Genomic DNA, 48,019 nt, shown 5'->3' on the forward strand with positions numbered 1-48,019 from the left:
AGCGGCAAAGCACGTATCGGGCGTACCCTGAAAGACGCGATCACGCGAAAAATCGGCGGAAATTCCGTAAGGGATTTGAAGATTCAAACGGATTATGCAGGCCCGCGTTTTCGACGCGTGCTGTTACCTTTTTACGCCTTCCAATACGAATACCGCGGAAAACGCCTGGCCGGTCTGGTTAACGGTCAAAACGGCACGGTCGCCGGGGATGTGCCGCGCAGCGGGATGAAGATTTTGACAACGATTCTGATCAGCATGGTTATAGCAGCTTGGATGTTGTATTTGCTTGTTCGCTGAACAAGAAATTTGCAGGCACGACCCGACAAAAAAAACGCCGCTTGCCCACAAAGGGCGAACGACGGTCTTCTTTTTTCTGTCGGCATGCCTATTCCGCGCGCATATCCGTCACCCGCATGTTCCGGCTGAACACCGCGCCGTCGCTGGACAGCTTGAACGACGGGTAATCCCGGTCCGCTTCCAGCTTCATCACCGGATCGAACTGCTGCTCCTGCTGGCGGTCAGTCCAGACTTCGAACGACTCCGACTCCACCGCGATGTCCGTGTCCCACGGCTTGTCCGCGATCTGAAGCGTCACGACGCCGTTGCAGCCGCAGTTGATCGTATCGTACACGAGCCGCAAGGTGCCGGGACGCTCGCCGATTTTTTCTTTGATTTTGCTTTCCGTGTAATCGTCCATTTGAAGGCGCATGAATGGTTTCCCTCCTAGTATTGTGACTGTTCTTTTATTTTACCCCTTTTTCCGATAAAAAAGCGGCGCCTGCCCCGTCACTTCCTTAAACACCCGTCCGAAATGCGTCACGCTCCCGAATCCGACTTTCCGCGCGATGACGTTCACCTTGAGCGACGATCCCAGCAGCAGCGTGATCGCTTCCTTCACCCGCACGCTGTTCACGTATTCCACGAACGTGAACCCCGTCGCTTCTTTAAAAGAACGGCTGATGGAATACGGACTCACGTACAGCCGCTCCGCCAAACGCTCCAGCGTCAATTCCTCCATATAATGCTCGTTAATGTACCGGACCACCTCGAAGATTCGCTCGTGCATCGGATTCGACGCCGCCGGCTGCTCCTCCGTCTCGACCGGAAGCTGACGGCAGCAGGCGATGAGCAGCTGCACCGTCAGCGCCCGCGCGTAGTCTTCGTATCCCGGCTGCTCCTCCTTCATCTCGCGCATCATCTGCTCCGCCAACGCGTCGATCGCGGCGGAAGCGTAGGTCCCTTTTTTCAACAATACATAATCCCGCTCGAACAACGGACGCAGCCCTTCGGCTCTCGAAGGACCGTCCGCGGTCAAATACCTCTCGTGCACGTTGACCACCAACCGCTCGTAATCCGGCGTCTCCGCGTGGGTCGTCCGGTGCAGTACGTTCGGCGCCACGACGACGATATCGCCTTCTTCGATTACGAACGTGCGGTCTTTGATAAAAAACTTCCGCTCTCCGTCCATCATGTAAAAAAACTCGTACGTCGCATGGAAATGGCTGGTCGTCATCCGATAACTCGGCCCGTTCCGGTAATGCACCAAAAAAGTCTCGTTTCCGTTATCGTAATACAGTTCTTCCATGCGCGCGCCTCTTTCCGTTTCCGACTTTCTTTCCATTATAACGGTCCGGCGCATGATCGCAAGATCCGAGAAGAATTCGCGAATTCACGCAAAATATGTACAGTTCGTTGTGCTACGATAATCGCATATAAGAACGCTTACATCCTAACGGACAATCCCCCAAATTCAATGAAAACGGAGCGAAGACAATGAAGCTAAAGACGGAAAAGGTTGACCTGAACGTGCTGATCGAACGCGTGACCGACTACACCCTAGACATGGATCTGACCTGGGATTGGCCTTGCGGCGTCGCCTATTACGGCGTCAGCCGGGCTTACGAAGCGACGGGCAATAAACGCTACCTGGAGCGCATGGTCGCTTGGGTGGACGAATATATCGAAGCGGGCCTGCCTCCGGTCTGGACGGTCAACGCCTGCGCGATGGGCCATATGCTGCTGACGCTGTACGCCGAGACGAAGGAGCAGAAATATCTGGACCTGATCCTGAGCAAAATCGAATATCTGGAAAAAGACGCGCTGCGCTTCGGCGATGGAGTGCTTCAGCATACGGTATCGGCGAAAAACGATTTCCCCGAGCAGGCTTGGGCGGATACGCTGTTCATGGCGGCTTATTTCCTGCTGCGCGCGGGCGTCATGCTGGAGCGCAAAGACCTGATCGACGATGCGCTGCATCAGTATTTCTGGCATATCAACTACCTTCAGGACGAAGAAAACGGGCTTTGGTACCACGGCTACAACAACATCAAGCAGGATCATATGTCCGGCCTGCACTGGGCGCGGGCGAATGCGTGGGGCGCGTACACGATGGCTCGCGCCGCGCGCGGCCTGCCCGAAGCGTATCTGTATCCGCCGATGATGCATATCTGGAGCTCGCTGCGCGACCAGTTGGCCGCGATCAAAAAGCTGCAAAAAGACGACGGACTCTGGGGCACGGTGCTTGACTATCCGGATGCGTACGGCGAAGTGTCCGCCACCGCCGGAATCGCCGCAGCCATGGTGCTTCAAGGCAATCCGCTGCACGGCAAGTACGTGCAAAAAGCGCTCGACGGCGTTATCGCCAACATCACGGAAAAAGGCCGCGTGCTGAACGTCTCCGGCGGCACCGCCGTCATGAACGATATCGCGGGTTATCTCGGCATCGACCGCAAATGGGCGCAGGGCTGGGGCCAAGGACTCGCATTGGCGCTGCTCACGGCCGTGTTGGAAAATCAGGAGCAGGAGCGGAAGATCGCGGAGAATCGGAAGAAAGCCGCGTCCGATGCAGACGAAAGCGCCAAATCGGAGGATACATCGGAAAAGACGCCTCAGGCCGCAGCAAGCGGTTCGAAAACGGATAAGTAAAACGAACATATTCCTGGTTCTGCATCCCTGCCCAATAGCTTGACCGAGCCAATAGAAGAAAGAAGCCGAAGCCGCTCAAAAGAAGTGGTTTTTCGGCTTTTTCCCGTATGCGAATGTTTGCGCGAAGCGCGACCGCTGCGCTGTCGGGCGGCGCGGCGAATAGGTTTGAACGAAACTTGCATTTGCGGGAGCGGCATAGCAATCCTCCTTAATCAGCATGCCGACCACGGAACTTTTTCGAAAAAAATACAATCGGCGGCGTTCTTATACGTAATGAACGCCGCCGCATGGATTTAGTTGTAAATATTAGCTTTCATTTGATAATATAAATAAGCTAAGTTGCTTTATACAAATAAACCATAAATCATTTTTATGCATATATTATAGATTTTAAACGAGAAGAGGAACTTGGAAATGCAATGGACAAACTGTCCTCGATGCGGGAGCAACAGAGTCGCATTCCGACATAGAAAAGCAAAAAAGCCTGCTTATGGCTGTTTAAGCCTCTTACTGATCTTTCTATTGTTTATCCTTCTTTCCGTGTTTTCGGAATCTTCAATTCCTTTCGCTTCTTCACTTATTCCTCTTCTATTTGTCCCCTTCAGCGTCTTCATTTTCATTTATTTAAAAAACAGAGCGGACCGACAAAAAAAAGCTTTCCAGGAAGCCAATACTTATTTATATTGCAAAGATTGCGAAAACTTATTTCGAGCAAAAAAGCAATAAGATGTGCCTTTGCAAAAAATTCTCCTTTACTCGCAAATGTTCCGTATCGTCTTCGCTGCCGAATCTCCTGCGCGAAGCGTGATATCCGGCTTAACCCCGTCTTCCGGAATTTCCGTGCCTCGGCGGTCGATCCAGATCGCTTTCCAGCCCGCGCCTTTCGCGCCGACGATATCATTCGCGTAGGAGTCGCCGATGTAATACGTATTCTCCGGTTCGATGCCGAGCTGCTGCTCGACATGACGGAAAATCCGCACGTCCGGCTTCATGAACGCCAACTCGCCGGACACGACGACGTCCTCGTACTTGATCCAATCGTAGATGCCGAGCTGCCGCACTTTTTTGCGCTGGTGCTCTGCCGGGCCGTTAGTGATTACTCCGAACTTCAGTCCGTGGTCCCGGCAGTAGTCCAGGGCTTCCCGCATATCCGGCGCAGGCTCGAGTTCCCCTTGCGCCGACGCGTAATCCTGTTGGAATCGCAGCGCTTCTTCGCGGGAAATCTCGACGCCCATCACGCGAAACGCCTCCGTGATCCGATACGCGTGCATGTCTTCGAGCGACATCTCGCCGCGCACGGTCTGCTCGAACACTTCGTCGCTGAAATGCCGGTTGTGCCGATACAGATCGTCCAGCGACAACTCCGCATAACGTTCGAAGTTGCGGTCGAATGCTTTTTTAAAAGGAATAATCTGATCGTAGATCGTATCGTCGATATCGAAAATAAAGTTGTACATCGAACATTCTCCCTCCAGCCAAACTTTTCTTTTTATTTATTCTACTACAGCCGAGCGCATCGCCTTCTCCTTTTCAACTTTAATCAAAGATGCGACGACGATCAATTCACGTTGCTAGATCCGCCCAAGTAAAAACCATGCCGAAAGATCGCCGGGATCTCTCTGCATGGTTTTTCTTTTCATATAATCCGATTCTTAAATCAATTTATGCCGATACCATTTCCGTCCCATGAACCGCCAGATGAAGATGCCGCCGCGAATCGCCCATTCGGCGTTCATCGCGAGCCATACGCCGAGGATGCCCATATTCAGCACGATGCCGAGGATATAGCCGAGCACGACGCGGAACAACCACATCGACAGCATCGAGATCAGCGAGGTGAACTTGGCGTCTCCTGCCGCTCGCAGCGCCGACGGGATCATGAAGCTGATCGACCAGAGCGGAATCTGCGCGATCGTATTGATCAGCACGATCAGGAAGATGTCGTCCACGATCTCCGCCGGAGGATTGAACATGCTGATCAGCGGATGGAACAGCGGCAAGATGATCAGACCCATGATGACGTAGAAAAAGGAGCCCAGGATCACGAACGATTTGGTCAGCTTTTTCGCGTCTTTCACGTCCCGGCGTCCCATGCACTGGCCGACGACCGTGATCAGCGTGAGCGACAGCGCGTTGGCCGGAATCTGCATCACGCCCGCCAAAGCGCCGCTGATCGCGTTCGTCGCGATCGCGTACGTGCCCATGCTGACGATGAAGATCTGGGTCAGGATTTTGCCGCCGTTGAAAAACATCTGCTCCGCCGCGAACGGCATGCCGATGGTGAAGATCCGTTTGAGCATATCGAAGCCGACCGTGAAAAAGTCCCGAATGCGTATCCGCAGCTCGGCATCGATCTTGATCAAGTAATAGACCGCGCACGCCGCCGCAAAATAACGCGAAATATTGACCGACAACGTCATGCCGAACACGCCCATATCGAGCACGTTGATAAACAGCAGATTAAGCCCGACATACGGAAGGTTCATCACGAGCGACAGCGCGAGCGAAGCGCGGGAACGGCCGATGCCGCGCAGCGCGCCGCAGACCGCTTCGACGAACGCGAGGCCCAAGTACGACAAGCCGCTGCCGATGATGTAGGTGCGCGCCAGCTCCATCACCGCAGGCTCCGCCGAACCGAACAGCACGTTCAGCAGCGGATTGTGGAACACGATCATGACGATCCCGATGATTGCCGCAAGCAGCGACACCGCCGAAGCCGACCCTGCCGTCGCTTTGGACACCATGATCGAGTTGCCGCTGCCTTTGTACTGCGCGACGACGACCGTACCGCCCGTTGCTACCGCGACGAAAATGCTAAGCAGGAACACGTTGAGCGAATCGACCATATTGACCGCGCTGACCGCATCCACGCCCGCCGAACTGATCATGGCCGTATTGACCAGGTTCAGCCCCACGATAAAGATCTGATCCACCAGCAGAGGAATGAATAACGCGATAATCTGCCGGTAATCGATCGATCTGCCCGAGAGGTATTTCTCCAGCAGCGCATTCCCCCGTTTGATTCGTATGTTGCTTTCTGCCATCTCCAACCCTTCTTTTTCCCGAAATTTTAAACATGCAAATACTGACTATCCGACTTTGAACCTCTCAATACAAAACAAAAAACGCTCTGCGCGGTCTTGGCGACCGGAGAGCGTGGCTGACTATCGTAATCGTTTGTTGCGTTTTTCGCGGGTACGACCCAAGTGCCGAACAGGCTTTTGCAGCCTTTTTCGACCCTATGTCAGTTCTGTCAGTTCCGCCACGTCCGCCAATATATCATGATTCCCCGGAAAAGACAAGGCGCTGCGGGCCATTCGGTTACGCCGGAAGCCCTTCCGGTTCCGCTTGCCGCGCGTTCAGTTTCCGGTTGAACGGAATGAACAGGATCAAGCCGAGCAGGCAGGTAATCAGCTCCGTGACGGTCATCGACCAGATCACGCCGTGCATGCCGAACGTCGCATGCAAGACGATGATCGTTGGGATGTACAGCACGCCCTGCGTAATGGACATGATCATCGTCGGCGTGCCTTGACCGGAAGCCTGGAACAGCGTGAGGAACAATCCGGTGAAGCCGTTGAACAGCGCCGAGATCAGCATCGCTCCGAGAATATACCCTCCGACTTCAAGCACTGCGGGATCGCTGGAGAACAATCGCAGAACCGGGTCGCGCAGCAAATACACCAATCCGACAAAGACGATCGCCACGCCCCCGATGATGCCCGCCGCGGCTTTGAAGCCGGCTTTGAAACGAGCGATATTCGAACCGGCGTAGTTAAAGGCGAAGAACGGAATCAAACCGATAAACAGCCCCATCGCGAGGAATTCCGGAATCTGCACGATGCGAAGTCCGATGCCCGCCCCGGCCAGCACCTGTGCGCCGTATTCGATCATGTAATGGTTGAACAGCAGCGTGGTCACGATCATGAACGCGGATTGGAACAGCTCGGACACTCCGATTTTGTATACTTCCAGCTGATCGCGAATCGACAAGCGAAAATGACTCATGAAGCCGCGCAAATGATCGCTTTTCTTCTGTAAAAAATAAACGTAGTAAAGCGCAGAGCTCGCGTTGGCCAGAATCATGGCGAGAGCCGCCCCCATGACGTGCATATCCAGTCCGAGAATGAGCAGCGGATCGAGAATCAAGCTTAGCCCCGTGCTGATAAAAATGCCATACATCGATTGTCTGGACGCGCCTTCCGAACGGACGAGTTGTTCCAGCGTGAAGTTCATGACGATCACGAACCCGCCGCCGATCAGCGTCATGGCGTAAATTTTCGTATAGTCGTGGGTAGAGGCGTCCGCGCCGAGTCCATTGACTAAAGGACCGATAAACAGGAAGGAAATCAATGCGATCAGCAGCCCGGCGATCAAGCTTCCGTAAAAGGCGTAACCGGCGATCCTTTTCCCTTTTTCGGGCGTTCCTCCTCCGACGAGCCGGGTGATAAAGGTGCCTGCGCCGACTCCGAACACATTGCCCGCCGCCATCAACACGGTGAAGATCGGCAGCCCCAGCGTGATCGCGGACAGCATGGACGTGTTGTGCAGCAAACCGATAAAGTACGCGTTGATGACGTTGTACACGGTGCCGACTGACATGCCGAGCATCATCGGAATCGAGAGATGCGCGACAGCGCGTCCGATCGGCGATTTTTCCAGGTAGTATTGATTGGATTTCTTACCGTTTGCGGTTTCTGTAGTACTCATGGCGAATGCCTCCGTTTAATATGATTACTTGCACAATTATTCATATATATGAGTTGAACGGCGGGCTCGGCGATCTTGCTCGTTATTCTTGCACTTGTTTAAGGTGTGCATCGAATGATCAAACAGGCCGATTCCCACGCGTTATTTTTTAAAGGTTGTCGCGGACTTTCTCCAGCAGACGGAGCAGCGTATCCGCTTCTTCGGGTGTCAGGCCTGCCGTTACGCGATGCTCCAGTTCAAGAAAGACGTTATCGAACTCGGCGATCAGCGGCGCGGCTTGTTCGGTAACGTACACCATTTTTTTGCGTTCGTTGCCTTCGGGCACGACACGTTTGACGTAACCCTTTTTCTCCAAGCCTTGCAGCATGCTGGTGATACTCGCGTTGGTGCGGCTGAAGCGCTTAGCCAAGTCGTTTTGGATGATGCCTCGCTCTTGGAACATGTAGATGTAGCCGAGCATTTGGCCCTGCTGCGGGCTCAAGCCGAGTTCCGATAGACGGTTATCCGCGGAAGGTTTCATGCGGATCGCGATGTCGCGGAATAAGTTGGAATACGGAGTGGCTGCGCGTTGACGCTCGTCGACTTCCTGAAGAGCTTCGTTCGGCGTTGCTTCGTTGTTTCTTTTGTCGGGCATGATGGGTGCTCCTTTGTTTGAATATATAACTGTTAGAGTTCTAACCATGAGATTACTATAATTGTTAGAGTTCTAACTGTCAATAGTCTAAGTGTGAAAAGTTGAAATGAAAAATAGACCTGTATTAAGGTCTGAGGGTAGATCCTATTCGTTGATTGGCTTCGCGGGACGCTGCGGGAGGAATTCGTTAGCGGATGCTTACGAAGTGCCTTTCTACGAAAGGCTTTAGGTCGCGTGTTGTATTTGGGAAGCTGGATTGAAATTTTATAAGGAAGCTTCCCAAATACAAAGGCGAACTATAGCATAGGCTTCCGAAGTGCATTTCTTCGAAATGCTTCAGCTCCTACACTGAATTCCTCCCTCCGCTAGGTCGCTTAAAGTGATTAGAGCTTCATAACATTAATATTTTCAAAAAGTATTATTTCACTTCGTTATTATTCTAGTAAGCAGCACGTAAATACAGCTATAGAAGACTTCGTATAGGTTTTACTTATTGGTTTTTAGCTGTTAAGGTCAAACGCATAGCCGCTTAGCCCGCCACTTTGAAAGTGGCGGGCTAAGCGGCTTGAGAAACTCCACCGTAGCTGGAAGCGAGAAGACGGAGAGAGAAATTCAGTAAAGGAGCGTTAGCGATCGCCTTTGAAATTGAGAAATAACCTTATAAAAGTTAAATCATCATTTCTCAATTTCAACACGCGACCGAAACGAATTTCTCTCGGAGTCTTCTCGCTTCCCACGCCAACGTGACTTTCGAAAGCTGCCTTAGCCTGTAATTTTTAAAGCAGCAGGCTATTAACGACATTCGGTTAAATAAAGTATATGTTTTGTCAAATGCGAGTAAGCTTATCATCAGCCAAAATCAGATACAGTTCACGGATACGAAGGTTATCGTTAGCGGATTCTTCGATTAGAAAGCATAGGGTCGCCATGACTTGGTCGCCTTGGCGGAATACGAGTTGGAGTTCGCCTCCGAGTTGCTCGAAGGAAGGGGTCCATTCTCGCAAATGGGCAAAGATACGTCGTGAGGTGAGCAAAGCCAATACGCCTTTGCGGCCGACCATCGGGCGGACGACGGTGCGGAGTTCCCGGCCGCCGCCGTCGGCGGTGAAGACGGGCTGTTCGGCGAGCAGGTCGATCATGCCGCTTATATCGTAGGTCGCGAACGCGTCGACGAAGCGGCGGAGAAGGTTGGCGCGGGACTCTCGGGATTGTTCGGTTCGGCGCGAAGGGGCTGCGGTCACGGCGGGTTCGGCTTCGAGAGAGCGCTTGACCCGACTGTAGAGTTGTCTGCATCCGGCTTCGGTGCGTCCGGTCATCTCGGCGATCGCCGCATAGTCGTACCGGAAAGCTTCGCGCAGCACGAACACGGCGCGTTCGCCGGGCGAAAGCCGGTCCAGCAGCACCATGTAGGCGTAGCTTAACATATCGCGCTGCTGCGCGACGGCTTCGGGATCTTTTTCTTCGCCGCTGATCGGCTCAGGCAGCCATTCGCCGATATAAGTCTCTTTCCGGCTGCGTGCGGAATTCATCGTGTTGATGCAGGCATTCGTGATCATGCGGGCAATATAAGCCTTCATATTATCCACATTCCGCGGCTTGCGTCGGTGCAGTTCCGCAAAGCAATCCTGCACCGCATCCTCTGCTTCTTCCGCCGATCCCAACATTCGATAGGCGATAGCAAACGCATATTTGCGGTACTGGGCATACAACGTCTCCAAAGGCGGCATTGCGGTGCCGGTTTCTACCGCTTCCGGTTCCGATGATTGTTCCTGCACGGTCATCGGCTTGCTTCCTGCCGATTCTTGCTTCTTTTGCGTCGTTTCCGTGGTTTTCATCCTACTTTCCCCTCTCCCTCTCCGGCCCGATACGCCTTATTCTATAGACCGTTTACTCCGACCGAACGTGACGAAAAATCGCCAAGACTTTACCGGAATCCGGATAAACGAAAAAAGACCCGAGCCTCTGATCAAAGTCAGAAACTCGGGCCTTAATGACGAAATAAGGATGCGGTCGAGAGGACTCGAACCTCCACGGTATTGCTACCACACGGACCTGAACCGTGCGCGTCTGCCAATTCCGCCACGACCGCATATCTTGATGTTCGCGATTACCTCGCGAGCACAAGAAATAATATATCATGATCCTACGAAGTTGGCAAGAATTATTTCACGCTTTTTTTAAAATTTCATCGATTTCTTTTTGCAGGACAAGATAACGATGGGTGCTGCGCATGATCGCCACCTTGGTCAGCTTGTTTTTATCCACGTATACCTTCATTTGGTCTTTGTTCAGTCCCAGCAAATGTCCCGCTTCCGTCACGGTCAATACCTGCTCGTTGCTTGTCTCGTTAAACGTCTTTTTCACTTTCAAATTCCAATCTTGGAACATGCTCATAGACGTACCTCCTGATTTCGCTCACGTAAACGCCGAGTGCGAATCTTTCCATTATATCACACTTTAACGTTATACAGGACTAAAACAAAAAAGCAGAATAAACGCCCAAGCCCCGTTTATCCTGCCCTTCAATGCTGAAAACGGCCTTGCTTGATGTTTACTCCGCCAGCTCGGCCGCCTGCGCCGGCGTCAATGCGCCTTCATACACGCGCAGCTCGTCCAGTTGTCCTTTGAACGGCGCGTCCCACCAATTGACGCCCAGCGCGAACGTGCCGTTTACGCCTTCGGCGAACAGATCCGGGAAGCCGCTTCCCGAGAATTTGCGTTCGCCGTTCACATAGACCGTCAGCGTGCCTTCATCCACGGAGAAGGATAGGTGCGACCATTGTCCGGCCGGAATTTTTACGCCGGTCACGCCGTCATACCAGCTCGTACTGCCTGCCCAAAGCATGGTCTGATCGCCTACCGAGCCTTTCGGCAGCAGGCTGAGCCAATGGGTATCGTCTTTGGCTCCGAAGAAAGTCGTCGTGTACGCGTTCAGCTGTTCCGGCTTCATCCACAGCGCCACCGAATACGACGAGCTTTGGATCAGGTTATCCGGCAGCTTCACGCCCGAGGCGCCGTCGAACACGACCGCTTGCCCTGCTTTTCCGGCCGCGTAACTCAGATTTCCGCCTGTTTTGCCGATGCGGTCGCCGGTCGCGCCGCCTTCCGCAAACGCGCCTTCGCTGTCCTTCAGATCGTTTTCAAAAGCGTAATGCGCCGTCAGGCTCGCGCTTTCGTAAGGGAGCACGGTCACTTCGAACGTTACCGTTTTCTGCGCGCTTCCCTTCACGATCTTCGCCGTCAACGTCGCTGCCGCGGCAGGTTGTCCTTCTTCCGGACGGGTGACTTTGCCCTCAGCCGAAACGACGTTCTCGTTCGAACTGCTCCAAGCGATCTGCGCATGACGGCTGCCCGTCGCCGGCAGCGTCAGATCCGCCGTTACTTTGCTCGTGTCGCCCAAAGTTAATCCCGATGCGACATTTTCAACAACTTGCTCGTCGCTCAGATCCGCCAGGCGCGTGCCCCAAGCCGCTTCGCCGGATCCGGACACCGCGGTAAAGGTCATGACGTTCGACTGCGAAACCGGGTCCCACTGACGCAGGAATACGCCGTCGAACTCTTCTTTGCCGATCGTGATCTTCGCCTGATTGCTTGCGTTTTTGCGCCATTTCCCTTCCAACGCCCCTGTTACGGTTCCATTTGCGTTCAGACGGATAAACTGCGTTTCTTCGATATCGCCGGAATAGGCTTTGCCGTGATTCACGTAAGCGTAATCGCCAGCGATATCATCCTTTTTCACGGTGGACAGCTTCTCGCCCGTATAGCGGTAAGGCGCCACGACCGGCCAGCCGTCTTTGTTCATGAACATCTGGTGGATGCGCAGCTCGTGCGTCTCGCCCTGCTGCGGGAAGCGCGCGTGGAACACCAACAGCATCTGCCCCGTTTTGCTGTCCGTGTAGACCGAGTTATGGCCCGCCGACAGATACCCGTAGCCGATGCCTGTTCCCGGATCGCCCGCTTCGCGTTCGAACAGGAAATTGCCGATCAGCTTGTTGCCGTATTCGGTATTTTCGGTTCCGGCCGGCAGCACCGCGTTTTGGCCGAGCGAGTCGGTGTACGGTCCGTCGATGTTTTTCGAACGGTACACGCGCATGTTGTAACCGCCGGTCGCGCCGAGCCCGCCGTACGTTTCGTACAGGTAATAATATTTCGTGCTCTTATTGTATTCGATATAAGGACCTTCGCCGGACTTGCCGTAGCCGCCCGCGATTTTGGTGCCGAAGTAACGGTCGATCATGCGTCCGTCCTTCGTGATGCCGTCTTTGCCCGGGAAGATCGGTTCGCCGGTCTTCTTGTCGATCTCCAGCAGGAAAATGCCGCCCGACCATGAACCGTACGTCATCCAAAGCTTGCCTTTGGTGTCATAGGACAGCGCCGCATCGATCGCGTTCGGATACTGCTGGTTGTTGTACGAACCGTCCGCGTTAAACCAGTTTTCGTTTTCGCCCGTCAGCTTGCCGTCGTCGATCAGCTCGTCGATGCCGGTGTTCGTCCACTGCTTGTTCACTTTGCTGTTGGCGTCATACGCTTCGTTTTCCGTAAACCCGGAATACATCACCGTGCCGCCGTACTCGTACGGGCCTTCGATGTTTTGCGATACCGCGTACCCGATCGCCGAACGGATATACGTGGAAGAAGCGCTGTAGTAGATCATGTACGCGCCTTTCGAGCCGTCTTCGTTCACATAGTCTTTGTTCCAGAACACGTCCGGTGCCCAAACGGAAAATCCGCCTTTGCTGTCGGAATCATTTTCGCCCGCCCATTCGAACGAGCCTGCCAGATTTTTCGACAAATCGCCGTACAGCGTATTTCCAGGCGTAGTGTAACCGTTTGCAAAAGAAGTCCAGTTCATGAGGTCTTTCGATTTTGCGGCCGCGATATGCGATCCGAACACGTAATACGTATCGCCTTCTTTGACGATCGAAGGATCGTGGACGGAGACGTTCGAGAACGTCGGGGGCGTATCGGATGCCGCGGCATTAGCTTCGCTTCCGCAGCCGGACGCCAGCGGAGCGAGCAGTACGAGCGATAACAACAGCGAAGAGCTGCGAATGAACTTGCGTTGCTTCATGTGGATCGGTTCCTCCTTTGAAGTTGCGAGAAATGGGCAGACGGCATGAGCATCTTTCGTGTTTCTCCTATCCATTTCGCCGCAATGTTTCGTTCTCCTTCATGTTTTTAAAAATAAATAACAAAAACATTAACTAAATAAGCCTGTAAGTTCAGCAATGGTAGCGTTTTCTTGAATACATGTAATTCAAATTAACATTATGATTCAGCATCCGTCTCTGCTTTTTGTTCTTTTCGCTTTCGATCGTCGGCGTGTTGCATGGTTGACGCCAGAGGTGTACGGTGGTGGATAAAGCATTCGTCTATTGAAAAACGGATGAAGCCGCGTCTGAACATGCGTCTTCGTCACAGGAGGAAGTTGTCGTGAATAAGCTGTATCTGGTCATTCCCTGTTATAACGAGGAGGAGGTGCTGAGCGAGACCGCCAAGCGGCTGAAAGCGAAAATGAACGCATTGATCGCAGCAGAACGCATCTCCCCGGCAAGTCGGATCGTGTTCGTCGACGACGGCTCCCAAGACGGAACCTGGACGATGATCGAGAAGCTGCACGCATCGGATCCTCTGTTCGCGGGCATCCATCTGGCGCGCAACCGAGGACATCAAAACGCGCTCTTGGCAGGCCTGATGCAGGTCAAAGAACATGCCGACGCCGTCATCTCGCTCGATGCCGACTTGCAGGACGATATCGACGCGATCGACGAGTTCGTGGCGCGGCACGACGAAGGCTTCGACATCGTGTACGGCGTGCGCCGGGTGCGGGAAAAAGACTCCCGGTTCAAGCGTACGACGGCTCAAAGCTTTTACAAGCTGATGCGTCTGATGGGCGCGGAACTGGTCTACAACCATGCGGATTATCGCCTGATGAGCCGCCGCGCCTTGGACGGACTGGCCGAATTCGGCGAAACGAACTTGTTCCTGCGCGGCATCGTGCCGTTGATCGGGTATCCGTCTACCGCCGTCGAATACGAGCGCAACGAACGGTTCGCGGGAGAATCCAAGTATCCGCTGAGAAAAATGTTATCGTTCGCCTTGGAGGGCATCACTTCGTTCAGCATCAAGCCGATCCGGATGATCACGACGCTCGGCTTTCTTATTTTCGCGGTCAGCCTGGTCATGTTGGGGTATTTCCTGTCTGTTCACTTCGCGGGTCGCACGGTGCCGGGCTGGACGACGATCGCGATCTCGGTCTGGGCGATCGGCGGCCTGCAATTGCTCGGAATCGGCGTGATCGGCGAGTATATCGGGAAAACGTACCTGGAAACCAAAGCGCGTCCCAAATTTATCGTGGAACGCATGATCGGGGTGTCGGATCATCGGGAGTTCTCCCGGGAACATGCGGATTCCAAACGGGCGTGACCACTAACTCCCGCACATTCCAATATTCAAAAAAAGTGCTGCCGAACCGCTTTCTTTTAGCCGCAAACGGTATGGATCGTACACCGTTCGGGCGCAAAGGCAGCGGATTCGTGCAGCACTTTTTCTTTTGCTGGCGATCAATTATTTAAAACAAAGTTGTGCAGGTCCTTTCGTTCATTGTTTCAAACGCTTGACCGGACGCAGCACCGCATATCCATACCCTTCTGGAAAGTGGCGCTGGTAATTGTACAGATCGGCATCTTCGTTCCACGCATAGCCCAACTCGGACGGATCAAAATTCCACGCGGTCTGCTCGACGACACGCTGAACATCGCCATTTTGTTTCAGATAATCATAGGGCGGATGGAAAAAGACCAAGTAATCGGAGGCTGGAATGTCTTTTCGTTCCATTCCTTCGGGCACTTCGTCTTCATAATCCGCCGCGACCGGGATGCCGTACAGATAACCGCGTGGCCCTTCTCCGGTGTTCCCTGCTTCGATCCACCCCGCCGTATGCCCGATCTGCCCGGGAAGCGTTTCGTGCGACAGGCTCTCGATCGTGCCGCTTACTTCGTCGCAGTCATGCCCGTTTTTCCAAAAGTCTCCGTAATTATTCACCTTCGCATCCCAAATCCCGATAAACCGATGGGCCGGAATAGACTCTACCTTAATCTCTGCCTGCCGCGAACGAACTTCGCTCATACGCCCTCGCTCCTTTATCAGATAATGATAAGGAGAGAACACTTCCGGACGAACAGCCAGCCGGATCGGCTTCGGACACTTCCGGTAAGCCTGCGGCGTGACGCCGAAAGCCCGGAAAAACGCGCGCGTCATCGCCTCATGCGACGAAAATCCGTAGTCTACCGCAATGTCCAATATCCGGCGATCACTGTCCCGCAGCTCCAGCGCAGCCAGGCTTATCCGCCGAAAACCTACATAATCGCGCAAAGTCACGCCCGTCAGTCGATGAAAATGTCGGGTGCAGTAATAAGGCGAATAGCCCAACTTTTCGGACATAAGCGGCAGTAAAGGCGTTTCCCCGACATGCGTGTCGATCCAGTCGATCATCTCCTGAACCCGCTCGTTCCATTCATACATGGCGCCCCCTCCTTTCTCGTTTATCGTATCCGAATCCGCACAGGCTCATTTGATCCCGGTTGCACAGTTTTTTCAGAGCAACGCCAAACGGGTATTTTACACCTTAGAACAGAGATCGATGCAAAAAGGAGTGGAGACGATGTTCGGACTGTCCGACCTGCTCTCGTTGATCGTATCGGCATTTATCATTTTGCCTGTCGTGGTGTTTTTCCGGGAAGCGGGGTATCTGATCGGCAGCGTGTTGTTCGGCGCGGTGAATCCGCGGGTTACGCTCGGTTCCGGACCGCGGTTGTTCAAAATAGGCATCCTCGACGTACGCCGATATTATCATTTGTACAGCTGGTTTTCGTATGACGAGTTGAAAAGGGAAAGCCGCTTCGCTTATGTCTGTCTGTATGCGGGACCGATCTTGGCGAATTTGGGATTGGCTTTCGTCATTAATATGCTGCTGGCCAACGGCATCATCGACTGGCGGGAAACGTTTTGGAATCGGCTGATCTTTTATGCGTTCTACTATGCGTTGTTCGATATCATACCGATGCGCACGACCAACGGCAAACCCAACAACGGGAAAATCATCTATGACATGCTGCGCTACGGGCGCCGGACCGACTACAATCACGAGCCTTTCCTTCCCTCCACGAGCGAAAGCGAAAAGCTTTATTTGCAAGAGATGGAAGCGATCCAGAAGCAGGAGGAAAGCGATCCGATTCTGAAAGAGAAAAAAGCGCGGCGCATCAAAACGAAGGAGCGCTTCGGACGGCTCGGGCAGCGGATTTATCCGAAAAGAAAAGTTAAGCCCGGCGTGCAGCAGCAGGAAAAAGTCGCATCCGCAGAACAGGACTGCGATCAAAAAAACACGTGAACGTCAAACGACCCCGCCTTCCGCCGAGCAGCGGAAACGAGGTCGTTTTTTTATGGGCAAATCCCAGTATGATCAGCCGAGGCGGTTTAATACGGCTACGCTTACCGAGTTCGCGGGCAGCTTCAGCACGGTCGTACGGCCGTTCGTACCGTCTTCAAGCGTAAACCCGCTTTCCGCAGGCACGACCTGCTCCGCGTTTTTCTTGTTCACGTTCGGCATGTTCAGCAGCGAAGCGTCGCCTGCCAGCGTCACGAATTTGGCGTCGGCGGAAACGTTCAATCCGTCGAGATTCAGGCGCGTCTGCTTGTCCACCACGTCCGCGTTGACCAGCTTGATATACACATGTCGCGCATCCGCCGTTACCGAATGGAAAATGTCGCGGTTGTAGGCTTCCAGCTTGTAATCCAGCACTTTGCTGGTCCAACCGGCTGCCGGATCGGCATAGGAACAGATCAGACGGCGTCCGTCGCCGCCGCCGTAATTGACGGTGATCGTATAGTCGCGACCGTCTTCAAGTGCTTCATGGCTCGCTGCGCGCAGATTGCCTGCCGCCGTGCTGGACGAGTAATCGCCGAGCGTATAGCCTTCGACGCCCTGCTTGTGCACCTTCACGCCGGTGGCGCTGCCGCCGTAGCCGATCGCGTATTCCAGCACGTCTTTGTTGTCCGGCGCGATGTCGGTCAGGCCGACGCCGACGTAGAAGCCGTCTTCGCCGGAGGATTTGGATGCGACGACTTCGACCGTGTAATCCGTCCATTCGTCATTTGATACATATAGTCCGTTTAGCCCTGCGCTTTGCGGCTTCAACACCAGACCGCGTCCTTGCTCCAGCGTATAGCCTGCCGAGCCGGGGATGACCTGCCAGATCGGATTCAGGCCGGAAGCGATCGCCGCGAAGTCGGTCTCAAGTAGCACTTGGCCGTCTTTGTTCGATGTAACTTTGACGCTTCTCACCGTCACTTCCGCGTTACCTGCCGCGATCTCGATCCCCCCGCGAGGAATCAGATCCACCGGCCTGCCGCCGCGGTACGTGGAGAATGACGTCGGCAGTACTTTGTCGCCCAGGTATTTCGCGTACATCTGCTGCACGTAATAGTTCGGCGTGAACCAGACGCTCTCGTCGTCGAACCAGATGCAGTCCGGCGTCCAGCGGTAGGTGCCGTCGGTCAGCACTTTGTTGAACAGCGGCGCGTAAGCGGCCAGGCGCACGACGTCGGCGTTATTTTCGAATCCGGTCATGATCGCTGCTTCCGCTACGGCGCCTGCCAGCGTATTTTTATCCGTGGACGCATACTCGCCGACGAATACTTTCGACGTCTCTCGCCAGTTGATGCTGCCGTCTTCGTTTTTTGCCCGGAAATAGTAATTGTAGCGATCCGCGTTGTTCAGCAGATAGTCGTTCGAACGGTAATAATGCTCGTCCGCGATCGTATCCATGTAATTCGGCTGCTTGGCGTACCAGCTCACCTGCTCCGAAATGACCTTGTCCCGATCCGCGAATTCCACTTGCGCCGAGCCTTCCAGATTGCCGCTCAGGAACTTCCAGCCTTGCTGATACGCGTCGTCGTCGGCCTGCGCGCCTACCGTTGAGATAATATGCAGTTCATGCTCCGGATAATGCTTTTCCATATATTCGTCAATGCGCGTTTTGAATACTTCGAAGTTGGCGAAAAACTCGCTGCCCCAGTTCTCGTTGCCCACGCCCAAGTAGCGCAGGTCGAACGGCGCTTCGTGCCCCATTTTCCGGCGCATCGCGGCCCATTCGTTGCTTTCGAAGTCCATGCTGATCGCAAAGTCGATCAAGTCCGTGAAGTTCTGAATATAGTAATCGCGCAGTTCGCCGCCCGCCGGATGCGCATAGTCGGAACGGGCCTGACACAGCACGCCGCACGCCATGACCGGAAGCGGAGTCGCATTCAGGTCTTCGGCCAATTGGAAATATTCCATGTAACCGAGGCCCATCGTCATCATGTAACCCCAGACGTTGAAGTTTTCTTTGCGCAGCTCGATATCGTCCACGGAGTCTTTCCAATCGTACACGTTATCCCAAATAAACGAGCCTTCGGAAATGCAGCCGCCCGGGAAACGCAGGAACTTCGGATGCAGCCCCGCCAGCGCTTGTACCAGATCGCGGCGCAGACGGTAGTTGGGGTTGCCCGCGTAGTTGGCGTGCGCGGACGGCGAATTCGTTTCCTCGGCTGCTCCCCAGACATCGCGCGGCGTCAGGGACACCAGCTCGATCGAAATCTCGCCTTCGAAGGTCAGCGCAAGTTGACCCAGGACGTTTTGCGAACCGGTGAGTACCAGCGACGAAGTCGTAACGCCGTTCGCCGGATAAGGGACGCCGTACTTTTTCCACGTACCGCCGCCTTCGATGTTGACCGTGACGATATCGCTCGCCGCTTCGCCCGACGGATCTTGCAGCTGCAGCGTGATAATTCCTTCCTGCTCGGCTTTGGCCCAGATCGTGAAGTCGTACTGAGCACCCTGACGAATATTCATCGCGTAACCGCCGTTGGTATCGTTGAAGCCGCGGTTATAGATCGTCGCTCCGTCCGCCACGGTGACGTAGTAGCTGTTCACGTCCGGATCGGAGGAACCGAGGAATTGACCTAGCGTATCCGTGTTTCGCGGCGTCATCTTGTCGATATCGCCGTACCACCACAGCAGCGGCTGGCGGTTGCGTCCGGTCGAGCAGCCGCAAGCGCCGGAGGCATGCGAGTAGGTATCGAATTCGAACGCTTCGAACGAACGGTTCTGCACCATTTCCGCATAAATCCCGCCGTCTGCCGCATTATTGATGTCCTCGTAAAAGAGTCCGTACATCACTTCGCTGACGTCCACGACGCCTTCGACTTGTTCTCCGCCATGCACGGTGATCGTGTACGGAGGCAGCTCGGACGGAAGAACGGAGACGTCGAAGCTGCGATCTGCCCGGCCCGTTCCGACGATGAGCGCTGCCGTGAGCGTGGCGGCTTGAGGTTCTCCCGCGCCTTGCGGCCATACTTTACCTTCGTGCGATACGGCTTCCGGTCGGCTCGATTGCCAGCTTACGTTCACTTTCCCGCCCATCAGCGACGTCGGCAGATCGATATCGCTTGTTAAAATGCGGGTCGGGAACACCAGATACTTGTCTGCCGCCAAGCGCACGATCTCTTCGTCCGTCAGCGATTCGCACATCACTTCGATGATTTCGTCGGCCGACAGGCCGGCCGCGTACACGCGGAAATCGGAGACGGAACCCGCGAAATCGTCATCCGTCGCAAACTGCGAACGCCCGATATAGTTGCGGCTATAATTGCCTTCGTCCGCGAAAGTATCAAACCAACGACGAAGCTGCGCGTAGTTCCCGCTCGACGTCTGGCTGATCGAGCCGTCAGCCGCCGCTTCGCCGTTCACGTAGACGATCGGCCCAGCGCTGCTGAGCGTGCCGCCTTCCGTTCCGATCACGCTCATCGCCACGTGCATCCATTCCCCGCGCACGAAACCGCGTCCCGGATCGGCAACCAAGTCGCCGCCCGCCGACAACGTGGCGCGCATGGCACGGGTCAGGAACAAAGACGGCGCGCCTTCGCTTTTGCCGAAATCGCAGATGCGTTCCCAGACGCTGGTTCCCGCGTCGAAGCGAACCCAAGCGGTAACCGTCACTCCCGTGTGATCGCTTACATTTTGCAGCAGATGACTCGGCAGTTCCAGGTAAGAAGAGCCGCTTCGGCCTCCGCCGAACGTCGCCGCGGATCGGCCCGCGACGTTAGAGACGACCGGAAGCGAACTGCCGGACGGTGCCGCGTTCAGTTCCCGGCCCGAGTAATCCCGTCCGATGTCCGAAGCTTCGTCAAACTTGTACCATGCAATAAGTTGATCGCGAAAAGAAGTCATGGATAGTCTCCTGTCATGAATAGATTTCTGAATTAAGTTAATAAAAAAGTTAATTAATTTAATTTATTATATTATATAGTTAATCATATCGTGTTGTACGTACATGTTCAAGCTTAAATCGTCGCAATGAAAAAAGCCTTGAAAAGAGAACGTCGAGCGTCCCCGTTTGGCAAGGCTTTTTTTAAAGTCTATTGTTTTGATGTCATATTGAATCACATGAACAAAAATCCTTAACGATCCGGTTATTTTCGCTCCGCTTGCAGTTGTTCGAGCACCGATATGGTTGTTTGCGTTCGGACATGCTCGTCACGATCGTTTTCCAGGCTTTTTTCCATCTTGAGGACGGCTTGAAGCGTGACTTCGTTTTCCGGCTTTTGCAGATTTTCGCCCATTAACGTACGTACTTTGTTAATCGACTGCTCCGTATTGTCGATGCTGCGCTTCAAGCTTTCCCGCTTTAGCTTCTGCTGCTTGAGCTGCCCCGCGATCGTATCCGGCGAATCCGACAAGCTGACGGTTCCTTTTTCCGTCAACGAATACGTTACGCCGGCGATCGCTTCGGCCACCTGCGTTCCGCCGAGAAAAATCAGCACGGCAAAGGGAGAGCGTCACATCGAATGCGACCCTCTCCCTTTATAAGCAATCTCGAAAACCAGCTTCTTAAACCGCCTTAAACTCTACCGCGCCCAATTGCAGACCCGGCTTCGTGAATTCGACTTCGAGCTTGTACGTGCCCGTCTCCAGCTCGATCGTCGCCAGACGCTGCTTCAGCCAGCGGCCCTGCGTGCCGTTCATTTGCACGGTCGTCAGGATTTTGCCGTTCAGCAGCAGGTTGCAGGCGCTTTGCGCAAGTTCCGGCTCCATCGACATCGCGTTGACCGCTACGCGGTAAACGCCCGGCTGCTCGACTTTGAAGTAAACCGGCGCATCGACGGAAGGCTGAACTTCGCCTTCTCCCGACAAAGCTTGCGCGCTGTCGATCTGCGCGACGCCTTGCGGCGCGAACTTCTCGATCGACTCTTCGGCGCGTTCTCTGGAGAAGACCGGCGCGTTCATGATGAATTTGCAGATGTTTTTCGCGCAGCGCTGCAGCTCTGCGCGCGTCACTGTGCCGTTTTCCAACGATTCGATGGTGTTGTCGCCCCAAACGTTGGTCTCCGCGCCGTAGTTCATCACGACCATGTAGAGATCGTTTTGCGCGCGCACCATGAAGTTGGTGTTTTTGCGATCCGCTTCGCCGCCGCTTGCCGAATCGTTCATGATCGCCCACCAGTCGGTCATCACGATGCCGTCGAAGCCCCATTCGCCGCGCAGGATCGTCGTGTTGAGGTCATAGTTCGACGCCGCCCAATGGCCGTTGATCGGGTTGTACGAAGTCATGACCGAGTTGGCGCCGCCTTCGCGGACCGCGATCTCGAAGCCTTTCAGATAAATCTCGCGCAGGGCGCGTTCGGAGACGACCGCGTTTACTTTGGTGCGGTACTGCTCCTGGTTGTTGCAGGCAAAGTGCTTCATCGTGGCGTTGGAGCCGCCTGCCATGATGCCGCGGATGCAGGCTGCCGCGAATTCGCCGGAGATGATCGGATCTTCCGAGAAGTACTCGAAATTGCGTCCGTTCAGCGGGCTGCGGCGGATGTTCAGGCCAGGTCCGAGCAGCGTGTCCACGTTGTTGAGCACCAGCTCTTGGCCTTCCAACACGTACAGTTCTTCGATCAGCGCCGTATCCCATGTCGCCGCCAGCAGCGTGCCGATCGAGACCTGCGTCGCTTGACCGCCGCTGTCCATCCGGATGCCCGAAGGGCCGTCCGCCGTACAAGCGACCGGAATGCCGTAGCCGAGCAGAGCGTCGCTAACGCCGCCGAACGCGGATGCCGTACCCGACGTAACGAGCGGACTGCTCATGCCTTCGCCGCGGACCAGCGTGGCCAGTTCTTGGTTGCTGAGCTGCGCGACGAAGTCGTCCATCGTCGCCGTGCCGTTTTTGACGTCCTGCAGCTTGATACCTTTGTCCCCGGTCTCGCCGAGCGATTGCGGCAAACGATCCTGAATGCGCTGCGCCATATCGACTTTGCGGGTCGGCACGCCTTCGTTCACCAGCTCGTACGTGCCGTTCTCGTTGCGCGAACCCGGCTTGATGCGGGAGAACTCTTCCACCGGCGCCATCGCTTCTTCGAGCTGCTGCACGACGCGCAGTTCGTTCACGATATAACCGTCCGCTTCGTCGACCTGCACGGCTGCCAGCTGCTTGACGCTCGAGCCGACATGAAGCACGTACGTCCCTTCTTCCAGCACGTAAGCATGGGCATGGCCCGTCACGCCGGAATCGTCGTACGAAGCCAATTTATCGGTCGGGAAGCTCAGCACCAAGCGTTCCGATTCGCCCGGTTTGAGCGATTTCGTTTTGCCGAACGTGACCAGCTTGAATACCGGTTGTCCGAGGCGTCCTTGCGGCGCTTCGACGTACAGCTGCACCACTTCTTTGCCTTCGAACGTATCGCCGATGTTCGTGACGGTTACGCCGATTTCGACATGCTCGGCGCCGTCTTTTCGGATCGTTTTTGCCGCTTCCGGCGCTTGGCTGAAGGTCGTGTACGACAGGCCGAAACCGAATTCATATTGAACCTTCTCGGGACGAAACGTTTCGAAGTAACGGTATCCGACGTAGATATCTTCTTCATACGTGCTTTTGAACTCGTTGCCGTAATTGCTGGTGGACGGGTAATCGTCGATCGAATACGCGATGGTATCGGTCAGTTTACCGCTCGGGGTCACGTCGCCGGACAGCACGTCCGCAATCGCGTTGCCGCCTTCCATCCCGCCGTGCCATGCATAGATGACCGCCGCGATCGGGTGCTTGTGGGAAGACTCTTTGACCCAGCTCATGTCTACGATGTTCGAGACATTCAGGACGACGATCGTCTTCTCGAAATGATTCGTGACTTGCGTCAGCATGTCCAACTCTTCCGGCGTCAGACGGTAGCTGCCCGGCGCGTCCGCGTTATCCTGATCTTCACCGGCTGTACGGCCGATCACCACGATCGCTTTGGAAGATTGAGCGCGTGCGCCCGCAACCAGCTCGTCCGTCAAAGGCATTTCTTTCTGGTGCCACGGTTCCGCCGCCCAGCCGCCTCCGCCGTTGTCGAACGGATTTTCTTCGATCCATTTTGTATACACGCCGGCCAGTTCTTCGTTTACTTGAACCGACGGTTTGCTCCGCAGTCCGTCCAGCAGGTTGGTCGTATGCGAAACGTGCACGCTTCCGCCCGATCCCGTACCGCTGCGGTAATAGTTAAGCTGCACGCGCCCGAAGATCGCGACATTGTCGCTTTCTCGGATCGGCAGCGCCTCTTTTTCGTTTTGAAGCAGTACGGCGCCTTGAGCGGCTACCTTTCTGCTGAATTCCGCGAAGCCCTTCAGAGGTCCTCCGATATTTGTTTGGCTCAAAATATTCCCTCCCGAATTCTGTGTATGGGGTGTTTCCGGTACGCGCGTGCCCGCTTTCGTGCGACAACCCGTCATGCTTTTGGTCGCGCTTTCCGAAAACATTTTCGTAAACATCAAGACAACGCCGCGCATCTTTCTCCACTATAAAGAATTGCGGAAAAAGAAGCAAAGCTTTATCTGGAAAAAGAGGGAGGGGCGCATAAAAAATCGGCAGCGCGGAGGCTGCCGATTTGGAAATGAATTGGAAAACTGACGATACAGATTTACACTTACCCATTTGGCGCTTAATCCATATTGAATATCGTTTATTTATTAAGCGGGATTGCTTCGCCCAATTCCATTCCCTTGGTTCCATCATACGGGATAAGCGAGTAATTTTTTTCAGATAAATCAACGTCCATAAAACGACTATACCCCATTCCCTCGGCAGTCCAGGCGCCTTCAATTTCTTGCACGTCTTCGCCGCTATCCGATACCAGGTGAAAACCATACATCCAAAGCTTCGAGTCTTCGTCCGGTTGCAGAGTTCGATCATAATAAACCAAAGTCGATATAGGACCCGAAACGACTTTTTCAATCATGATACGCTCACCGTTAATCAGATCAACCGTGCGATTCACTTCGATGGTATGGGTTTGCGCCAGAAGTGCAGCACGCGAAGTCTCGACCTCGAATGTCCAGGGTTCGGACGGCACTCTAGGCATATTTTCCGAGTGCCACCACGACATCTGATTATATTCAATCTTAATGTGGAGCTGATCACTGTCCGGAATCTCACTGAGCGGGATACTCTGATAGGTCGTATAAACGCCGTTTTCCCCATCCGATCCAGATCCACTGCCGCCGCTGTTTTCCTGCAAATCGCTTCGTCCGTTTATCGTGATTTTCGCATTCATCCAAAGCACATTATCTTCTGCAATCTTGAGTTTACCGGAAGGTTCCAGCGTCGAAGTGATCAGCAGTCGGTCCGTATCCACGATGATTTCGTTCAGCGTCAGCTTACCGAACTCATTTTCCGTCGTCTCCCCAACCTGCGTCTTGTAAGCGGAATAATCGACGTCTTGCCCATAACCGGCAAACCCTTCGAGTAAATTCGCTACAAAAGGAAGCTTCGCCAAGGCTTGCTGCCCGGCAGGAAGAGTAGCTCCGATAATCAAAACCAAGGCTGCGGCCGCCGCCGCAATTCCTCGCATTTTCCGCTTTCGAGCGCCTATTGTACCGGTTTTCGCCGAATGCCCCAACTTTTTCCCGATACGCTTCGCCCATCGTTTCCGCTCCATCTCCGTTAACGGCTTTTCCTCGTACTCCGCCAAATCCAGCTTTACATCATTCAACTCATCGTAAATGCTCATTCCCCGTGCACCTCTTTTCCCGCAGTCCAAAGCCGCTTCAACTTCTTGCGTCCGCGCGAAAGCTTGTTGTGAATCCAGGATTCCCGCACGTCCATGTCTTGCGCGAGCTCTTTGGCCGGAACGCCTTCGATATAATAACGTTCAAACAACTTGCGCTCGTCCTCCGGTAATTTCGACAATACGTCTTCCGCATCTAAGACCGCCGACGCAAGCCTTTCATCCGTACGATTTAACCGATCGGGGTCAAGTTCCTCGCCTATGCGACGCTCCCGTTCCTTGATCCAGCGCCGTTGATAGTCGATCGCCCTGTATTTCGCGACGGCCGCGATCCACTGTTTGAACGAATTCCGCTCTACATCAAACGATTCAATATGATTCCATACCGCAAGCAGCACGTCGTCCAGACACTCCTCGCGATCCTGCAAACTGCCGGGCAGATGCCGATATACGATCGCTTTCAGCAGCCCGCCGTGCAGATCGATCAGCTCGCGCAGCGCCTGTTCTTCCCTGTTACGGATACGCCGTACGATTTCCTGTTCGCGTGCGTCTCTATGTTCCTGTTCCAATCGCCGGACGCCTCCTTCCTTGTGCCGATGTCGATACCGACATTGTATAGTACGAAGCGCGAGCTAGGATTCTATCGTTTCAGTATCGAAAAATGAAGAAATCATTCAAAGCCCGAAGATCGCCAAGTATTTTTCGAGCGGACATCCGAACTTTTCCGTTGTTTTTCGCATCGAAAATCCCGAGTCCGTAAGTCGCTTTGAACTGCACGCGAATAACGAAAAAAACGCCGATCCCGTCTACCGTCAGTGGTATTACGCCGAAAATGACGAAGCACTTGGCGAACCTTATGTGGAAGAAAACAAATAACATGTTCGATTACGCATCGAAAAAAGCCGTCAGTCGGGGACTGAACGGCTCTTTTTAATAAAACTTCTGCTATGACCTCTTCTGAAAAATCCTCCAGCATGGATATCTTATTTCTCCCGCTGCACCAAATAATCCAGCAAATGCTTCAAAAACCGCAAACTCTCCGGCAGTGCCCGTACCGCGTCCGACGCTTCGCAATAATGATTCCACATCTCCCGTTTGGCGCCGCCGAGCCCCAGTACCGTCACGAACGTCGAGCTTCCGTTGGCCTCGTCCTGCCCCGCCGGTTTGCCGAGATTGAGCGCTTCGCCTTCCGCGTCCAGCAGGTCGTCCCGAATTTGGAACGCGATCCCCGCATGGTAAGCAAACTTTTTCATCAGCTCAAGCTCGGCTTCCGGCGCGTTCGCGAGCATGGCCGGCATAATGAGACAGGCTTCGAACGCCACGCCTGTTTTATAGAAACAAATCTCGTTCAACCGCTCCAGGCTCAGCAATTGCCCGCGGGATTTAAGGTCCAGAGCTTGTCCCATACACAGTTCTTCCGCTTTGCGCGCCGAGTAGTGCATCAGCGCCAGCACCGTCTCGGCCTTAAAACCTTGCAAAGAAGACTGTTCGCGCACGCCTTGTTGGATCAGCAGCAGGCCCGACAGTTCGGCCGTCGCGCTGTCATAACGGGCGTGCAGCGTTTGACGTCCTCGCCGGGTATCCGCATTATCCTGCGACGGCAGATCGTCGAAGATCAACGAGGCGGTATGCAGGTACTCCAGCGATGTCAGCATCGGACGCACGGCCTTTTCGTCCAAACCGTAACCTTCCGTCGCCACAAGCCTCGCCAAGATCGGACGCAATCTTTTACCGGAGCCTGCCAGACTGTAGTTTGCCGCCTCGATCAGCGAATCTCCGACAGCCGGAACGGGCGAGTCGGTCGCGATCGGCAGCGCCTGTTCGATCTCCGCGCGAATATCGTCCAGCAACGTTCGAAAGCGTTCGCGGTCTTCCCGGTCTTTTTTCATCTCGGTCAGCATTCGGTCGCGCAGCAGCTTGTCGAAAAACTCGACGTCCTCGGCCTTTTTCACCATCTTCTGGACGATCGCGTTTAATTCCGGCATGCCCGAAGTCAGCATATCCATCAACTCTTCGTAGCGAGGAATGCCCAAGCGCTGACGCGCCCTTTTCAACCCGTTAATCGCCCGATCCAGCAGTACCTCGCGCGTGTTGGGGTCGCTGTCGTACACATCCCGGATCAGGTACGCGATAACGGCCCAATACATCTCGAACGGGTTCGGCAAATCCGGACGCTCGGCGCGGTATTTCCAATAATACGTATACGGAGTCACCGCTCCCGCTTCCAAATCGTCGAATAGATCCGCAAAGTCGTCGGCGAGCTGGTTATAGATCCCGTAGTAAAAGGTTCTCCGCTCAAAGCCGCCGTCCTTGTCCGCTTGTCCGACCGAGCGGGCGATCAGGCGGGAACCGGAGGACTTGAGAATGACGGGTACGTACAGTTGGGCGGCCGTATACTCGTTAGCCTCGAGCCGCTTGTTCCGATCCGCGTCCTGCGACTCGAAAAAGACGTAAGCCTGCTCGAAAAAGACGCTGCCTCCTCCGCCTGCCTGCCGTCCTTTGATATATTCGAACGCCTCGCCCAGCTCGCTGTGGATATAGCGGATCAGCGCGAAGTTCTCGGCATGCCCGCTCTCGAACGCGCCGCTCCACGCATCCCATTCCGGCACGGTTCCGGTCAGCAGCGCGCTTCGGATCAGGTCGGAGTAACTCGCCTTCTCGTCGTCGGTCAGCAGCGTAGAATCGAGCAGGTCATCGACGAACGGGTACGTGAGTCCGTACGAGTATCCGAGCCGTACCGCTTCGTCCATGCGGCGCGAACGTTCTTCTTTCGGCGTCTGCTCGTCCATCTCTTCCCGCGCATGCAGCACCACGCCCGCGATGATCTTCAGCAGCTTGCGCTGGGCTTGCTCCGCGTTCATGCCTTCCGGGATATTCTCGGAAACGCGCTTCATCTTGGCAATCATCCAGATGACCGTATCTTCGATGCTCTCCTGCTGCCCCCAGCGATACAAGCCGGCCGTGTCGAAACCGTCGGTCGGCATCCCTTCCTGCTGTTCGCCGTGGAGCAGGGAACGCTTGAGGCCGCCCGCCGTCCGACGAACGCGGCTTTGCGTATCCGTATCGTCCAGCGCGCGCCCCAGATCCCGCATGTACAGGTACGAAACGCTGCGCTCCAGGTAATCGTCCAGCTTGCCGGCGGCGTCCATCCACTGGATGTAACGGTCATAGTCGCGCGGCTCCGAGCCGCGCCGGCTGCCGAACAAACGCGCCGGCCACGGGCGGATATGGCTTCTTTTCCACACGCGGAAATCTTCCGCCAGCTCGGTCGCATATCTGCCGCTTCGCACGCGCTCCGTCAGTTCTTGCAAATAGTGCTCGGCGCGAAGTTCCGACCTTCGATACGCTTCGCGCGCCCGATCTTCGAGAGCCGCAGGCGGCCGTATCGATCCGCGATCTTCGATAGATGATGTCAAACTCATAGTCATTCCCCTTAGGTTTTAGTCGTGGTGCGAATCGTTAACGGGTTATACGAAGGGGAATAGAGATAGGTTACGGAACTTGTTTTGTTTATGCGACAAAACTTTTGTAAACTAAATTTAGTTATGATCACGAAAGAAGGTTGCTTATGGACGAAAACAGCTTGCTCATAGAATTTCAAAATCTGCTCAAGCTTTCCAGCGAGACTGAATGGGTAGAATTTAAAGAAGCTAAAACTAATTATGATTTTCATAAATTAGGGACTTATTTTTCCGCACTTGGTAATGAAGCCAATTTGCGCGGTAAAGCAAGTGCTTGGCTGGTATTCGGTGTGGAAGATAAAAAATTAGAGATTGTGGGAAGCAATTTTAGAAACAAACCAGGAGCATTGGATAGCTTGAAAAGAGAAGTAGCGGAATTTACGAACGGAATGACTTTTCAAGAAATTCACGAACTCTACATCGATAAAAAAAGAATCGTATTATTTCAAATTCCTCCGGCTCCAAAAGGAATACCGATATCTTGGAAGGGCCATTACTATGGAAGAAACCATGAATCCCTAACAGCTCTATCAACCGATAAATATGAAAAAATTCGTGCGCAAAGCACATTGAGCGATTGGTCCGCTGAAATCATCCCCGATGCTTCGTTAAATGATCTTGATCCGACTGCAATATCCAAAGCAAGAATCGAATTTTCAAACAAATATCCTCGCTTAAAAATAGAAATGGATACTTGGGATGGTTTTACTTTTTTGAATAAAGCAAAAATTACGATTAAAAGTCAAATAACTCGTGCAGCCATTCTACTTCTAGGCAAATCGGAATCGGAATATTTGTTGAGTCCGGCTGTTGGAAAGATTTCTTGGATTCTTAGAGACAAGGATGGCATTGAACAAGATTACGAACACTTTGGGCCTCCTTTAATTTTAAATACGGAAAACGCATTTTCTAAAGTTAGAAATTTGAAGTATAGATATATTGCAGATAATAGTTTATTTCCGATCGAAATCAATCAATATGACCCGTATGTAATAAGAGAAGCTCTGCACAACTGTATTGCTCACCAAGACTACCAACTCGCAGGAAGAATTAATTTGGTGGAAACGCCGGACCAGTTAATCTTCACTAATTTAGGATCATTTCTTCCCCAAAGCATTAAAGCGGCCATCCACCATGACGCTCCTCAAGAATTTTATCGCAATCGCTTTTTAGCCGAAGCTATGGTTAATTTAAATATGATTGATACGATAGGCTCCGGCATCAAAAAAATGTTCATTACGCAAAAGAACCGCTTTTTCCCTATGCCTGATTACAACTTAAATTCTCCCGACAAAGTAGAAGTTCGCATTGCCGGAAAAATTTTGGATGAAAATTATACACGTTTGTTGATCAATCACACAGATTTAGATTTAGACACGGTCATGCTACTTGATAAAGTTCAAAAACGCGAGAAGTTATCCAACGGTGAGGCCAAACAATTACGTGCAAAAAAGCTTGTCGAAGGCAGACAGCCTAACCTACACTTGTCAGCTCAAATTGCCGAGATTACAGGAGATAAAACAACGTATATCAAAAATAGAGCTTTCGATAAAGAATATTATAAAACCATCATTCTCTCTTTTATCCAACAGTATGGTTCCGCAAACCGCAAAGAAATTGATGACCTTCTTATGGACAAACTATCAGACATGCTTAATGAAGAGCAGCGAAGAAAAAAAATAAATAACATCCTTTACGAAATGTCTAAAAAAGATCAAAGCATTATCAATAAAGGTTCGGCCAAAAACTCAAAGTGGTGTTTAACTTAAACCATTTTAAAAGTTTTTTTAAGTAGAACATGAAGTAGGATTTAAGTAGAAGAAATCAGTAAGAAGACTCAAAAAACGCTCTATAATAGGGTTTTTCATTAACTTTTTTTCGAAAAATCGATTTTTTTTTAAGTAGAAGAATAAGTAGAACTTAAGTAGAACAATCACGACAATCAAAACTCCTCATACTCCGCCGGATCTTGTCCCCACAACCGCCGGTTATCTTTGCTGAACGCCGAGATCTTCTTCATCTGCTCGCCCGTCAGCTCGAAGTCGAAAATATCCAGATTCTCCTGCTGGTGCTTCAGCGAGCTTGCTTTCGGAATCGGAATCGCGCCCAGCTGGGTATGCCAGCGCAGAATGACTTGGGTCGGCGTTTTGCCGTACTCGTCCGCAATCGCCTTCACCGCCGCATCCTCTAACACGCCGTCGCTTTTGCCCCGTCCGAGCGGGCTCCACGATTCGGTGACCGTTCCGTGCTTGGCATTCGCCTCGCGCTGAACCGCCTGCTCGAAATACGGATGCAGCTCCACCTGGTTAAGGCTCGGCGCGACGCCCGTTTCGTTCACGAGCGTATCCAGATGCTCCGGCAAAAAGTTGCTGACGCCGATCGAACGCACGTAGCCGCGCTTTTTCGCTTCGATCATGGCCTGCCAGGCTTCGACGTATTTGCCCTGCTTCGGGTTCGGCCAATGGATGATGTACAAATCGAAATAGTCGAGCCCTGTCCGCAGCAGCGATTCTTCGATGGTGACCAGCGCTTTGTCGTAAGCATGACGGCGTCCCGGCAGCTTCGAGCAGATTCGCAGCTGATCGCGGGGAACGGAAGCTTCGCGCGCCGCCCTGCCGACCGCACCTTCGTTTTCGTAGTTAAAAGCCGAATCGATCAGCCGATAGCCTGCTTCGATGCCGCTTTTGATCGACTCCGCGCCGGCAAAGCCGTTCATGGAATACGTGCCGAGGCCGATCGCCGGAATCTCGAGTCCGTCATTCAATTGGATGTTCGGAATATTCGTTGTCATGGGAAAAAGCCCTCCTCTCGTATGATTCTACGATAGCATTTTCGATGAGCCGGAGCAAAATCCGCGGTTGACTTGGCAGGAAAATGGATTTAATATTGGTTCAACGAACGTTTAGTGAAATGAGGATAGGTTTATGGAATCCAAACAAACCGGCAAACGCATGACCAGCCGAGACCTTCAAGCCGCTCAGCGCAAGCAGCAGATCCTTCAAGCGGCCAAACGGCTTTTTGCGGAAAAAGGATATCATGCCGTGTCCATGCGGGAGCTGAACAAAGCGATCGGCATGGCGGACGCGTTGACGTACCACTATTTCCCCGGCGGAAAATTCGAAATTTTGACTACGGTGCTGCAAACGGCGCAGGAAGAACGGATCGGCGGCATCGTGCTTGTTTTCCGAGAGATTTTTGCGAAAACCGATCTTCCCTTGACCGATTCGCTTGCCGAACTGATTACCGGATTGGCGCAAAAACTCACGGAAGACCAAGCTTATTTTCAAATTCTGATCCGCGAGCGCTCGCTGTTGAACGACGAACAAAAAGAAGCGCTCGACGGCCTGACCACCCTTCCGTTCGAAGCGATGTCGGACTATCTGTCGCGGCGCGCGAAACAAGGCGAGATTCGGCACATGGACTTCTCGCTCGCTTCCTCGCAGTTTTTGGCGCATATCGTGTTCACGATCATTCAGAAGCTGCTGAGGAACGTCGAGCTGGAGAACTCCGAAGCGATCAAGCTATCCGAGTTCTATGCGGAGCTATGGGCGAAATAAGCCGACGGCAAGCAAAAGGTTGACGGGCACTTCGGTGCTCCTTTTTTTGAACATTTTACTCAACGAACGTTCAGTTAACGAGATAATCCATAAGGAGGAACCATCATGCAGGAGATCATTCGCACGGAATCCCTGACCAAACGATACGGGGACTATTCGGTTTTGCAGGATATATCGCTGAATGTGTATCGGGGAGAAATTTACGGCTTTTTGGGTCTGAACGGAGCCGGAAAAACAACCACGATCCGCATGCTGCTGGGCATGATCGCGCCGACTTCCGGCGAAGCGCATATCAACGGACAACGCGTGCTCGGAGCCAAACCTCAACTGTGGCAGCAGGTCGGTTACATGGTCGAGACGCCGTACGCGTACCCGAATTTCACGGTGCGGGAAAATCTGAGACTGATCGCCAAACTGCGCGGACTGCCGGAAAAACAATCGACCGAAGCGGTCATGGACCGATTGCAGCTTGCCCGTTACGCCGATACCAAAGCCAAAAACCTCTCGCTCGGCAACGCCCAGAAACTCGGTCTCGCCAAAGCGATGATCCATAACCCTTCCGTTCTTATTCTCGACGAACCGACCAATGCGCTGGATCCGGCAGGCATCGTGCAGATCCGGGAGCTGCTGCGGCATTTGGCCAAGGAAGAAGGCGTAACCGTGTTTATTTCCAGTCATATTTTAGAGGAAATGTCCAAACTTGCGTCCCGGATCGGCATTATCCACGGCGGTACGCTGCTTCAGGAGATCAGCTCGCAGCAATTCGAACAGCTCCGGCGCAAGCGCTTGACCGTCAAAGTTCGGGAAAAAGGAGAACTGGCAATCGAGCTGCTGCGGCAAGCCGGTTACGCGACGCAGCTCGCGGACGAAGGCCGCATCGAGGTTACGGACGAATCCGCGATCCGACAGCCGGAGCGTATAGCCAAGCTGCTGGTCGGCGCGGATCTTCCGTTGGCGGAGTTGACCGTGAACGAAGAAGGTCTGGAATCGTACTTTTTGCAGCGGGTGAGCCAATAATGTCTATTAAAAGGAGGGCTTCGCAATGAAATCGCTATGGAATGCCGCGTACGTCGAAAATCGAAAATTAAGCCGTTCGCCGGTGCTGTGGGGGATGTTGGTTTTTCTGTTGTTCGTCACCGGTATCCGTTCCGGCGGAGCGGATTGGAACGAGCATTTGGGCAATATGACGTTTTTGTTCGCTTCCGTATTCGGCCTGATGGGGTTCGGCACGATGACCGCTTGGGTGTTCGGACGGGAGTACGCGGATCGCACGGTAAAAGACCTACTGGCGCTGCCGGTCTCCCGCACCGCAATCGTGATCGCCAAAGGCCTCGTGATCATCGGTTGGTGCTTGGTCGCGACGCTTACGATCTTCGGCTTCTCGCTGCTGCTCGGCCTGCTGCTCGGCGTGCCCGGCTTGTCTTGGAGCATTGTCGCCGATCAGCTCGGCGGGCTGCTGCTTATTGCCGCATTCCATCTGCTGCTCTGTTCGCCGGTCGCGCTGCTGGCCAGCATCTCGCGCGGGTATCTGGTTCCGATCGCGTACGCTTTTACCACGCTGATGGTCGCTTTGACCGCCGGACCGACCGCGTTTGGCGCTTATCTGCCCTGGTCGATCCCGGCGCTGCATCTGTCGATGAGCGATACCGCCGCTTCGGCTTTTCCGCTCGGAACAGCCAGTTACGCGATTCTGATTCTGCTGTTCGGGATCGGGGCCGCAGGAACCGTGTCTTGGTGGAAAAGAGCCGATCAGCGCTAAGCGGAGGTTCGTGCTTTTAGAAGTTGATCAACCGTAACGGTGCACGAAACGGTCGCAAAAAACGAGCCGCCGGAATTTCTTCCGCGGCTCGTTTTTTCTTGTTTTTTACAGGGATATGAATGCAGCATCTATTCGATTCTCTGCTGACCCGTCCTATTCTTCATCCAACGTCGGCACCGCGGTGAAAAACACGTCGTACAGATCCCAGTCGAACTGTCTCCGTACATACGTCTCGATCTCCCGCAATTGCTCCTCGCTCGTATATTCCAAGCAGGGTCTACCTTCGCTCCACAGTGTGCGGCAGACGAAATTTTTCGTCACCTGCTCGATCACGACGTCCTGCGGAACGTTTTTGCGGCTTGCGCTCAAACTCATGCGAACGAACTCCTTTTTACTTCACGTCATCCAGGCAAACGGCGCCGTGCGCGCGAACCTGGATTTCCAATGACTCCGTACCCAACGTGCTCTGGATCAGGTCTTGGTAGGCTTTCACGGCATCTTGAGGCAGAATCGCCAGAATCACGCCCGCAAAGCCTCCTCCGTGAACGCGGCAAGCGCCTTTTCCGAGCTGCTTGATGTAACGTTCCGTAATCGCCAACGCGATCGCCACTTCCTGCTGACGGGTCACGGACGGACGGTAGACGTTTTGCAGCCATTTCCACGACGAGTTGCCGGATTCCGTGATCAGCGGGAGGAACGCCTGAAGGTCATTGTTGCGCAAAGCTTCCAATTGGCCGTCTACGCGATCGTTTTCCTCGAAGAAATGCAGCGCGCGCAATACGGCACGGTCGCCCGCTTTTTCGCGGATTTCCGGCAGGCGGGCGTACAGTTCGTCCGGCGACGTGCCGCGGCAGTATTTACTCCCGAGCAGCTCGGCCACCGCGAACATTTCCTCCGGCACGGCCGCGTAATCTTCCGTCAGATCCGCATGATTGCCGCCGGTGTTGACGATGACGAGCGCATACCCGTCCTGATCGAAGCGATAGGTGACCGGCTCGATCTGCGGCTCTTCCGGATTTTCGAAGTCGATGGAGATCAGGCCGCCGTGCGCGCACGCGATCTGATCCAGCAAGCCCGACGGCTTGTTCCAGAACTTGTTTTCCGCGTATTTGCCGATCTTGCCCATCTCGACCGCGCTGAGTTTTCCTTCATTATAAAAGGTGTTGAGGATCGTGCAGACCAGCATCTCGAACGACGCCGACGAACTGAGACCCGACGCGCTGTAAACATTGCTGGATACGTACGCATTGAAACCGCCGATCCGGTAGCCTTTTTCGACAAAGCCCGAAGCGATGCCGCGGATCAGACCCGCCGTTCCGTCGTCTTCGGCGCTGATGTGCAACTGGTCGAGGTTGATCGAATACTGCTTCTCGTAGCCTTCCGAACGCAGCGTGATGACATTCTCTTCGACTTTGGCCGCAGCGGCGATGGTGTCGAGGTCGATGCTGCCGGTCAGCACTTTGCCGTGGTTATGATCCGTATGGTTGCCGCCGATCTCCGTCCGTCCCGGTGCGCTGAACAGTTTGACCGGCTCGGCTCCGTAGGTTTGGGCGTAGGTATCCAGCACGTTTTGGTAACGCGCCGTTTGTTCAGAAAGTTGAGCTTCGCCGTACAGCAGGGTCAGAGCGGAGCGGATTTCAGGCGTTTCGAGCAGAGCTGGGTTGAATTCATTCGTCATTGCGAAATTCCTCCTGGATAAAGGGGTATGTCGAGCCTATACAGCTACCTTATCAATATGCCACATTTTTGTATACGCATACAGGGCAGAGAAGCAATATCCGGGAAGGTTTGAAAACTTTTTCGTAGAGTTGTCGATTATTTCAGCTTGGCGTTGAGTTCGTCGGCTTGTTTTCGGCTGTCGATTCGAGCGTAGACGTAAAAGCCTAGCGTGTGCAGAACGAGCGAGAGGATCACCATTGCCCACAGCCAAGGGAGTAGCAGGTCATACAATTCTTTTGAAAAAAGAAGTACGCCCAGCATCGCTCCCCCGATCGACAGCACCGACGAGATCGCGATGTTCCACAGCGGCTTGAGCGTCAGATGGTTCCAGAGCGCATCGTACATCACCCCGAACAGCGCGGCGCAGATGGCGGCGATGCCGACGACGTTCCAGAAATAGCCGATACCGACCGTTTCTCCCCGATAGAAAAACGTGAGCAGCAGCACGATCCAAAGCAGCGACATCGTGAAGACTTGGAAAAACGATTTGCGAAGTTGAACGATCATGTGAGATTCCTCCTGAATTGTTGGATGTAAAAGCGGCTGACGGTGTGACGGGAGCCGTCGGTAAGCACAACTTCGATACGGGCATGGGCGGCGGACGAAAATGCATGGATATGCGCGGCGCCGATGATGGTGCCGTTGTTGATGCGCAGAAAGCGCGGCGGAGCGAAGTTTTCTTCGGCCGCTTTGAGACGCTTGTTCAGCAGGTAGCGTTCTCCGGTGATGAGCGTGACGCCGCACATGCGGTCTTCGGAGACGATCGAAGCGATCTGCGTTGGTGGAACCTGGATGATGCGGTCGTTGGCGGCGTTGATGAGTCCGACTTTTTCTTCCGCTTGTTGGAGGGCTTGACGGATCGGCGTCCATTGTTTGCGCTCTTCGGGATGGGTGACGACTTTGGCCGTGCCGGGTGTGAGCGCGTCGTCGGCTTCGAATATAAGTTTCATGCCGGGGCTCCTTTCTGGTTTATGGGTTAATGGTAACGCGGGAAAAGGGAGATGGGGAGTTTTTTGCGGTTTGTTGCAGGAAAGGGGAAGTCTGTTGCAGGGGAGAGTGAGAAAATCCTATTCGTTTGTGAAGCATGGCGCTGCGGGGGACATTCGTTTCGGTCGCGTGTTGCATTTGGGAAGCTGGATTGGATTTTATGAAGGAAGCTTCCCGAATGCAAAGGCGAACGCTAACGCTCCTACACTGAATGTCCCCCTCCGCTATTAGCTTCGGTAAACAAAGGATATTCCCAAAAAATTATATGGATTAAGAACGGTTACTTTTCGTGAAGGCATAATTCGAAGATTAGAACAAAGGATTGTATTCAGAAATCAGAAAGAACGCTCTCTGCGCTGCCAAGTCATGACGTATTCAAGTTCACCTGTCGGTTCGTCGATTTGTTCGGATTGGATCGAGAAGCCTCGTTTTCGGTAAAAGGCTACCGCGTTTTCGTTGCGGGCGAATACGTTCAGGGTGACAGCGTCGCGGGTGCTTTTGGCATAGTTGAGCAGAAGTTTGCCGTAACCGCTGCCCTGTCGGGAAGGGTCGATAAATAGGGCGGCGAGGTAGTTGTCGACCATGGCGATGAAGCCGATGACGGAGTCGTTATGTACGCAGATATGAACTTCGGAAGACGGCAAGTATTGCGATTCCATCGCTTGTTTGTTGGCGGTCCAGTAGGCTGAGTCGATGAAGGAATGGGCCGATAGCGATGCTTCAAGCCAGAGTTGGGCCAAATGCGGGAAATGGTCGGCGGTCGCCGGGACAATACACTTGTAGGTATTACTCATTGATACTATAACCTCCTTCATGGTTTGAATTTGTATCAAATAACTTTATTAAAAACAAGAACATTTGTTCTTTATTTTTATTCAATTTACTGCTATCTTGGTATTACATTTCTATAAAGGAGAAGATAAAGTGTGCCTAAATACGACTTCAGTACCCTTTTAGAACCTCTGGAGTTTGAGAGGCTTGTTTGTGACGTCATACAGATCCGAGAAGGAGTTTTCATACAAACTTTTAAACCAGGACCGGATGGTGGGATCGACGGTTTATATCGTTCTAAAGATCAAAAAATAATTATTCAAGCCAAAAGATTTAACAACTTTAATTCCCTTATGAAAGAATTGAGAGCCTCTGAAATAGAGAAAATAAGAAAACAAAATCCGAGTCGCTACATTTTAGGAGCATCTTTAGATTTTAGTCCTCCGCAAAAAGAAAAAATTTTAGAGTTATTTGATGGATTGATTCATAACGATGCAGATATCTTAAGCCAAACGGACATCAATCGTTTGTTAGAAGATCCAAAATATCATTTTGTTGAAGCCGCCCACCCTAAGCTTTGGTTGCCAAGTCTTCCTATTCTTAAAAAATTTCTATCCGAATCCACTAATCAGTCTTTATACAATGAGTCTGCTCAAGAGCTTCAAGAAGCTTTACGGGTAGCCCAACGATTTGTTCCTACTCGTCTTTATCAGAAAGCGTTGCGAAACTGGTCTCAAAATAATGTCGTCATTATCACAGGAGAACCTGGAGTCGGTAAAACTACAATGGCTTATTTATTAGCTATATCTCATTTACAGCCGAATGATCTGGATGGATTCGTATGGGCAAATTCAATCAAAGACATTTACCATATGCTCGATCTAGAAGATTACAAGAAACAGGTTTTTATCTTAGATGATTTCTGGGGAAGCATATTCCATAATGATAACACTCGTAGAAATGATGAAATTCAGCTTAACAAGCTTATTCAACGTATAATTCATTCGAACGGAAAAAAGCGCCTTATATTAACTACACGAGAATATATTCTACAACAAGGTTTACAAAAACAACCTAATTTGAAGGAGACTTTAGATCGGCATGCTGTGATTTGTACGATAGAACAGTATAGCGAAGCTGAAAAAGCTCAAATTCTATTCCAACACTTATATCATTCAAACCTGCCTTACGAGTATGTAGCGCGATTATTTCGAGACTATGATCAAATCATTCGGCATGATAACTATAGCCCTCGCGTGCTAGCACTCTACTTAGAAAAGCAACCGGATCATACGATCGCTATAGAAGATTACTGCTTAGAATTATACGAATATTTCGATCAGCCAGGAGCTCTGTGGGAAAGCATTTTTTTAGAACTTTCTCAAGAAGCTCAAATTATAGCATTACTTATTTTGATTTCTTCAACACCCATGCGCTTGAAAGATTTACAAGCATGTTATGAAAAATATATTGAGGTTCATGCGAACCCTATTCGTACAAAGAATTTATTACTCATTGTTTCTGAGTTAGAAAAGACAATGATTAAATCTTTTTACAATGATGAGTACGACGAAATTTGGTTAAATTTCATTTCGCCCTCTGTCCAAGACTTTCTATACTCTCACATCAATAACAATAAAGAGCAAGTTATCCCGACTCTAGTACAGTATTGTTGTTTCTTTAACCAGCTTCAATTTTTATTCGAACATTTTAACTCACCTTTAAATACCCGAGTTGCTCTGCTTTTAGAAAATGAATGGATCATGCATTATGAAGATTATGATTACTCTTTTGTTGACTCTTATGAGGGGAATTGGCGATGGGGTGTGGACTACCTAGATGATATGCCTAGAGGGGAGGAGCAACTTCACAAATTTCATCACATGTTGAAACGTTGTGATCCTAAAGTTCATACTCGGCTTTTCGAATTTTTGGAAATCAAAATTAAAGAGTATTGCATGACTATGGGACATGGAAATATGGAAGCCCAGTATTTTGATCTTCAAAACTTACCATATATCATTGTCCAATGTACCGAAAAAGGAATGAGTTTTGATGGAAAAGAAACTATCGAAAAATTCTACCAAGAAGCATTCAGTGTAAATCATTATCGATCAATGGATAACTTTATAAAAGTATTTAAAGAAGAATATGAAACTCATCATACTACTCACTTTCCTTCGCTAAAAAAACGTATTAAAACTATTTTGCTTAGGGAATTAGAATGGCTAGATGACTTAGATATGGACCTTGAACTGGACTTCTTGATAGATACTGCCCCTGATACACTCAAAGAATTCGGTTTTAGATACACTCATAAATTCGGTGAAAAAATTGCTAACATTACAGGAAGAATGCCTTCAGTAGATACGAACTATCCTAGAATGCAATCTGACGAAGATACCTATATCGATCCAGAAGAGCGACTTTTAGAAACAATAGCAGCAGAAACAAAGCTATGGATTTTAGGGCCTACCGAAGAATATTGGGATGAAAAGCAGACGTTAAACATGATAAAATCTAGTACTATTAAAACTCCGCTAAAGGTAGAGTTAAAGAAAGTTTTTCAGAATGACTATACCCATTATATCCATAGATATTTACGAACTAAGGAATCTATTAATTTATTCCTGAGTACAGCACATGCGTTAGAACTAGAATCACTTCCGGAAAAAGAGATGATTCTATGTGTATCTATGCTTCACAGCTTATTTGAAAAACATTCAGATCAAGAGTTTTTCAAGATCATTGGCTTCTGTGCAGAAACGCTTATACTTTTTCTTCATACGAACGAACCCGTGTTACGCAGAGCTGATTTTTTTGATAGTGTTCCTTACACACGTTACTTAAAAGAAGATCCTATTGTTAGAGAAATCGTATTTAATAATCTGCTTTTGCAAGACTCACAATGGGTTCGCTTTATGCATTTCCCCATTTTCGCATTCTGTTATGTAGCGGCTTTAAACATGCATATTTTTTTAAAAGAAGATTCTTATGATCCTAATATTGAGCTATGGAAAAGCATATTTGATGTTAAAGCAAACCTCTTGCAAAAAACATCCAAAAATAGAGAACAAATTTCTAAAACGATGTACTACCCCGAGTTTGAAAACTACCGTTTACTAAATTCTGATTGGCAACAAACATTATATAGAATGCATGAAGAACTTATTCCGCATCATTTTAATCAGTTTCACATTCAACCAAGAATTCAAAATTATCTAAAGCAAATCGGTTATGACAGTGAAGAAACACAAGTAAAAAACTATCTTGCCCTGTGCAAGTATGAGTTTTACTATACGGATGCCGGAATTCCTGATTCTATAACTTCCATGCCTACTGATGAAACTTATATGTTTGAGTATTTGAATATCATATCCGAACACGATACACCTTACCCGGAGGAATTGGACCAGGGATTATTCAAAGAACTGCAGAAGAATGATAATATTTGTGTCTCTTATGGAACGGGATGGAGAGTTTTGGTTTATGAAATTGAAGATTTAAAGTTGTTGAAACGAATTGGTGCTTATAAATCCACGCTGAAAATCATCAGAGGCTTGAAAGACACGAATATAAGATTTATGAATGGAGATTACTCGTGTCTGTTATAAATTTTTCAGACAATTATAGAGAAAAACGAGTATGTTTTGAGCATACTCGTTTTTGGCATTAGCGGGATATTAATTAGAATGTAAAATTTCTGAAGCATCTCAAGACTTCAAATCCTCGATCGAATTTACGTCTTCCATATAAGTCGGCACGGCCAATCCGGATTTGACGTCGACCATGTTCGCGCCAAGGTCGTCGAGCTTGTCTTTATACTTTTCCCAATAATCTTCATGCGTGATCGGCAGCCAGGCGGCTACGATGGCGTCCACGCTGCCGTCGGCGACGCCGATCCACATCGGGCCGATCTCGACCTGCATCATTTTGGCGTTGTAGCCCAGCTTTTCGTTCAGTACGTGGGCGACGACGTTGGTGCTGGCGATCTCGGAATCCCAGGCCACGAACGCGAGCGTGAAATCGTCGCCTTGTACCGGTTCCAAACCTTCGGTCCATGCTTTTACTTCGGCTTCGTGTCCATCTACCCATTCGGCTGCGGCCTGCTCCGGCGTTTTTCCGTCCTGGATCGCGATCATGACTTCGCCCATATCGTCCGCGGTCCAGTTGAAGCGGTCCAGAAACTCATAAGCCGTCGGGTGATCCGCTTCCAGCCCCAGACGCGCGATCGTATGAATCTCCTCCGGCTCGCCGTAGGTCTTTTTCGGATCTTCCAGATATTTGAGATCGTACGTGTTGAACATCCAGTGGGGCGTCCAAGCGGTAATGACGATCGGTTCTTCTTTTTTGTAGGCTTTGTCGAGCGCGGCGGTCATGGCGGCGGACGAACTTTCCGACAGCGTCCAGTCCGACAGCTCGTAATCTTCCATCGCTTGCGCGGTCAAACGCATCAAGCCTGCTCCCGGTTCGGTACCGGTAATCGTATAGTTCAATCGATCTCCCGCCGTTTGGCTCTCCGCGCTCGTGGTCGGGTTCGAGGACGAACATGCGCCCAACGCTAATACGGCAGCCAGACTGCCCAGAGTCATCCATTTTTTTGTTTTGTTCATCATTTGCAATCCCCTTCGTAACAATCGTTTTTGCGCCGGCTGGTGCTTGTCGATTCCGCGGAATGTTGGACGACATTTGACGAATGATTTTCTTGCATCCATCAAGTTAACAACGGTATTTAGGTTAACAAACCTTCGCGAAGATCACAAACTGACATGGCGATTTTGACCGTTTTCTGAAAATAGATGAGAAAAAAGGAACTTTCTTATACTTATATATGCTCGCATATACTCTTTTTTTCTTAAGAATGATTAAAAAGAGAAAAAAATCGATTTTTTTTGATTTCATTTTGATTTCAGCATGTTTTTAGAACTGATTTTTCGAAAAAAAGTAGTTTTTTCATTGCGCGTTTCTTCCCTTTTTCTGAAAGTTTCCCATGCAAAAACCCTGATTTCCGAATGGAAATCAGGGCGCAATCCCAATAAAACAACTAACGGTCAGACGAATGTTACGCTTCAAAATACGCGTTTATCCGATCTCCGCTTCAATGCTATTTGATCGGCTGCCGCTTCGCTTATCCTGCATACCCACGATATCGTGTCCGGTAGGATTTTGGAAAACGCGCAAGCCGAACATAGGCGCTACGGCGAAAATATGATCGAAAATATCCGCCTGCACGGTCTCGTATACCGCCCAAGCCGTATCGCCGCTAAACGCGTAAATCTCCAGCGGAAGTCCGTTGTCTCCCGGCGCCAGCTGTCGTACCATTAGCGTCATATTCTGGTTGATCCCCGGATGATGGCGCAGATACTGCGTGACGTACTCGCGAAACACGCCGACGTTCGTCAGCTGCCGCCCGTTCACCGGACTCTCTCTCCGGTTGATCCCGTGCTCCCGGTTATACTCTTCGATTTCGTTCGTTCTGCTTGCCAGATAATCGGACAAATAATGGATCTTTCTGAACTCGGCGATCATGTCTTCCGTACAAAATCCGATGCTGCTCGTATCGATCTGAATGCTTCTTTTGATCCGTCTGCCGCCGGACATTTGCATGCTGCGCCAGTTGCGGAACGAATCCGAAATGAGGGCGTAGCTCGGAATCATCGTAATCGTTTTGTCGAAATTCATGACTTTGACCGTGTTCAGCGTAATATCGATCACGTCGCCGTCCGCATTGTAGTTCGGCATCTCGATCCAGTCGCCTACCCGCACCATGTCGTTGGACGAGAGCTGCACGCCGGCGACCAGCCCCAAAATGGAGTCTTTGAACACCAGCATCAGAACCGCCGACAGCGCGCCGAGGCCGCTCAGGATAATCAGAGGATTTTGTCCGATCAAGCCGGCTACGCACAAAATTCCGCCGATGATGAACAGCACGATCTTCATAACCTGAATATAACCCTTGATCGGGCGGATCTTGGAGACCTCGAACGAACGGTAGATTTCGTCGAACGCGTTAAGCAGCGCATTGACCGCCATGATCGTCACCACGATCATGTAGACCGCGGCCAACCGTTCGATCAAGATCTGATACGTCGGGAACGACCAGGCGGAAAAGTAAATAATGATCGCCGGAACGAGATGCGACAGCTTGTGCAGCACGTTTTTCTCCAGCACGATCGCGCCCCACTTATGACGGTCTTTGCGGACGATTTTGGCGATCACGTTCAGCACGATTTTTTTGGTGATCAGGTTGGCAATGACGGAGACCGCGGCGATGAACAGCACCATGATGATATTGGACAGGTAAGTAACCATCGTGTCGCTCATGCCGTAGCCTTGAAGGTGATTTCTGATAAAGTCCATGATGTCCTCCTAAAGCAATTTGCGTTAGCCTATCATTATACGGAAGAATCGGCGGGGAGGCAAAATCGCACGAAGTTTTATGGAGGATGGGAATAGAAAAAGACACCCTTGAGGGTGTCTTAGGCTGTCGAGAAAGGGGCTTCGACGCGGGAAGCGAGAAGACTCCGAGAGAAATCCGTTCAATTCGCTGTCTCACTTGGAAAACCGGATTGAAATTTACGATGTAGTTTTCCAAGTTCAAAGGCGTCTTTCACTGAATTTCTCTCTCCGTCTTCTCACTTCCAGCTACGTTAGACTTTCTCGACATGTTGAGACACCCATGAAGGTGTCTTTTGGCTTTAGGGAAAGTGATTAGCCTCTGCTTCCGACGTGTCTTTCTTCGAAAGCCTGCCGCTCGCAGATCGGACCTTACTTCGCCCAGTATTGCTTCGCGATTTTTTGGCCTTGATCGATCTTTGCCCATTGTTCGGCTTGGCTCAGTTCGTTGCCGCCGTCGCAGGATGCGAAGCCGCATTGGTGGGACAGGAGCAGGCGGTCTTTGTCGATGATGGTGGATGCTTCGTCCAGCAAACGCAGTACGCGCTCTTCGTCGTCGAGGGTGCTCGTTTTGGAAGACAGCAGGCCGAGTACGATCTCGGTGTTCGGCTTGTCTTTGAACACTTCCAGCGCTTCCAGGGAACCTGCGCGCTCGTCGTCCCACTCCAGGAAGAAGCGGTCGTATTTCAGCTGCTTCAGGAACAGGTTCGCGATCTTCACGTACGAGCCGCCGCCCATGTTGCGCGAATCGTAGTTACCGCGGCAGTTGTGCGTCCACATTTTCAGACCCAGTTCATGCCCGAAGTCGATTACCGTATTGTTGATGTCGATGAACTCGGCTGCAAGCTTCTGTACCTGCTCCTGGTTGATGTTCTCGCCCGTGTACGGGGAGTTCGGATTGTCGTCGGCGAACAGCTCCCATAGGCAATCGTCGAACTGAAGAATTTCTCCGCCCGCGTCCGCGAAGTCTTGAACAAACTCTTTGTACGCTTTGACGAGTCCGGCTTTCAGCTCCTGCGCGTCTTTGTAGACCGAGTCCGTGCCGCCGATATTGTCCGACCACGACAGTTCGCCGAAGATGTGGGACGGAGACGGTACGCAGAGCTTGGTCTCGCGATCGCCCGCGCTGTCTTTGAGCTGCTTGAACGATTTGATGAAGTGGTGGCTTTTACCGCTCAGTTCGCCCGTGATGCGCAGCCCGATGTCTTTGCGCGTCTCGTATTTGGAAGTGCCGTCAACGTCGCGGAAGAAGTAGCCGTGATCCGCGATGTAACGCTCGATCCCGTCGAAGCCCCATACGAAGTCGAGGTGCCACATGGACTTGGAATACTCGCCGTCCGTGATGATCGAGAGGTCGTGCTTGATTTGGTCCTGCACGACGGAGTCAATCGCTTGCGCTTCGCACTGCTCGTAGCCTTCGAATTCTTGGTAGAACGGATACTGGATATCGTCGCGGTGTTCGATTTGCGTCTTATATTTGAGAAGATCGGAAGGGCGCAGCAAGCTGCCTACGATTTGGAATTTATCGGTCATGGGGGTATGCCTCCTTGGGTAGTTGCGTATTTGTAAGCGTAATGTGATCGGATAGAATCGAAACGATTGAATGCACTTCATTGTAGCATCGTTGGAGGTAGAAGCGTTTAGACGAAGAAGGTATGGCTGGTTATAGGGGGAGGGTATAAGTCAAAAAAAGACCGTCGAACATTAAAATGCTCTCGGCCTGTTTGTTTTCTGATATATGGAAAAGCGAAGGTAACGGAATTTTAGTCGAAAGATTAAAGACTTGACCGAGCTATGCGCGATATCGCGGCAAATCGGATATTCCTCCGGCGTCCCTTTCAAACCGATTTTTGCAGACGTGTTTTAGCTATTTGATTTCCGCTTTTTCGGTCAGATGCTTTGCAATCTATTTCTCCAGATATTCTTCTTCAATATCCAGACTATCGGGATGTAAACCCAAATCTGTCGCGACGTCTCGGACGGAACGATAAAATTTGTTTCGATCGACCCGGTTCGTTAGTTCTATTTCATGCTCGTCTTCATCGTACACATATACAGCGGATACTTGAAAACTTCCTGCATTGATGGAATTTTGGGCTTTATCGTAGTCGGTCTGAATCACCATTCGCATAATCGCGTTCACGGCAAGAACTCCTTTCGCTAGGATCTGTATTGGGGATTTGTTTATGCGGTAGTTAGACGAGCTCGTACAGGGAATGGTTACATTGAGATTTATGAAATTTGATTGAGAGGATTTACGATCTTTTCTCTGTTTGCATCTCTTTGGAACACGATTATTGCCAAAGATCTCTCTTATAGAAATTAAGAACGCAAAAACGACCACCAATCGGTAGCCGCTTCTGGTGATACATATGGAGGCGAATGGAGTCGAACCCCTGTCCGAAGATAACGCAACATCGGCTTCTACGGGTGTAGTCACGGTTTTGATGTCACCCAAGTATCGCCCCGTAAGCGGCTATACGTTGGGTCAGCCTGATTGTCTTCTTCCGTTTACCGCCAAGCGGAGACTAAACGGCGTATCCCACTGTCAACGATGGCCTGTATATGGTTCTCCGCTTTCAATATACGTTTTGACAAATTCAAAAGCATCTCTCAAGCACCTGACATCCCAATTATCACAACGATTCTTTCTATTTTCCGGATCATAATGATGATGGTGCGGTTCTGAATTCACACGATATTCTTCTGGCGTATCCGGGTCATCGTGAGGCTCATTTCCCCAAGATATGATATGGTGCAGTTGTATACCTTGCTTGGGCACGATAATCATCCATCGGTACTCGTACTTCGAAACATATCCGTTATCATCATACTTCTCGTAAGCTCTTAATCCCGTTATTCCGTGAATAGGATGAACTTTTAGCGGAAAAATAACCAGTAGTGATTTTCGATTACGTTTATAACTTCCATAGATTGATTCTCTGTCTTTAAAGCCTGTATGGTTTTCTAAAAGAGATCCAAAATCCTCTAAAATTTCATTAAGATCTGCGGGCAGAAGAAGCGTATCGTTGTCTGTATACTTCAAATACCTTTCTCCCCTCCCGCAATTTTAATGATCTCGTCCATTTCTTCAGTAAGGTCTTTCCAACGATATAAATCAATCGGGTCTTCTAATTCGCTTTCATGAATACCAAATGCTTCTGCATACGTTTTTTTACCGTACTTCAACTGAAATTCGGTAATCTCTTGGTTGATGTCTGCCAAACGTTCTCCAGGTGTTTGCTCCAGCATTTTTTTCTTTTGGTAATTCATTTGCATGCGGATAGAGTAAACAGGGTCCCGCATCAATTCAACGGCATGTTTTGGAATTTTATTTTGAGATCCATTATCCATGCATTCCAAACCTTGCTTGATATATTTGTTTAAAGTGACTTTGGAAATACCTAATATCGCAGACGCATCTTTGGGCTTAAGCAAATAATCCTCATGATAGATAAACTCGATGGACGTTCCACCAAGATCATAATACCAAGTTTCGAAATCGACCTTAGTTTTTCCAAAGTCCAAATCATTTGCCGGGAAATGCAGGGCAGGCAAACGTTCCAACCACTTCAAGAGATTTTTCTTATGTTTAGAAGAGAACAAATATTCATCCGTGTACTTGAATTCTTCATTACTTATTTTGATTCCAACGAGTTTATCAGAGAAAAGAGTCGATAATAAAGCGAGTATTTTAGTGAAAATATAATCCGTTTCTTTCTCAATATATAATTCGTTTTTTTGTTCAAAAGCTAATTCAATCTGATGATGCGAATACTCATATATGCCTTTGCTCACATGGATCATCTCCTTATTTTTATTGTATCGTGTATTTTCGTTTTTTCAATATCAAAAGTTAATGTTTATTGAAAAACATTAACTTTTGATATTTATTCTTGCTCTTTTCTGAAACTCTTTTATATATACAGAAAAGACCGCCCTCTCAGGCGGTCTCACTGATCGTACATATGGAGGCGAGGGGAGTCGAACCCCTGTCCGAAGATAACGCAGCATAGGCTTCTACGGGTGTAGTCACGGT

The 48,019-nt window shown here is 51.3% G+C and carries 37 protein-coding genes, 1 tRNA gene and 1 other RNA gene (1 of these 39 cut by a window edge); 9 read left to right on the forward strand and 30 right to left on the reverse strand.

Annotation, left to right across the window (positions count from 1 at the left end; genetic code table 11):
* Positions 1 to 297, forward strand: the 3' end of a protein-coding gene (locus HRQ63_RS17350) for a hypothetical protein (protein WP_172246023.1). Its footprint begins 591 nt before the window's first position; only the last 297 of its 888 coding nucleotides appear in the window; its start codon lies beyond the left edge, outside the window; the stop codon is at positions 295 to 297.
* An 88-nt stretch (positions 298 to 385) separates the two neighbouring features.
* Here the strand turns inward: HRQ63_RS17350 and HRQ63_RS17355 are convergent, their stop codons facing one another.
* A complete protein-coding gene (locus HRQ63_RS17355) occupies positions 386 to 709 on the reverse strand; it encodes an iron-sulfur cluster biosynthesis family protein (protein WP_172246025.1) in 324 nt (107 codons plus the stop codon).
* 39 nt (positions 710 to 748) lie between these two features.
* Positions 749 to 1,585: an AraC family transcriptional regulator gene (locus HRQ63_RS17360; RefSeq protein ID WP_172246027.1), complete on the reverse strand. Its 837-nt coding sequence runs from the start codon at positions 1,583 to 1,585 to the stop codon at positions 749 to 751.
* Positions 1,586 to 1,773: 188 nt separating this feature from the next.
* On the opposite strand from HRQ63_RS17360, the gene HRQ63_RS17365 reads away from it, so the two are divergent.
* Complete coding sequence (locus tag HRQ63_RS17365; protein WP_172246029.1) at positions 1,774 to 2,925, forward strand: glycoside hydrolase family 88/105 protein; 1,152 nt, start codon at positions 1,774 to 1,776, stop codon at positions 2,923 to 2,925.
* A gap of 752 nt (positions 2,926 to 3,677) precedes the next feature.
* Here the strand turns inward: HRQ63_RS17365 and HRQ63_RS17370 are convergent.
* From HRQ63_RS17370 to HRQ63_RS17405, 8 genes are all read right to left on the reverse strand, one after another.
* Complete coding sequence (locus HRQ63_RS17370) at positions 3,678 to 4,382, reverse strand: HAD family hydrolase (RefSeq protein WP_172246031.1); 705 nt, start codon at positions 4,380 to 4,382, stop codon at positions 3,678 to 3,680.
* 195 nt (positions 4,383 to 4,577) lie between these two features.
* Positions 4,578 to 5,969, reverse strand: coding sequence for an MATE family efflux transporter (locus tag HRQ63_RS17375; RefSeq protein ID WP_172246033.1), 1,392 nt, complete (start codon positions 5,967 to 5,969; stop codon positions 4,578 to 4,580).
* A 277-nt stretch (positions 5,970 to 6,246) separates the two neighbouring features.
* Complete coding sequence (locus tag HRQ63_RS17380; protein ID WP_172246035.1) at positions 6,247 to 7,635, reverse strand: MATE family efflux transporter; 1,389 nt, start codon at positions 7,633 to 7,635, stop codon at positions 6,247 to 6,249.
* Between the two features lie 148 nt (positions 7,636 to 7,783).
* Positions 7,784 to 8,269, reverse strand: coding sequence for a MarR family winged helix-turn-helix transcriptional regulator (locus HRQ63_RS17385; protein WP_172246037.1), 486 nt, complete (start codon positions 8,267 to 8,269; stop codon positions 7,784 to 7,786).
* Between the two features lie 827 nt (positions 8,270 to 9,096).
* Entirely contained in the window at positions 9,097 to 10,104 is a 1,008-nt protein-coding gene (locus HRQ63_RS17390) for a sigma-70 family RNA polymerase sigma factor (RefSeq protein WP_229714243.1), read from the reverse strand.
* 170 nt (positions 10,105 to 10,274) lie between these two features.
* Positions 10,275 to 10,358, reverse strand: a tRNA-Leu gene (locus HRQ63_RS17395).
* Positions 10,359 to 10,435: 77 nt separating this feature from the next.
* Positions 10,436 to 10,663 (reverse strand): MerR family transcriptional regulator, encoded by a 228-nt coding sequence (locus HRQ63_RS17400; protein WP_172246039.1) that lies wholly within the window; start codon positions 10,661 to 10,663, stop codon positions 10,436 to 10,438.
* Positions 10,664 to 10,820: 157 nt separating this feature from the next.
* Positions 10,821 to 13,340 carry a LamG-like jellyroll fold domain-containing protein gene (locus HRQ63_RS17405; protein ID WP_172246041.1) on the reverse strand — a complete coding sequence of 840 codons (2,520 nt, stop codon included), beginning with the start codon at positions 13,338 to 13,340 and terminating at the stop codon, positions 10,821 to 10,823.
* Between the two features lie 362 nt (positions 13,341 to 13,702).
* Here HRQ63_RS17405 and HRQ63_RS17410 point away from each other — a divergent pair, with 362 nt between their 5' ends.
* Positions 13,703 to 14,695 carry a glycosyltransferase family 2 protein gene (locus tag HRQ63_RS17410; RefSeq protein WP_172246043.1) on the forward strand — a complete coding sequence of 331 codons (993 nt, stop codon included), beginning with the start codon at positions 13,703 to 13,705 and terminating at the stop codon, positions 14,693 to 14,695.
* Between the two features lie 174 nt (positions 14,696 to 14,869).
* On the opposite strand, the gene HRQ63_RS17415 is transcribed toward HRQ63_RS17410, so the two are convergent.
* The gene (locus HRQ63_RS17415; RefSeq protein ID WP_172246045.1) at positions 14,870 to 15,793 is read right to left on the reverse strand and encodes a helix-turn-helix domain-containing protein; all 924 of its coding nucleotides are present in this window, start codon (positions 15,791 to 15,793) and stop codon (positions 14,870 to 14,872) included.
* A gap of 139 nt (positions 15,794 to 15,932) precedes the next feature.
* Between HRQ63_RS17415 and HRQ63_RS17420 the strand changes: the two genes are divergently transcribed.
* Positions 15,933 to 16,658 carry a hypothetical protein gene (locus HRQ63_RS17420; RefSeq protein WP_229714244.1) on the forward strand — a complete coding sequence of 242 codons (726 nt, stop codon included), beginning with the start codon at positions 15,933 to 15,935 and terminating at the stop codon, positions 16,656 to 16,658.
* Positions 16,659 to 16,730: 72 nt separating this feature from the next.
* Here HRQ63_RS17420 and HRQ63_RS17425 read toward each other — a convergent pair whose 3' ends face one another.
* The 6 genes from HRQ63_RS17425 to HRQ63_RS17450 form a co-directional block, all read right to left on the reverse strand.
* Positions 16,731 to 20,537: an alpha-L-arabinofuranosidase C-terminal domain-containing protein gene (locus HRQ63_RS17425; protein WP_172246047.1), complete on the reverse strand. Its 3,807-nt coding sequence runs from the start codon at positions 20,535 to 20,537 to the stop codon at positions 16,731 to 16,733.
* A 242-nt stretch (positions 20,538 to 20,779) separates the two neighbouring features.
* Complete coding sequence (locus HRQ63_RS17430) at positions 20,780 to 21,103, reverse strand: hypothetical protein (protein ID WP_172246049.1); 324 nt, start codon at positions 21,101 to 21,103, stop codon at positions 20,780 to 20,782.
* 94 nt (positions 21,104 to 21,197) lie between these two features.
* Positions 21,198 to 23,981, reverse strand: a complete 2,784-nt coding sequence (locus HRQ63_RS17435) for a glycoside hydrolase family 3 protein (RefSeq protein ID WP_172246051.1) — start codon at positions 23,979 to 23,981, stop codon at positions 21,198 to 21,200.
* Between the two features lie 305 nt (positions 23,982 to 24,286).
* Entirely contained in the window at positions 24,287 to 25,174 is an 888-nt protein-coding gene (locus HRQ63_RS17440; RefSeq protein WP_172246053.1) for a DUF4179 domain-containing protein, read from the reverse strand.
* Between the two features lie 155 nt (positions 25,175 to 25,329).
* Positions 25,330 to 25,899, reverse strand: a complete 570-nt coding sequence (locus tag HRQ63_RS17445; protein WP_172246055.1) for a sigma-70 family RNA polymerase sigma factor — start codon at positions 25,897 to 25,899, stop codon at positions 25,330 to 25,332.
* Positions 25,900 to 26,313: 414 nt separating this feature from the next.
* Positions 26,314 to 28,752: a polyprenyl synthetase family protein gene (locus HRQ63_RS17450; RefSeq protein ID WP_172246057.1), complete on the reverse strand. Its 2,439-nt coding sequence runs from the start codon at positions 28,750 to 28,752 to the stop codon at positions 26,314 to 26,316.
* 146 nt (positions 28,753 to 28,898) lie between these two features.
* Here HRQ63_RS17450 and HRQ63_RS17455 point away from each other — a divergent pair, with 146 nt between their 5' ends.
* Entirely contained in the window at positions 28,899 to 30,560 is a 1,662-nt protein-coding gene (locus tag HRQ63_RS17455) for an RNA-binding domain-containing protein (protein WP_172246059.1), read from the forward strand.
* A gap of 173 nt (positions 30,561 to 30,733) precedes the next feature.
* Here HRQ63_RS17455 and HRQ63_RS17460 read toward each other — a convergent pair whose 3' ends face one another.
* On the reverse strand, positions 30,734 to 31,582 hold the full coding sequence (locus HRQ63_RS17460) for an aldo/keto reductase (RefSeq protein WP_172246061.1): 849 nt from the start codon (positions 31,580 to 31,582) through the stop codon (positions 30,734 to 30,736).
* Between the two features lie 133 nt (positions 31,583 to 31,715).
* On the opposite strand from HRQ63_RS17460, the gene HRQ63_RS17465 reads away from it, so the two are divergent.
* The 3 genes from HRQ63_RS17465 (at position 31,716) to HRQ63_RS17475 (ending at position 34,107) form a co-directional block, all read left to right on the forward strand.
* A complete protein-coding gene (locus HRQ63_RS17465; RefSeq protein WP_172246063.1) occupies positions 31,716 to 32,348 on the forward strand; it encodes a TetR/AcrR family transcriptional regulator in 633 nt (210 codons plus the stop codon).
* Between the two features lie 105 nt (positions 32,349 to 32,453).
* The gene (locus HRQ63_RS17470; protein ID WP_172246065.1) at positions 32,454 to 33,365 is read left to right on the forward strand and encodes an ABC transporter ATP-binding protein; all 912 of its coding nucleotides are present in this window, start codon (positions 32,454 to 32,456) and stop codon (positions 33,363 to 33,365) included.
* A gap of 25 nt (positions 33,366 to 33,390) precedes the next feature.
* Positions 33,391 to 34,107 carry an ABC transporter permease gene (locus tag HRQ63_RS17475; RefSeq protein WP_172246067.1) on the forward strand — a complete coding sequence of 239 codons (717 nt, stop codon included), beginning with the start codon at positions 33,391 to 33,393 and terminating at the stop codon, positions 34,105 to 34,107.
* Positions 34,108 to 34,260: 153 nt separating this feature from the next.
* Here the strand turns inward: HRQ63_RS17475 and HRQ63_RS17480 are convergent, their stop codons facing one another.
* From HRQ63_RS17480 to HRQ63_RS17500, 5 genes are all read right to left on the reverse strand, one after another.
* On the reverse strand, positions 34,261 to 34,482 hold the full coding sequence (locus HRQ63_RS17480; protein WP_037285693.1) for a hypothetical protein: 222 nt from the start codon (positions 34,480 to 34,482) through the stop codon (positions 34,261 to 34,263).
* Between the two features lie 16 nt (positions 34,483 to 34,498).
* Positions 34,499 to 35,785 (reverse strand): galactokinase, encoded by a 1,287-nt coding sequence (locus HRQ63_RS17485; RefSeq protein WP_172246069.1) that lies wholly within the window; start codon positions 35,783 to 35,785, stop codon positions 34,499 to 34,501.
* Between the two features lie 137 nt (positions 35,786 to 35,922).
* Positions 35,923 to 36,333 carry a hypothetical protein gene (locus HRQ63_RS17490; RefSeq protein WP_172246071.1) on the reverse strand — a complete coding sequence of 137 codons (411 nt, stop codon included), beginning with the start codon at positions 36,331 to 36,333 and terminating at the stop codon, positions 35,923 to 35,925.
* Positions 36,330 to 36,776 (reverse strand): LytTR family DNA-binding domain-containing protein, encoded by a 447-nt coding sequence (locus HRQ63_RS17495; protein ID WP_172246073.1) that lies wholly within the window; start codon positions 36,774 to 36,776, stop codon positions 36,330 to 36,332. Before HRQ63_RS17495 ends, HRQ63_RS17490 begins: the two co-directional genes overlap by 4 nt.
* Before the next feature lie 372 nt (positions 36,777 to 37,148).
* Positions 37,149 to 37,607, reverse strand: a complete 459-nt coding sequence (locus HRQ63_RS17500; RefSeq protein ID WP_172246075.1) for a GNAT family N-acetyltransferase — start codon at positions 37,605 to 37,607, stop codon at positions 37,149 to 37,151.
* Between the two features lie 132 nt (positions 37,608 to 37,739).
* On the opposite strand from HRQ63_RS17500, the gene HRQ63_RS17505 reads away from it, so the two are divergent.
* The gene (locus HRQ63_RS17505; protein ID WP_172246077.1) at positions 37,740 to 41,198 is read left to right on the forward strand and encodes an nSTAND3 domain-containing NTPase; all 3,459 of its coding nucleotides are present in this window, start codon (positions 37,740 to 37,742) and stop codon (positions 41,196 to 41,198) included.
* A 99-nt stretch (positions 41,199 to 41,297) separates the two neighbouring features.
* Here the strand turns inward: HRQ63_RS17505 and HRQ63_RS17510 are convergent, their stop codons facing one another.
* The 7 genes from HRQ63_RS17510 to ssrA form a co-directional block, all read right to left on the reverse strand.
* Positions 41,298 to 42,197, reverse strand: a complete 900-nt coding sequence (locus tag HRQ63_RS17510) for a glycine betaine ABC transporter substrate-binding protein (protein ID WP_172246175.1) — start codon at positions 42,195 to 42,197, stop codon at positions 41,298 to 41,300.
* A 469-nt stretch (positions 42,198 to 42,666) separates the two neighbouring features.
* Positions 42,667 to 43,944, reverse strand: a complete 1,278-nt coding sequence (locus tag HRQ63_RS17515) for a mechanosensitive ion channel family protein (RefSeq protein WP_172246079.1) — start codon at positions 43,942 to 43,944, stop codon at positions 42,667 to 42,669.
* A 408-nt stretch (positions 43,945 to 44,352) separates the two neighbouring features.
* Positions 44,353 to 45,513, reverse strand: coding sequence for a cobalamin-independent methionine synthase II family protein (locus HRQ63_RS17520; RefSeq protein ID WP_172246081.1), 1,161 nt, complete (start codon positions 45,511 to 45,513; stop codon positions 44,353 to 44,355).
* Positions 45,514 to 45,886: 373 nt separating this feature from the next.
* Positions 45,887 to 46,123: a hypothetical protein gene (locus tag HRQ63_RS17525; protein WP_172246083.1), complete on the reverse strand. Its 237-nt coding sequence runs from the start codon at positions 46,121 to 46,123 to the stop codon at positions 45,887 to 45,889.
* A gap of 405 nt (positions 46,124 to 46,528) precedes the next feature.
* Positions 46,529 to 47,026: a toxin-antitoxin system TumE family protein gene (locus HRQ63_RS17530; RefSeq protein WP_172246085.1), complete on the reverse strand. Its 498-nt coding sequence runs from the start codon at positions 47,024 to 47,026 to the stop codon at positions 46,529 to 46,531.
* The gene (locus HRQ63_RS17535; protein ID WP_172246087.1) at positions 47,023 to 47,787 is read right to left on the reverse strand and encodes a helix-turn-helix domain-containing protein; all 765 of its coding nucleotides are present in this window, start codon (positions 47,785 to 47,787) and stop codon (positions 47,023 to 47,025) included. Before HRQ63_RS17535 ends, HRQ63_RS17530 begins: the two co-directional genes overlap by 4 nt.
* A 159-nt stretch (positions 47,788 to 47,946) precedes the next feature.
* Positions 47,947 to 48,019, reverse strand: a transfer-messenger RNA (tmRNA) gene (gene ssrA / locus HRQ63_RS17540); the annotation flags it as partial.

The organism is Saccharibacillus endophyticus (assembly GCF_013185185.1).
In the GTDB taxonomy this organism is placed as follows: Bacteria; Bacillota; Bacilli; order Paenibacillales; family Paenibacillaceae; genus Saccharibacillus; species Saccharibacillus endophyticus.

Coding starts and splice junctions, on each gene's coding strand:
- HRQ63_RS17355 (WP_172246025.1), bottom strand. CDS start 709: ATGCGCCTTCAAATGGACGATTACACGGAAAGCAAAATCAAAGAAAAA.
- HRQ63_RS17360 (WP_172246027.1), bottom strand. CDS start 1,585: ATGGAAGAACTGTATTACGATAACGGAAACGAGACTTTTTTGGTGCAT.
- HRQ63_RS17365 (WP_172246029.1), top strand. CDS start 1,774: ATGAAGCTAAAGACGGAAAAGGTTGACCTGAACGTGCTGATCGAACGC.
- HRQ63_RS17370 (WP_172246031.1), bottom strand. CDS start 4,382: ATGTACAACTTTATTTTCGATATCGACGATACGATCTACGATCAGATT.
- HRQ63_RS17375 (WP_172246033.1), bottom strand. CDS start 5,969: ATGGCAGAAAGCAACATACGAATCAAACGGGGGAATGCGCTGCTGGAG.
- HRQ63_RS17380 (WP_172246035.1), bottom strand. CDS start 7,635: ATGAGTACTACAGAAACCGCAAACGGTAAGAAATCCAATCAATACTAC.
- HRQ63_RS17385 (WP_172246037.1), bottom strand. CDS start 8,269: ATGCCCGACAAAAGAAACAACGAAGCAACGCCGAACGAAGCTCTTCAG.
- HRQ63_RS17390 (WP_229714243.1), bottom strand. CDS start 10,104: ATGAAAACCACGGAAACGACGCAAAAGAAGCAAGAATCGGCAGGAAGC.
- HRQ63_RS17400 (WP_172246039.1), bottom strand. CDS start 10,663: ATGAGCATGTTCCAAGATTGGAATTTGAAAGTGAAAAAGACGTTTAAC.
- HRQ63_RS17405 (WP_172246041.1), bottom strand. CDS start 13,340: ATGAAGCAACGCAAGTTCATTCGCAGCTCTTCGCTGTTGTTATCGCTC.
- HRQ63_RS17415 (WP_172246045.1), bottom strand. CDS start 15,793: ATGTATGAATGGAACGAGCGGGTTCAGGAGATGATCGACTGGATCGAC.
- HRQ63_RS17420 (WP_229714244.1), top strand. CDS start 15,933: ATGTTCGGACTGTCCGACCTGCTCTCGTTGATCGTATCGGCATTTATC.
- HRQ63_RS17425 (WP_172246047.1), bottom strand. CDS start 20,537: ATGACTTCTTTTCGCGATCAACTTATTGCATGGTACAAGTTTGACGAA.
- HRQ63_RS17440 (WP_172246053.1), bottom strand. CDS start 25,174: ATGCGAGGAATTGCGGCGGCGGCCGCAGCCTTGGTTTTGATTATCGGA.
- HRQ63_RS17450 (WP_172246057.1), bottom strand. CDS start 28,752: ATGAGTTTGACATCATCTATCGAAGATCGCGGATCGATACGGCCGCCT.
- HRQ63_RS17455 (WP_172246059.1), top strand. CDS start 28,899: ATGGACGAAAACAGCTTGCTCATAGAATTTCAAAATCTGCTCAAGCTT.
- HRQ63_RS17460 (WP_172246061.1), bottom strand. CDS start 31,582: ATGACAACGAATATTCCGAACATCCAATTGAATGACGGACTCGAGATT.
- HRQ63_RS17465 (WP_172246063.1), top strand. CDS start 31,716: ATGGAATCCAAACAAACCGGCAAACGCATGACCAGCCGAGACCTTCAA.
- HRQ63_RS17470 (WP_172246065.1), top strand. CDS start 32,454: ATGCAGGAGATCATTCGCACGGAATCCCTGACCAAACGATACGGGGAC.
- HRQ63_RS17475 (WP_172246067.1), top strand. CDS start 33,391: ATGAAATCGCTATGGAATGCCGCGTACGTCGAAAATCGAAAATTAAGC.
- HRQ63_RS17480 (WP_037285693.1), bottom strand. CDS start 34,482: ATGAGTTTGAGCGCAAGCCGCAAAAACGTTCCGCAGGACGTCGTGATC.
- HRQ63_RS17485 (WP_172246069.1), bottom strand. CDS start 35,785: ATGACGAATGAATTCAACCCAGCTCTGCTCGAAACGCCTGAAATCCGC.
- HRQ63_RS17490 (WP_172246071.1), bottom strand. CDS start 36,333: ATGATCGTTCAACTTCGCAAATCGTTTTTCCAAGTCTTCACGATGTCG.
- HRQ63_RS17495 (WP_172246073.1), bottom strand. CDS start 36,776: ATGAAACTTATATTCGAAGCCGACGACGCGCTCACACCCGGCACGGCC.
- HRQ63_RS17500 (WP_172246075.1), bottom strand. CDS start 37,607: ATGAGTAATACCTACAAGTGTATTGTCCCGGCGACCGCCGACCATTTC.
- HRQ63_RS17510 (WP_172246175.1), bottom strand. CDS start 42,197: ATGAACAAAACAAAAAAATGGATGACTCTGGGCAGTCTGGCTGCCGTA.
- HRQ63_RS17515 (WP_172246079.1), bottom strand. CDS start 43,944: ATGGACTTTATCAGAAATCACCTTCAAGGCTACGGCATGAGCGACACG.
- HRQ63_RS17520 (WP_172246081.1), bottom strand. CDS start 45,513: ATGACCGATAAATTCCAAATCGTAGGCAGCTTGCTGCGCCCTTCCGAT.
- HRQ63_RS17535 (WP_172246087.1), bottom strand. CDS start 47,787: ATGATCCATGTGAGCAAAGGCATATATGAGTATTCGCATCATCAGATT.